Source organism: Psychrobacter sp. ANT_H56B, assembly GCF_008369245.1.
GTDB lineage: Bacteria > Pseudomonadota > Gammaproteobacteria > Pseudomonadales > Moraxellaceae > Psychrobacter > Psychrobacter cryohalolentis.
In genome coordinates, this window is sequence record NZ_VOBF01000001.1 from 230,687 (window position 1) to 288,357 (window position 57,671).

The 57,671-nt window shown below is 42.5% G+C and carries 49 protein-coding genes and 1 pseudogene (2 of these 50 running past the window's edge); 33 read left to right on the forward strand and 17 right to left on the reverse strand.

From position 1 onward, the window contains the following. Positions 1-370: the 3' portion of an SIMPL domain-containing protein gene (locus FQ082_RS00875; protein WP_149491687.1), read on the forward strand. It extends 347 nt beyond the left edge of the window; 370 of the gene's 717 nt are visible here — the last part of the coding sequence; its start codon lies off the left edge, out of view; it ends in the stop codon at positions 368-370. Between the two features lie 98 nt (positions 371-468). On the opposite strand, the gene FQ082_RS00880 is transcribed toward FQ082_RS00875, so the two are convergent. Next, complete coding sequence (locus FQ082_RS00880) at positions 469-1,200, reverse strand: DUF4124 domain-containing protein (RefSeq protein ID WP_262498113.1); 732 nt, start codon at positions 1,198-1,200, stop codon at positions 469-471. Between the two features lie 283 nt (positions 1,201-1,483). Next, positions 1,484-2,893: a type I glutamate--ammonia ligase gene (glnA, locus tag FQ082_RS00885; protein WP_149491689.1), complete on the reverse strand. Its 1,410-nt coding sequence runs from the start codon at positions 2,891-2,893 to the stop codon at positions 1,484-1,486. Positions 2,894-3,641: 748 nt separating this feature from the next. On the opposite strand from glnA, the gene FQ082_RS00890 reads away from it, so the two are divergent. The 5 genes from FQ082_RS00890 to FQ082_RS00910 all read left to right on the forward strand — a co-directional run bounded on the left by FQ082_RS00890 (position 3,642) and on the right by FQ082_RS00910 (position 8,004). Next, positions 3,642-4,265 (forward strand): anthranilate synthase component II, encoded by a 624-nt coding sequence (locus FQ082_RS00890; RefSeq protein ID WP_149491690.1) that lies wholly within the window; start codon positions 3,642-3,644, stop codon positions 4,263-4,265. Positions 4,266-4,310: 45 nt separating this feature from the next. Then, on the forward strand, positions 4,311-5,450 hold the full coding sequence (gene trpD, locus FQ082_RS00895) for an anthranilate phosphoribosyltransferase (protein WP_149491691.1): 1,140 nt from the start codon (positions 4,311-4,313) through the stop codon (positions 5,448-5,450). A 63-nt stretch (positions 5,451-5,513) separates the two neighbouring features. Then, positions 5,514-6,401 (forward strand): indole-3-glycerol phosphate synthase TrpC, encoded by an 888-nt coding sequence (trpC, locus tag FQ082_RS00900; RefSeq protein ID WP_149491692.1) that lies wholly within the window; start codon positions 5,514-5,516, stop codon positions 6,399-6,401. Between the two features lie 103 nt (positions 6,402-6,504). Further along, positions 6,505-7,236 carry a Smr/MutS family protein gene (locus FQ082_RS00905; protein ID WP_011513775.1) on the forward strand — a complete coding sequence of 244 codons (732 nt, stop codon included), beginning with the start codon at positions 6,505-6,507 and terminating at the stop codon, positions 7,234-7,236. A gap of 108 nt (positions 7,237-7,344) precedes the next feature. Beyond that, the gene (locus tag FQ082_RS00910) at positions 7,345-8,004 is read left to right on the forward strand and encodes a DNA-3-methyladenine glycosylase family protein (RefSeq protein ID WP_149491693.1); all 660 of its coding nucleotides are present in this window, start codon (positions 7,345-7,347) and stop codon (positions 8,002-8,004) included. A gap of 21 nt (positions 8,005-8,025) precedes the next feature. Here FQ082_RS00910 and FQ082_RS00915 read toward each other — a convergent pair whose 3' ends face one another. Further along, positions 8,026-10,038, reverse strand: a complete 2,013-nt coding sequence (locus FQ082_RS00915; protein ID WP_262498114.1) for a mechanosensitive ion channel family protein — start codon at positions 10,036-10,038, stop codon at positions 8,026-8,028. A 311-nt stretch (positions 10,039-10,349) separates the two neighbouring features. Here FQ082_RS00915 and FQ082_RS00920 point away from each other — a divergent pair, with 311 nt between their 5' ends. The 8 genes from FQ082_RS00920 to FQ082_RS00955 all read left to right on the forward strand — a co-directional run bounded on the left by FQ082_RS00920 (position 10,350) and on the right by FQ082_RS00955 (position 24,720). Then, positions 10,350-12,194 carry a TonB-dependent receptor gene (locus FQ082_RS00920; RefSeq protein WP_262498115.1) on the forward strand — a complete coding sequence of 615 codons (1,845 nt, stop codon included), beginning with the start codon at positions 10,350-10,352 and terminating at the stop codon, positions 12,192-12,194. Positions 12,195-12,545: 351 nt separating this feature from the next. Further along, positions 12,546-13,970 carry an adenosylhomocysteinase gene (gene ahcY, locus FQ082_RS00925; protein WP_149491695.1) on the forward strand — a complete coding sequence of 475 codons (1,425 nt, stop codon included), beginning with the start codon at positions 12,546-12,548 and terminating at the stop codon, positions 13,968-13,970. A 13-nt stretch (positions 13,971-13,983) separates the two neighbouring features. Beyond that, positions 13,984-14,832: a methylenetetrahydrofolate reductase gene (locus tag FQ082_RS00930; protein ID WP_149491696.1), complete on the forward strand. Its 849-nt coding sequence runs from the start codon at positions 13,984-13,986 to the stop codon at positions 14,830-14,832. A gap of 173 nt (positions 14,833-15,005) precedes the next feature. Then, positions 15,006-15,893 carry a 16S rRNA (uracil(1498)-N(3))-methyltransferase gene (locus tag FQ082_RS00935; RefSeq protein WP_149491697.1) on the forward strand — a complete coding sequence of 296 codons (888 nt, stop codon included), beginning with the start codon at positions 15,006-15,008 and terminating at the stop codon, positions 15,891-15,893. A 54-nt stretch (positions 15,894-15,947) separates the two neighbouring features. Further along, positions 15,948-17,672: a putative bifunctional diguanylate cyclase/phosphodiesterase gene (locus FQ082_RS00940; protein WP_262498116.1), complete on the forward strand. Its 1,725-nt coding sequence runs from the start codon at positions 15,948-15,950 to the stop codon at positions 17,670-17,672. A 330-nt stretch (positions 17,673-18,002) separates the two neighbouring features. Further along, positions 18,003-19,796, forward strand: coding sequence for an acyl-CoA dehydrogenase C-terminal domain-containing protein (locus tag FQ082_RS00945; RefSeq protein WP_149491699.1), 1,794 nt, complete (start codon positions 18,003-18,005; stop codon positions 19,794-19,796). Between the two features lie 291 nt (positions 19,797-20,087). After that, the gene (locus FQ082_RS00950; protein ID WP_149491700.1) at positions 20,088-21,872 is read left to right on the forward strand and encodes an acyl-CoA dehydrogenase C-terminal domain-containing protein; all 1,785 of its coding nucleotides are present in this window, start codon (positions 20,088-20,090) and stop codon (positions 21,870-21,872) included. 367 nt (positions 21,873-22,239) lie between these two features. Further along, positions 22,240-24,720: a site-specific recombinase gene (locus FQ082_RS00955; protein WP_149491701.1), complete on the forward strand. Its 2,481-nt coding sequence runs from the start codon at positions 22,240-22,242 to the stop codon at positions 24,718-24,720. A gap of 45 nt (positions 24,721-24,765) precedes the next feature. Here FQ082_RS00955 and FQ082_RS00960 read toward each other — a convergent pair whose 3' ends face one another. After that, positions 24,766-25,608 carry a symmetrical bis(5'-nucleosyl)-tetraphosphatase gene (locus FQ082_RS00960; protein ID WP_149491702.1) on the reverse strand — a complete coding sequence of 281 codons (843 nt, stop codon included), beginning with the start codon at positions 25,606-25,608 and terminating at the stop codon, positions 24,766-24,768. 80 nt (positions 25,609-25,688) lie between these two features. After that, complete coding sequence (rsmA, locus tag FQ082_RS00965; RefSeq protein ID WP_011513787.1) at positions 25,689-26,552, reverse strand: 16S rRNA (adenine(1518)-N(6)/adenine(1519)-N(6))-dimethyltransferase RsmA; 864 nt, start codon at positions 26,550-26,552, stop codon at positions 25,689-25,691. 495 nt (positions 26,553-27,047) lie between these two features. Here rsmA and FQ082_RS00970 point away from each other — a divergent pair, with 495 nt between their 5' ends. Further along, entirely contained in the window at positions 27,048-27,704 is a 657-nt protein-coding gene (locus tag FQ082_RS00970) for a tetratricopeptide repeat protein (protein WP_011513788.1), read from the forward strand. A gap of 214 nt (positions 27,705-27,918) precedes the next feature. On the opposite strand, the gene pdxA is transcribed toward FQ082_RS00970, so the two are convergent. Beyond that, on the reverse strand, positions 27,919-29,028 hold the full coding sequence (gene pdxA, locus FQ082_RS00975; protein WP_149491703.1) for a 4-hydroxythreonine-4-phosphate dehydrogenase PdxA: 1,110 nt from the start codon (positions 29,026-29,028) through the stop codon (positions 27,919-27,921). 323 nt (positions 29,029-29,351) lie between these two features. Here pdxA and dnaB point away from each other — a divergent pair, with 323 nt between their 5' ends. The 3 genes from dnaB (at position 29,352) to argF (ending at position 33,101) form a co-directional block, all read left to right on the forward strand. Further along, positions 29,352-30,755: a replicative DNA helicase gene (gene dnaB / locus FQ082_RS00980; RefSeq protein WP_011513790.1), complete on the forward strand. Its 1,404-nt coding sequence runs from the start codon at positions 29,352-29,354 to the stop codon at positions 30,753-30,755. 127 nt (positions 30,756-30,882) lie between these two features. Further along, positions 30,883-31,989, forward strand: a complete 1,107-nt coding sequence (gene alr / locus FQ082_RS00985) for an alanine racemase (protein WP_149491704.1) — start codon at positions 30,883-30,885, stop codon at positions 31,987-31,989. A 194-nt stretch (positions 31,990-32,183) separates the two neighbouring features. Continuing rightward, positions 32,184-33,101 carry an ornithine carbamoyltransferase gene (gene argF / locus FQ082_RS00990; protein ID WP_011513792.1) on the forward strand — a complete coding sequence of 306 codons (918 nt, stop codon included), beginning with the start codon at positions 32,184-32,186 and terminating at the stop codon, positions 33,099-33,101. 123 nt (positions 33,102-33,224) lie between these two features. Here the strand turns inward: argF and rpiA are convergent, their stop codons facing one another. From rpiA to FQ082_RS01015, 5 genes are all read right to left on the reverse strand, one after another. After that, entirely contained in the window at positions 33,225-33,884 is a 660-nt protein-coding gene (gene rpiA, locus FQ082_RS00995) for a ribose-5-phosphate isomerase RpiA (protein ID WP_149491705.1), read from the reverse strand. Positions 33,885-34,030: 146 nt separating this feature from the next. After that, a complete protein-coding gene (locus FQ082_RS01000; RefSeq protein WP_149491706.1) occupies positions 34,031-35,335 on the reverse strand; it encodes an arsenic transporter in 1,305 nt (434 codons plus the stop codon). A 136-nt stretch (positions 35,336-35,471) separates the two neighbouring features. Beyond that, the gene (arsH, locus tag FQ082_RS01005; protein ID WP_149491947.1) at positions 35,472-36,182 is read right to left on the reverse strand and encodes an arsenical resistance protein ArsH; all 711 of its coding nucleotides are present in this window, start codon (positions 36,180-36,182) and stop codon (positions 35,472-35,474) included. Positions 36,183-36,249: 67 nt separating this feature from the next. Further along, complete coding sequence (arsC, locus tag FQ082_RS01010) at positions 36,250-36,657, reverse strand: arsenate reductase (glutaredoxin) (RefSeq protein ID WP_149491707.1); 408 nt, start codon at positions 36,655-36,657, stop codon at positions 36,250-36,252. A 58-nt stretch (positions 36,658-36,715) separates the two neighbouring features. Continuing rightward, a complete protein-coding gene (locus FQ082_RS01015; RefSeq protein WP_262498117.1) occupies positions 36,716-37,099 on the reverse strand; it encodes an ArsR/SmtB family transcription factor in 384 nt (127 codons plus the stop codon). Between the two features lie 281 nt (positions 37,100-37,380). Between FQ082_RS01015 and ilvA the strand changes: the two genes are divergently transcribed. The 8 genes from ilvA (at position 37,381) to FQ082_RS01055 (ending at position 43,681) form a co-directional block, all read left to right on the forward strand. Further along, positions 37,381-38,934, forward strand: coding sequence for a threonine ammonia-lyase, biosynthetic (gene ilvA / locus FQ082_RS01020; protein ID WP_149491709.1), 1,554 nt, complete (start codon positions 37,381-37,383; stop codon positions 38,932-38,934). A 23-nt stretch (positions 38,935-38,957) separates the two neighbouring features. After that, positions 38,958-39,089 (forward strand): excalibur calcium-binding domain-containing protein, encoded by a 132-nt coding sequence (locus FQ082_RS01025; RefSeq protein ID WP_410477374.1) that lies wholly within the window; start codon positions 38,958-38,960, stop codon positions 39,087-39,089. A 97-nt stretch (positions 39,090-39,186) separates the two neighbouring features. Then, entirely contained in the window at positions 39,187-39,627 is a 441-nt protein-coding gene (locus FQ082_RS01030) for an RNA-binding S4 domain-containing protein (RefSeq protein WP_133104596.1), read from the forward strand. 225 nt (positions 39,628-39,852) lie between these two features. After that, on the forward strand, positions 39,853-40,347 hold the full coding sequence (locus FQ082_RS01035; protein WP_011513800.1) for a low molecular weight protein-tyrosine-phosphatase: 495 nt from the start codon (positions 39,853-39,855) through the stop codon (positions 40,345-40,347). 97 nt (positions 40,348-40,444) lie between these two features. Then, positions 40,445-41,566, forward strand: coding sequence for a UDP-N-acetylmuramate dehydrogenase (gene murB / locus FQ082_RS01040; protein WP_149491710.1), 1,122 nt, complete (start codon positions 40,445-40,447; stop codon positions 41,564-41,566). Then, positions 41,550-42,329 carry a YdcF family protein gene (locus tag FQ082_RS01045; RefSeq protein ID WP_259275410.1) on the forward strand — a complete coding sequence of 260 codons (780 nt, stop codon included), beginning with the start codon at positions 41,550-41,552 and terminating at the stop codon, positions 42,327-42,329. The genes murB and FQ082_RS01045 overlap by 17 nt, the downstream gene beginning before the upstream one ends. Before the next feature lie 130 nt (positions 42,330-42,459). Next, positions 42,460-42,762, forward strand: a complete 303-nt coding sequence (gene ccoS, locus FQ082_RS01050) for a cbb3-type cytochrome oxidase assembly protein CcoS (protein WP_133104593.1) — start codon at positions 42,460-42,462, stop codon at positions 42,760-42,762. A 97-nt stretch (positions 42,763-42,859) separates the two neighbouring features. Beyond that, on the forward strand, positions 42,860-43,681 hold the full coding sequence (locus FQ082_RS01055) for a sulfite exporter TauE/SafE family protein (RefSeq protein WP_149491711.1): 822 nt from the start codon (positions 42,860-42,862) through the stop codon (positions 43,679-43,681). 112 nt (positions 43,682-43,793) lie between these two features. On the opposite strand, the gene FQ082_RS01060 is transcribed toward FQ082_RS01055, so the two are convergent. Then, entirely contained in the window at positions 43,794-44,948 is a 1,155-nt protein-coding gene (locus FQ082_RS01060; RefSeq protein ID WP_011513805.1) for a DEAD/DEAH box helicase, read from the reverse strand. A 256-nt stretch (positions 44,949-45,204) separates the two neighbouring features. Beyond that, positions 45,205-45,420 (reverse strand): cold-shock protein, encoded by a 216-nt coding sequence (locus FQ082_RS01065; RefSeq protein WP_011513806.1) that lies wholly within the window; start codon positions 45,418-45,420, stop codon positions 45,205-45,207. Between the two features lie 487 nt (positions 45,421-45,907). Here FQ082_RS01065 and aroQ point away from each other — a divergent pair, with 487 nt between their 5' ends. Both aroQ and FQ082_RS01075 read left to right on the forward strand, forming a co-directional pair. Beyond that, positions 45,908-46,444, forward strand: a complete 537-nt coding sequence (gene aroQ, locus FQ082_RS01070; RefSeq protein ID WP_011513807.1) for a type II 3-dehydroquinate dehydratase — start codon at positions 45,908-45,910, stop codon at positions 46,442-46,444. A 190-nt stretch (positions 46,445-46,634) separates the two neighbouring features. Next, entirely contained in the window at positions 46,635-47,936 is a 1,302-nt protein-coding gene (locus tag FQ082_RS01075) for an ABC1 kinase family protein (protein WP_149491712.1), read from the forward strand. A 44-nt stretch (positions 47,937-47,980) separates the two neighbouring features. Here FQ082_RS01075 and FQ082_RS01080 read toward each other — a convergent pair whose 3' ends face one another. Next, on the reverse strand, positions 47,981-48,811 hold the full coding sequence (locus FQ082_RS01080) for an ion transporter (protein WP_011513809.1): 831 nt from the start codon (positions 48,809-48,811) through the stop codon (positions 47,981-47,983). Between the two features lie 353 nt (positions 48,812-49,164). Between FQ082_RS01080 and FQ082_RS01085 the strand changes: the two genes are divergently transcribed. Next, positions 49,165-49,914 (forward strand): YebC/PmpR family DNA-binding transcriptional regulator, encoded by a 750-nt coding sequence (locus FQ082_RS01085; protein ID WP_149491713.1) that lies wholly within the window; start codon positions 49,165-49,167, stop codon positions 49,912-49,914. Between the two features lie 85 nt (positions 49,915-49,999). On the opposite strand, the gene FQ082_RS01090 is transcribed toward FQ082_RS01085, so the two are convergent. Continuing rightward, on the reverse strand, positions 50,000-50,572 hold the full coding sequence (locus tag FQ082_RS01090; RefSeq protein WP_149491714.1) for a methylated-DNA--[protein]-cysteine S-methyltransferase: 573 nt from the start codon (positions 50,570-50,572) through the stop codon (positions 50,000-50,002). Between the two features lie 64 nt (positions 50,573-50,636). Next, positions 50,637-51,566: pseudogene (gene ftsY, locus FQ082_RS01095) on the reverse strand (signal recognition particle-docking protein FtsY); the annotation flags it as partial. A gap of 885 nt (positions 51,567-52,451) precedes the next feature. Between ftsY and FQ082_RS12930 the strand changes: the two are divergent. The 3 genes from FQ082_RS12930 (at position 52,452) to FQ082_RS01105 (ending at position 55,817) form a co-directional block, all read left to right on the forward strand. Continuing rightward, positions 52,452-52,604 carry a hypothetical protein gene (locus FQ082_RS12930; protein WP_188018879.1) on the forward strand — a complete coding sequence of 51 codons (153 nt, stop codon included), beginning with the start codon at positions 52,452-52,454 and terminating at the stop codon, positions 52,602-52,604. 100 nt (positions 52,605-52,704) lie between these two features. Then, on the forward strand, positions 52,705-54,186 hold the full coding sequence (locus FQ082_RS01100) for a M16 family metallopeptidase (RefSeq protein ID WP_149491716.1): 1,482 nt from the start codon (positions 52,705-52,707) through the stop codon (positions 54,184-54,186). Positions 54,187-54,269: 83 nt separating this feature from the next. Beyond that, positions 54,270-55,817, forward strand: coding sequence for a M16 family metallopeptidase (locus FQ082_RS01105; RefSeq protein WP_149491717.1), 1,548 nt, complete (start codon positions 54,270-54,272; stop codon positions 55,815-55,817). Between the two features lie 81 nt (positions 55,818-55,898). Here the strand turns inward: FQ082_RS01105 and FQ082_RS01110 are convergent, their stop codons facing one another. Next, on the reverse strand, positions 55,899-56,840 hold the full coding sequence (locus FQ082_RS01110) for a D-Ala-D-Ala carboxypeptidase family metallohydrolase (RefSeq protein ID WP_149491718.1): 942 nt from the start codon (positions 56,838-56,840) through the stop codon (positions 55,899-55,901). A 258-nt stretch (positions 56,841-57,098) separates the two neighbouring features. Between FQ082_RS01110 and rodA the strand changes: the two genes are divergently transcribed. Then, positions 57,099-57,671, forward strand: the 5' portion of a protein-coding gene (rodA, locus tag FQ082_RS01115) for a rod shape-determining protein RodA (RefSeq protein WP_011513816.1). It continues 570 nt past the right edge of the window; the window shows 573 of its 1,143 coding nt (coding positions 1-573); it begins with the start codon at positions 57,099-57,101; its stop codon lies off the right edge, out of view.

Sequence of the window (57,671 nt, forward strand, 5' to 3'; positions counted from 1 at the left end):
CGATCTAAAAAGTACGGATTTTACCGCAACTAGCCAGCTGATTGCTGATTTACAAGAAACCTTAGTGATGGAAAATCTCAGCTTTGGTGTTTCAGATATCAAAAAGAATGCGTTAGAGCAAAAGCTAATGACTGAGGCTTCACGCGCTTTTCAGCAGCAAGCTAAAAATATGACCCGTGCTTGGGATGCACGCGGCTATCGTGTCGTCAATGTCAATCTAAACACTGGCAGCAATTATCCGCGCCCGATGTATAATGCAATGAGTATGAAAGCTGAGAGTGCTGATGCGTCGGTACCAAGCCAAAACTTTGAATCTGGTAACAGCACCATCTCAGTCACTGCCAATGGTACGATTGAGTTGACTAAATAAAATGCAGTCAAAGTTATATGAAAAGATGAGTATGAATAAAGGCAATCGCTGATATCAGTGATTGCCTTTATTTTTTAGATAACATTATTCATCATAGGCTACTTTATAGCTGGTTGCTCAAGAGTCATAGGTGTGTCTACTTGTGGTTTATTAAAGGTTTGCATATTAGGCTGTTTGCCATCTTGACGCAGTTTTAACAACACCTTTTGATGCCAAGGCAAGTGCTGATAAGCCAAAAGCTGCTCAGCAATTTTTTTATTATTTTGCAATGTCTGCGTATTTTGAATCACATAAATAGTTCGTGATATTTGCTTTAACGTCTGCCCTTTCGCGTTTTTAATCACAGCATGAATAACATGAGAGCCCGGTAGGATATCAACCGTAGAAATTGAGGCACTTAAACCTTGGGTTACCTCATTACCATCAAGCGTAATACTCACACTATCTCCTACTTGTAGTGCAGGTTTAATTTGTAGAGTGACCACGATACTTTGCGCCGGACGACGATAGGCGCGCTCTTCGCTAGGCTCAATCATCGTTAATTGATAACTGACGCGTGGTGCTTGAATTGCGCTTGAAGCACTTGCCATCGCTGGTGGTGTTACATTGCTAGTGACCATTGGCTTAGCAGGTGCAATAGGATTACTATCTACTGCGGTGCTGTTATTAGTAGCATTATTGGACGTAGAGTGAGTGTCCGTTATAACAGAAGTTTCACTAATTTTCTTGCCCGGTTTATTTTCGTAGTTCTGCGGGCGATCGGTAAAGGTGACTTGACCCGTTTTCTCATCAATGACTTTATAAATAGCAGCGGCATTTGCAACAGGCATCCAAAGACTAGCCGTGCTAACTATAAAACCCGTCAGCAGGCTTAAAGTCACACTTTTATTCAAAAGATTACTTTTTGATAATAGAGTCATAGTCAGTCAGCCTAATAGATACTTATTATGAATATACAGGTGAAACTATTATGCGTTACTTTTCATATTAAAGCAGTATCGTCTGCACAGAAATTTTTTCAGCTCAGTCAACATAGATATTCAAGAGCAAAAAAAACCAGCTAAGATCTACTTAACTGGTTTTTTATTGAGCTTTTAAATTTTTAACGACAAATTAGCAGCTGTAATATAAGTCAAATTCTACTGGATGTACAGTAATGTTGACGCGCTGTGCTTCTTCTTGCTTTAGAGCAATATAAGCCTCTAACATCTCTTTAGTGAATACATCGCCTTTTAATAAGAACTCATGATCATCTTTTAGTGCTTGTAGCGCCACTTCTAAGTTTTCAGCGACCGTTGGGATCAGTGCTTCTTCTTCTGGCGGTAAGTCATACAAGTTTTTGTCAGCTGCTTCACCTGGATGCATTTTGTTTTGAATACCGTCAAGACCTGCCATCAACAGTGCCGCAAACGCTAGGTATGGGTTAGCTGCTGGATCAGGGAAACGCGCTTCAACACGTACCGCTTTTGGGCTGCTGACGTGTGGAATACGAATAGATGCTGAGCGATTAGATGCTGAGTAAGCAAGCTTAATAGGCGCCTCATAATGAGGCACTAGACGCTTGTAGCTGTTGGTCGATGGATTGGTAATCGCATTAAGCGCACGAGCGTGTTTAATGATACCACCAACGAAATACAATGCCGTTTCAGACAAGCCCGCATATTCATCACCAGAGAAAGTATTGACACCATCTTTTGAGATTGAGATATGGACGTGCATACCAGAACCATTGTCACCAACGATAGGCTTTGGCATAAAGGTTGCTGTTTTGCCAAACTGATGGGCAACGTTATGTACGGCGTATTTTAGTTTTTGCACTTCATCTGCTTTGCGTACAAGGGTGTTAAAAGCAACGCCAATCTCTAACTGACAAGGCGCAACTTCATGGTGATGGACTTCGATGCAACCTTCACCAATCATATCTTCGATGCGATCGCACATGACAGTACGCATATCTTGTGAGCTATCAACCGGTGGTACTGGCACATAACCACCTTTGACACGTGGGCGATGACCCATGTTGCCCCACTCGTAATCTTTATTGCTTGACCAAGCCGCTTCTTCAGCAACGATTTCGTGACTGACACCAGACATGCCAACAGACCATTTTACTTCATCAAATACAAAGAACTCAGGCTCAGGACCAAAATACGCTGTATCACCAATACCAGTAGATTTTAAATACTCTTCAGCACGGCGTGCGATAGAGCGTGGATCACGGTCATAACCTTGCAAAGTTGATGGCTCGATAATGTCACAAGTCACAACAACGGTAACCGCATCAAAGAACGGGTCGATAAAGGCAGTTTCAGGATCAGGACGTAGAATCATGTCTGATGCTTCAATCCCTTTCCAACCAGCAATCGATGAGCCATCAAACATTTTGCCATCTTCCATCGATTCTTCATCAACGCTATGAGCTGGAAAGCTCATATGATGCTCTTTACCTCGGGTATCAGTGAAGCGAAAATCGACCCATTTGGCGTTGGATGATTTGATCAGATCAAGTAGTTTATTTGACATAGATAGTTTCCCTTGTGATTATCATGGTACTGAAATTATGGTAATGGCTTTATAGTGCTAAACAGTGCTGAGGTTGAAGATTACGATTTTTACTCGTTACTCATACTAATAGTCAGTATCCGTCTTTATTATTAATGACACATTTTTATCAATCAGACAAATGCAATTGCTATATTAGCAATATCTCGCTAATAATGTTGCACTCTTCAGACGCTGATTGATAAATAGTTTGTGCTGCAAGGCAATACAAGATACTTGTATGCTAGGAAGATGCAACAGCCATGCCAACCTAGCTAGTTTCATTACTCTATATCATCAGATTTTTAATTTATTACTAACAAATACAGTCGGTTAAATAAAATACAGTCTAATCTTTCAGAAAAAATATTCTCTCACATTTGCTTCTAACAATGAATATTGATGATTCAATATCATAATATTAGCATCATAATAGTGCATAGATAAGAATATATTTAGTGCATGTGCACCATAGTAGAACATTTACAAATATTTTTTGAAAATATACTTTTTTAACAGCGGTAATGGTGCCAAGTTGCCGTTCCATTAACGATTAAACATCCTTTTATCTATCGACATTCAATCTATAGAATCATCACATTTGATAGACGACAAAATAATGTTAATATAATGATGCCATAAAACCTTTAACATTAAGTGACATAGCAAACTGCCATACAAATTTATTAATCAACACCAACAGTAAACATCTCAATAAGTTGAAGCCCTCATGATTCTGATGATCGATAACTACGACAGCTTTACATATAATATTGTACAGTACTTCGGTGAATTGCAGCAGGACATCACCGTTTGTCGTAATGATGAGATTAGCATTGAGCAAATAAAAGCGCTTGCGCCTGACGTCATCGTTATCGGTCCTGGACCTTGCACCCCTGATAGCGCTGGCATCTCACTTGAATTGATTGATACTTTTAAAGGCATGATACCGATATTGGGTATCTGCTTGGGTCACCAAGCTATTGGACAGGCGTTTGGCGGTAACATAGTCAAAGCAAGCGAAGTGATGCACGGACGCTTATCCGCTATTTACCATAATGGACAGGGTGTGTTTATGGATTTACCCAATCCTGCACAGTTTACCCGCTATCATTCACTGGTTATTGATAAATCAAGCTTACCTGATGGCTTTGAGGTCACTGCTTGGACCCAACATATCGATGGCAGCATAGAAGAAATCATGGGTATTCGTCACCGTGACTTTGCCATTGAAGGGGTACAGTTTCATCCTGAATCTATTTTAAGCGAGGCCGGCTATCAGCTGCTTAATAACTTTTTACGAGCGCATCATTTGGCTGTTATAGACACCGATAACTTGCCACAGGTGGGCTAGCCGCTAGAAATTATCTAAAAATTTAAAATAATAATAAGTGAGAATATGATGACCACTGCTCCTTTGCAGAATGTACTTTCAAACGTAACCCGTACGCCAGAAGATATCCATCAGCTGTCAGATGACAGTATCCATGAGCTACTAACCACCGCATTAGGTAGGATTTTTCAACACATTGATCTGACCTTTGATGAGATGTATCAAGTGATGCTAATCATCATGCAAGGCAGATGTAGTGATGCCATGATGGGTGCTATTTTGACCGGTCTGCGTATGAAAGGCGAATCAATCGATGAGATTACTGCCTCAGCAACTGCTATGCGTGCATTAGCGTCAAATATCGCCCCAAAAGACTGTGACTATATGGTCGATATCGTTGGTACAGGTGGTGATGGTGCCAACTTATTTAATGTCTCTACAGCGGCAGCGTTGGTAGCAGCAGCAGCAGGCGCACAAGTTGCCAAACATGGTAACCGCGGTGTTTCAAGCAAATCTGGTAGCTCGGACTTGCTTGAGCAAGCTGGTATCAGTCTATCGCTGACGCCTGAGCAAGCTCAAGCCTGTATCGAAGACCAAGGTATTGGCTTTTTATTTGCGCCAAACCACCATAGCGCCATGCGTTATGCCAATCCAGTACGCCGTGAGCTAAAATCTAGAACGATTTTTAATATTTTAGGTCCACTCACCAACCCTGCTAGTACGCCCAATTTGGTGATTGGCGTTTTTACCGCGCAATTATGTGAACCTTTAGCAAAGGTCATGAAAAATCTAGGCGCGCGCCACGTGATGGTCGTCGGTGCAAAAGATGGTTTGGATGAAATAAGTCTCGCAACCTCGACCACGGTGGCTGAATTAAAAGATGGTGAAATTTCTGTCTATGATATGATGCCAGAGGATGCAGGTATTGATTCACAAACCTTGATTGGGCTTGATGTTGACTCACCAGCGCAAAGCCTCGAGCTAATACGTGCCGCTTTGTCAGGCACAGAGACACATGAACGATCAGTGCTTAAAGCGCGCGATATGATTGCGTTAAATGCAGGCGCAGCGATATATACTGCAGGACTTGCAAGCAACTATCCAAACGGTGTGAGCCGAGCACAAAAAATTATCCAAAATGGCGAGGCTTTAGTGAAGCTTGAGTCTTTGGCACAATATACGCAGCAATTGGCAGCCAATGCTTAACTTATAAGTACATAAACCTAGCCATTATAGACTATTTATCTTTAACCATATTTGGATACCGCCATGACTACTAACAAAACAGTTGGCTCACATATTCCTTCAGTATTACAACGTATCGTTGCTACCAAACATGAAGAGGTTGCTGCTGCTCGTAATCTGTTATCACTTGAGGACTTACAAGCGAAAGTCGCGGCAGATAAACAACCTCGTCGCGGTTTTGCCAGTGCATTGCGCGCCGCTGATATCGGTATTATTGCTGAGATAAAAAAAGCCTCGCCTTCTAAAGGTATTATCAATCACAACTTTGCGCCGGCTTTATTTGCTAAGCAGTATGAGCAATCAGGCGCAAGCTGTCTGTCTGTATTGACAGATTGCGATTACTTCCAAGGTGATGATAGCTACTTGGTCCAAGCACGTGAAGCTTGTGATCTGCCGATATTACGTAAAGACTTTATGATTGATGTCTATCAGATTTATCAGTCATATTTACTTGGTGCAGATTGTATATTACTGATTATGGCGTGCCTTGATGACGCACAGGCGCAAGAGCTACATGCGCTAAGCATCGAGCTTGGTATGGATGTGTTGATAGAAGTGCATACGGCAGAAGAGCTTGAACGTGCCCTACAATTGCCACATTCAGAGCACAATATCTACGGTATCAATAACCGTGACTTAAATACCTTTGATGTAGATTTGCAGACGACACTTGATTTAAAGAACGCCCTATTACGTGAGCTTGCTATTGATGATGCGCTTTCTGCTAATCCCAATGATAGCTTGCTACGACCGCTCATCGTAACCGAAAGTGGCATTCACAGCAGTAACGATATCCGCATGATGCTAAGCCATAATATTCAGCACTTTTTAATCGGGGAACAATTTATGAAAACCGATCATCCTGGACAAGCATTACAATCCTTACTTGCGAGCGTCGCAGCACAGGCGTAAAGTAAGTGAGATGGTTTAGATAAAGCTACTATGAAAATAGTCATTATCTTTATTACTTACTCAATTAATCATTTATTCACTAACCAACGATACATTAATTATTATGTCAAACTCTCTATTTTCAAAAGAAATGCAGGACCAACTTAAAGAGCTTAAAGGTCAATTGAGTAAAGGTCGTGATACTGTGTCACCTGATGGCGACGACGGTAAGCCCACTGAGCCTGTCTCGCTATTGACTCAAAAGCAAGTTAAAAAAACCGTCAAACAGATGGATAGCGAACATATCGATGATGATAAAGTCTTGTTCATGCAAGCAATGAATGGTGTCAATCAACTCGACGATAAAAACGTACGTTCACCTGCCAATGCAGCAAAAGCCAAAAAGCCTGATGCAGCGACACTGTCTAAACGTGCAGCCGCTCAAGGTGGCGAAGCAAGCGACTTGGGCGCTGGTTTATCAGATATGCAGGCTTTATTGAACCCTGTTGCTGGTGAAGCCTACTTATCTTATAAAAACCCTACCTTACAAAACAAAATTTTTACCCAGCTAAAACAAGGTAAATTACGTTGGTATGATGCTGTAGATATTCATGGCTGCACTATTGAAGAAGCGCGTGTAGCAATGACTCAATTACTCAGCCAAGCAAAGCAAAACAATGAAACATCGGTAAAAATCGTCCATGGTAAAGGTAGTGAAGCAATTCTAAAAACTTGCGTCAACGGTTGGTTACGTCAATTACCAGAAGTGTTGGCATTTTGCTCAGCCCCGCCAAAAGATGGTGGCAATGGCGCTGTATTGGTATTATTAAAAAAGAATAAGCCTGATAGCGAATAAGCTCTTTGGTTTAGGAACAAAAAAGGACTGTAAATAAGCAGTCTTTTTTTATAGCTGTATTTAACCTATATTCAGTGGGTAAATTTAATTATTTAGGACAAGTCTCTCATGGACGTACAAAATACTGAGATAATAAAAACCGTTAAAACAATTGAAAATAATGAACAGCTAAAACTTCACATCGATGCACTTATTGCTATTGAACCAAAATTTGCTCCTATCTATGAGCAAGTAGGTGCTCCAGACTTAAGACGTAATACTGGCGGCTTTGAGCAGCTAATGAGAGCGATAGTTGGTCAACAGCTATCTGTAGCGGCGGCTTCCAGCATTTGGAAAAAACTGCTTGATGCCAACCTCACCTCACCGCAAACGATTATTCAGGTAGAAGACGATATATTGCGGACACAGGGGTTATCTAAGCAAAAAATTCGTTATACGCGCTCATTGGTTGAGCATGATATCGACTTTGAAGCATTAACTACCATAAGTGATAAAGAAGTGCTTGAGATACTCACTGCTGTCGTTGGTATTGGCTGTTGGACGGCTGAAATGTACTTATTATTCTCTTTAGGACGAGCTGATGTACTGGCGGTCGATGACTTGGCGATTAAAGTCGCAGCGATGGATTTGCTAGGTCTAACAGAACGTCCAACACCAAAACAATTAAAAATGGCGACCAAAGATTGGTCGCCACATCGGAGTGCTGCTAGCTTACTACTATGGTCACATTACGGCTGGCTAAATAATAGAAAAGCAGTGCCTTTATAATAGGCTGTCCTGCTAAATGCTTCATACCTTAGGGAATCTAAAGCTTTTTTTAACCTGCTTGAACTTTAGTTTTGCTAAATTATAACCACGATTTTTATGAATGCGTTTGTATCTATTGTCGATCATATCCTTTTTTAAGCCATCTTTGGGTTTATCTGCGGTCTGCTCATCATCAACAGCATTCACATCTTTGCTTAAACTAACGGCTTCAGGCTTATCAGCAGCAGCATTTTTTTTATCAGCTTTCTTGTCAACCGTCTCGCCTTCTTTACTTTCATGATCTAATTCAGCCTGAAGCTCTGGCTGCTTAACAATCAGCTGCTGTGTTGGCAACGCATGCTCTACATCATACTTTCTAACTTGCATTAATAGATCAACAAATAACACGTCTTGTTTTTCATAGAATTCGATGATACCAGTGGCATTGATATAGGCTTGCAATTGAATAATATAACAATCTTGACGCAACTCTAAGATATTGACTTGGTTCCATTCTTGATTGGTTAATTCATGCTCATCCAAAAACGTATCCAAATGCTTTACCATCTTAAACACAACATCAATATCAGCGGTACGCTTGATATATAGCTGATGCAAAAAGCGGAACATATCACGCGAGGTAAAGTTTTCAATTTGCATCGATGAAAAGTCACCATTGGGTACTGTGACGATAGTGCGAGTCAAAGTACGCACGCGCGATGAGCGAATACCAATATCAATAACAGTACCTTCATAGGTACCAAACTTGCAATAATCACCGATACGTACAGGCGAATCTGCCACCACCACCACACTACCGACTAAGTTTTCGATGGTCTTTTGCGCACCTAATGCTAACGCTAAACCACCGACACCTAATGCCGCAATACCCGTCGTTAAGTCAAAGCCCAAGTTACCAAAAGTAACGATGACTGCAAATATCAATAACAGTGCTTTGACGACTTTGCGTAGTAGCCCCAAAATTGAGACCCGTTCAGTATAGTTTTTCTTATAGCTTAAGTTCACTGCACGGGTAAATAATGCATCGATAATGCGTAATAACAACCACGTTATCGCCACCCACGAAGCAATCTCGGCGAAACGGTTGACAGGCTCGCGTAGGGTCACTGACACGCCCGCATAAACCATCACCTCAGATAAAATCAGCGCCATAATCACTACCGCTAGCGGCAATATCACTTTATCTGGCAATGGTAGCGGCACATCACGGACACGAGGGTAAGTGATTTCTAATAAATGATACAGTAGCCATACTGCGATGTAGGTGAACAAAAAACTACTAATAGTCATCATTAAAGCGGCTACCAAATCAGCCAACTGATAACCAAAAAGCTTTTTGCCTTCCAACGAGTCAATGGTATAACGAGAAACCAAAGTCGGCTCATAGTTCTCTATCGCCTCTGGTATTGAGCTGAGTGTATCGGTAGAAAACTGCCAATATTGCTCACCTTCTTTTGACACCACTCTTTCAAGTAATAGAGGAATGCTGGCATCACTGACTTTGATGACACCTACATTTTCTTGGCTTGGCGGTAGCTGATCGGTCAAATTGCCTTCAGGCGTATTATTAATCTGCAAATCAGCCTGAAAACGACCACCTGCATCGAGGGCTTGCTTGAACTGTCTTACAATGGTTGTGGGATTGTCAGATTTAGATAGGTTTAAGTAATTACTCGCCAGCAAATAATCATTTTCACCCAATGCTGCAATAAATCCTTGCACCGTATGCCGAGGCGTATCGCGTCCGAATGAATCAGGTATCGATGTGCCATCCCCTTCCTCAGTCTTAGTCCCACCCACACCCAGTATGCTCGTCTCAGCTGCCAACGCACTAGGCTGCGAGAGGACACTAAGTGCCATAGCAACGAGTAGTGTTATCACGATTAATGGTAATTTCATCAATGACATCGATAAAGATGGCACGGCAGTGGTATTCAGACAATGTTTAATAAACAAAACAAACCTCATGGCTTTATGAATGGCATAACGAAAAACGGGGAAAATCTGCCCTATAATAACAATTATGATGGTCAAAAATATCACTAGTGAACAAAAAAATGATAAATAGCTTGTCCCTTGGTTAAACCAATCACAGATAGCTAATAGTGAATAATATTCATCCTATGATGAATAAACATTAGGCGAAAGTGGTGTATAAATCAGGTACTTTTATAGATAATAACGCCATGTATTTTATTTATTACTTTTTGTAATTTTTAGCTGCTCAGATTTCGCTTCTGTAACTACTTTATTTGATTAATTTGGAATTCAACATGGTTTTATCACGTTCATCTTCAACCACTTATCTGCGGTTGTGTATTTTAAGCGCATTTGGCGCATTTGCTATGAGCGCTAACGCCGCTACTGATGTCAATGTCATCAGTGATAGCGAGCTACCACAAGTTGAGCTTGATAAAATTGTGGTAACCGCCACACGTACTCCTACTAAAACCAGTAATGTCATTGCTCAGACTCGCGTAATCGATCAAGAAGAGCTACAACGTTATCAAGGCCAAACAATCACTGATGTCTTAAAAAATCAGCCTGGCATCAATATCGCCCAAAGCGGTGGCATGGGAACCGCGAGCAATTTTTATATGCGTGGTTATGACAGCAAGCAGGTTCTCGTACTTATTGATGGTATCCGTTATAGCTCAATCTCTTTAGGAACACCTTCATTAAATCTACTATCAGCTGACCAAATTGATCGCATTGAAATTTTATACGGTGCTTCAGGCTCTAGTATTTATGGCTCTGATGCTATGGGCGGTGTCATTCAAATCTTTACTAAAGGCGCAAATATTGACAGAAACAACTTTTCAGTCACTGCGGGTATAGGCTCACACAATCTCTATAATGTGGGCGCAAATGGTCAGTACGCTAACCAAGATACGACTCTTAGTTTAGGTGTTAGCCATACTGATACTGATGGTTTTAACGCTGTTAAAACTGGAGAGAATTTTAATCCAGACAATGATGGTTTTGATATGACATCAGCAAGTTTTGCCTTGACGCAAAAAATCACACCAAATGTGAAAACAGGTTTAAGCGCCTTATATAACAAATCTACATCTAAATTTGATGCTGCCCCTGATTGGCAAACACAGGCTGTTCACCCTGATGCTTATAGCGACCAAAACAATGGGTCTGCAACAGCGTTTATTGAACATGCAAACGACCTTACTACAACCAAGCTGAGCTACGGTCATAGTATCGACGAACTCACAACTTATGATAATGGTAATGATTTAAATAAAAGTACTATTTTTGATACCGCTCAAGATCATTTACGTTTAGAAAGCCAAGTTAAAGCAGGTGGTGGTCAAGCTATTTTGGGTCTTGAACACTTAAAGCAAAAAATAGACTCTACTACTAAGTATGATATCGATAGCCGCACTATAAAAAGTGCCTTTATTGGATATCAGTTAGCAGATTCTTATTATGACCTACAAGCCAATTACCGCGTCGATGATAACTCACAGTACGGCAATGAAAGCACCTATAATTTAGGAGCAGCTATACGTCCATTAGTTGGTATGAGAGTTGGTGCAAACTATGCAACTGGTTTTCGCGCACCAACCTTTAACGATTTATATTACCCTGGTTTCAGCAACCCAAGCTTGAAACCTGAAACGACTAAAAACACTGAAGTGTTTATTGAATATGTTACTGATAATCAGCTTTCACGCCTTACTGGTTATCACACTGATGCAGAAAACTTGATAGCATCTGGCAAAAATATTGGTGAAGCGAAAATCAAGGGCTTAAGCTTAACGTCAGATTGGCAAATCGACTCTTTCTTATTCGGTTTAGGCTATGATTATTTGGACGCAGAAGATAGAAACTCAGTAAAACCTGCATTTGGTGAGTCTACTTATGGTAACGATCTTGTTTATCGTCCTAAAAACAGTGGTTTAATTTATGTTGGCTATCAGCAGCCAACTTTCGATGTGCGTCTAGAAGCCAAGCATACAGATGAGCGGTTTTCTGATGCTGCTAACGCCGTTAAGCTAGATGCTTATACATTATTGAACTTAAGCGGTACTATGTATATCACGCCAAGCCTTCGTGCTAACTTGCGCGTCGACAATATAACTGACGAAGATTACACTTTATCAAATCAATTCGGTACAGAGTATGCCACTGAAGGTACCAGTTATTTCGGCTCACTTACCTATAACTGGTTTTAAGCTTATTTTACAAAAACCAGAACTTATATATAAATAATCAAGGTCATCCATTAAATGGCCTTTTTTATGGCTGTTATTTGCAAAACATACTTCTATATATCATGGACACTTACCATTTATATCAGTCAATAGGTGACAAATTAACCGCCATCTATTACAATAATCACCCTCCGAGAGGTGTTGCACCATAATATCTGATCTTGCAAATAGGCTTTAGAGCCGTGCTAATCAGTGGTTATGTTAGGCTCGGCAACTGTTGAATAGTCTTTCTCATGATTGTTGACAGCGCAAATAACGACACCTGCGTTTTTATTCTTTTTATCATACCTTAACCACTGATAGGAGCATATTATGGACGCAGTGTCTAACACCCCATCTGCCCATACGATCGACCCCTCTTTCACTGACTATAAAGTCGCCGACATCAGCCTTGCTGACTACGGTCGCCGTGAAATCACCCTTGCCGAAGCTGAAATGCCTGCTCTAATGGGTTTGCGTCGTCGCTACGAAGCAGATCAGCCGCTTAAAGGCGCAAAAATCGCTGGCTGTATCCACATGACCATCCAAACTGCTGTTCTTATCGAGACACTTGTCGCGCTAGGTGCTGAAGTACGCTGGACCTCATGTAATATCTTCTCAACCCAAGACCATGCTGCTGCTGCGATTGCTGCTGCTGGTATTTCTGTTTATGCTTGGAAAGGCGAAACAGAAGAAGAGTACGAGTGGTGCTTACGTCAACAAATTCACGTTGGTGGTGAAGCATCAGGTCAGCTTTGGGATGCTAACTTAATCTTGGATGATGGCGGTGATTTGACCGCATTGATTCATAATGATTATGCTGAATTGCTGGATAATATTCATGGTATTTCAGAAGAAACGACTACTGGTGTCCATCGCTTGGTTGAAATGCTAAACAAAGGTACGCTTAAAGTACCAGCTATCAACGTCAATGACGCGGTTACTAAGTCTAAAAATGACAATAAATACGGCTGCCGTCATAGCTTAAATGACGCTATCAAACGTGCAACCGATATGTTCCTTGCCGGTCGCCGCGCCTTAGTTATCGGTTATGGCGATGTTGGTAAAGGTTCTACGCAGAGCTTACGTCAAGAAGGTATGATTGTACGTGTGTCAGAAGTCGATCCTATCTGTGCCATGCAGGCTTGTATGGATGGCTTTGAAGTATTGTCACCTTATATCAACGGCGATAACACCGGCGGCGCAGAAAACATCAACACGCGTCTGTTAGAAGATACCGACATGATTGTTACCACGACTGGTAACTACCATGTGTGTGACAGACATATGCTAGCAGCACTTAAGCCTGGTGCAGTCGTTTGTAATATCGGTCATTTTGACACCGAAATTGACACCCAATTTATGCGTGACAACTGGCGCTGGGTTGAGATCAAGCCACAAGTGCATCAAATCTTCCGCTCAGACGACGAAAATGATTATTTGATTTTGCTTGCTGAAGGTCGTTTGGTGAATTTGGGTAATGCTACTGGTCACCCATCACGCGTGATGGACGGCTCTTTTGCTAACCAAGTATTGGCGCAAATGTATCTGTTTGAAGAAAAATTCGCTGACTTGCCAGCAGGTAAGCGCATTGACAACTTATACGTTAAAGTCTTACCGAAGAAGCTAGACGAAGAAGTGGCTGCTGCGATGGTTGCTGGCTTTAACGGTACGCTAACGAAGCTAACTGAAAAACAAGCAGAGTATTTGGGTGTGCCTGTCGAAGGTCCATTTAAGCCTGACGCTTACAAATACTAAAAGGAGCCAGACTGTGACTAAGCCTGCTTTCTCCTTTGAGTTTTTCCCAGCCAAAACCGAGCAAGGACACGAAAAGCTCCTCAGCACTTATGATGAGCTGAATAAGCTGTCACCTGCGTACTTTTCGGTGACCTATGGTGCTGGTGGTTCAACTCGTAGCCGCACTTTAGATATTGTCCAAGCCTTGTGCGCGCGCGGTGAAACTGACATTGCACCGCATATGTCTTGTATCGGTGATGACAAAGCAGAAATTGCTGAGTTGCTTGAGCATTATAAAAGCTTGGGCATCAAGCGCTTGGTCGCGCTACGTGGTGACTTGCCATCAGGTCAAGTCGGCATGGGAGAGCTGCCATTTGCTTTAGACTTAGTAAAGTTCATTCGTGAACATTCGGGCGATCATTTCCATATTGAGGTAGCTGCCTATCCTGAAATGCATCCACAGGCGCGTAGCTTTGAGCTTGATGTCGACAACTTGGTCAATAAATACCAAGCGGGCGCCAATGCTTCAATTACGCAGTTTTTCTATAACGCGGATAGCTATTTATATCTGCGTGAGAGCTTAGAAAAACGCGGTATCGATACGGTGGCTCAACCTTTGGTTGCTGGCATTATGCCCATCACCAATTCTAGCAATCTGATGCGTTTTGCTGACAGCTGTGGCGCTGATATCCCGCGTTATGTGCGTAAGCAGTTGGCTGACTTTGGCGATGATAGCAAGGCTATTCGCGAGTTTGGCTTTGAAGTGGTCTACCGTTTATGCGAGCGTTTAATTAGCGAGGGCGTACCTGCCATGCATTTTTATAGCATGAATAAGGTTGAGCCAAACAAGCGCTTAATTGAAGCCTTAGGTTTGATTGCTTAAATATTTACCGAATGTATTGCTTAATGACTGGCGTTCCTAGGAGCGCCAGTCTTTTTTGGTATGGGAATTGCAGTTATGCGAATTCCATTATTGACAATCCCTTTACCCACTCAAATGATATTCTGCTAAGATATTGAAAAATATCATGACCCCTATTATAGGAATAAGTAATTTTGCGACGTTTCTTTTATGCCACCAATAGCAACATTAGTAATGACGTTACCAATGAAAAGGCTGCGACCTACCCTCAGCTTAGCACCTTGCCTATCGGTGCCAGCGTCGAATTAACCGACAGTATCGTCCATCATTGGTGCCGTGTATTACGAGCAAATATTGGTGACCAAGGTGTTTTGTTTGATGGCTTTGGCGGTGAATATCAGGTACAGCTACTGACCATCAGTAAAAAAAACGCTACTGTGACCCTGCTTTCTCACACAAATAATGATAATAGTGCACCAATATTTACCAAAATCGGGCTGGTAATGAGTCGTGGCGAACGGATGGATTACGCCATTCAAAAATCTACCGAGCTTGGCGTCACTGCCATCCAATTGCTAAGCAGTCATCATGGCGAGGTCAATCTAAAACCTGCCCAAGTCGAAAAAAAGCTTGCTCATTGGCAGCAAGTTGCCATTGCCGCGTGTGAGCAATGCGGTCTTAACCGTCCACCGCTTATTATTGCGCCTATTCCCATTAACGATTGGCTTAAGCCTATCACAACGACCACGCCTGTAAAGATAGAAGCGACTATCAGCTCTATGGTTACCACCCTTAGTCAGGATGCTTATTATCAAGTATTACAACAACCCGCTGATTTGCGTTTACAGCTTAGTGTGCCAGCGGCAGGACAACCTGCTATGCCTGATGCGCTACTATCGGTATTACAGCAACCAGTGCCTTATATTGAATTGTTGATTGGTCCTGAAGGTGGCCTAAGTGCTAACGAATGCGCTCAAGCAGCAGACGTTGGTTTTGAGCCTTGGCAAATTGGCACAAGGGTATTACGAACAGAAACTGCGCCCGTAGTTGCACTAGCAACATTACAGGCGCTAATTAGTTAGCACTCATTTTATCCAGCCTTACTTATCAACTTACCTCCTTTTATGAGTTCATTTATGACTGCTTTTACACCAATGCCACTGGCGGATAAACAGCAATTATTGGTCAAACTTTGTGAACAATATGAAGATGCTATCTATATATTGGATGCAAATTTGTATTATTTATCGGTCAATGCAACTTATGAGCGCATGATCGGTTATACGGAAGATTTTTTACTTGGGCGTCCGCTTGGTATATACGCGGCTGAATTTTTATCAGAAGAAGAAAGATCTATTCTAGTAGATATTGCTGAACACTTAGACAGTCAAGGTTTTTATGAAAACGACTTTTCAATGCGAAATCGCTACGGAGAGCTTCTAGATTGTTATATGACCTATCGAAAAATAAAAATAGGTCATACTATTTATTACGTTGGTATGGTTAGAGATATGTCTGCCGTGGTAAAAAATAAAAAACAAGTCGCACACTTGTTAAACTACGACCAATTAACTGAACTGCCTAACCGTAAAGTATTTTTGAGCCAAACTAGCGACTTGTTACTGGATAGCTATCAAGAAGTTATCATTGTACGTTTAAATATTGATCGCTATCGCAGCCTTGCAAGCTTACTGGGTCCCGATGGTATCAATAGCTTAATAAAAAAATTTGTGACACGCATCAAAGACCTAAAACTTGGTTGTTTGCGCTGTTTCTCTCATTTTGGCGGTGATGATTTTGCTTTACTGTTTGAGTGTAGTGACGCCCATATGGTGCGCCATCAACTAGATATTTTGATGCAAATGTGTGAGCGTCCTTTCTTTATTAGTGATAATGGAGCCACAAATACCGAGGTGTATTGTCATGTCTCGGTCGGGGTCAGTTACTATCCTGAAAATGATAATGAGTTTATCGGCTTATTAACCAAAGCTGAAAGAGCATTAAATTATGTCAAGCAGCAAGGTGGCGACGATGTCTGTTGGTATAACAACTCCCTTCTTGAGCTCAATGCTGATCATTTACAATTAGAATATGAGCTTAAAAAAGCCACTAACGAAGGTCAGTTTATCGCCTATTATCAACCCAAATTCGCCCTAGATACAGGTGATATTTCAGGCTTTGAAGCTTTGGTACGCTGGCAGCATCCTATTCGCGGATTGCTGCAACCTATTGATTTTATTGATGCCATTATCTCTCACAAGTTATCGCTTGAGTTGTTCTCTCAAGTGGCAACCCAAATCGCTGAGCAGCTAAAAATTTGGCAAAAACTTGGCTTTGACCAACATATCTGTATCAATGCCGATGCCGCTGAATTCAGCAATCCAGAATTTTTTGATGTGGTCAGTAATTTACTGGCACAGCATCAAATTGCCGCGCACCAATTACATATTGAGGTGACAGAATCTTCTTTGATGAAGCGCCACTCTAATGTTAAAGAACAGCTAAATTCGTTAAAAGCGCTAGGGGTTTGCTTGGCTTTAGATGACTTTGGTACCGGCTATGCTTCTTTGAGTTATCTGCAAGAATATCCCTTTGACTTCATTAAAATCGATAAAAGTTTCATCTCTAAAATTACCGCAGACAAAACTCAACGTGCCATTGTTAACGCTATTTTGGCATTAGCAGAAGCACTGGATATGCAGGTCATCGCAGAAGGTATCGAAAATGAGCAACAGCGCGATTTGCTCTTGGCTATGGGTTGCCAGTATGGTCAAGGCTATTGGTTTGGCAAACCTATGTCTGCTGAAGTTACAACCAACATGTTAATGCAACAACATTTGTCTAAAAATAGCAATGACTAGAGAGCGAGTATAAAACACCCTCATATCGTTCCTCTACCATATCGATAAACGCGCTTAGCGTGTAGGCTATATTGTACATAGGATGCAAGATAGGTTGATGACTTATCAGTATTGTCTCCAAACTTGTATATTTTCCAGTGAACGCCTATCTTTTACCAAGAATTTACAGATACGGTCTTAATTCTTTTCTCAATGTTATTTCATATGATCGGTATCGTTGTTTGTTAATAATGCAGACACACTCCATGCCAGCAAGATACTAGCAACTCAGACTTACAACAACAGTCGTCCCATCGCTGTCGGTCATACACCAAAAAAGGACAGGAAGTTATGCAATATAAAGCACCCTTACGTGATATCCAATTCGTGATGCATGAGTTACTTGACAGCGAAAGCCATTATAAAACTTTACCAGCGTTCCAAGAAGCAGATCGTGAGCTAATGGACAGCCTGTTTGAAATGGCTGCAAGCTTTGCTGAAAATGAGCTATCACCATTAAACCAAAGCGGTGATGCTGAAGGCTGTCAGTTCAACAATGGTCAAGTGACGACGCCAAAAGGCTTTAAAGAAGCATACAAAGCGTATTGTGAGCTTGGCTTCCCAGCCCTATCTGCTGAAGAAGACTTCGGCGGTCAAAACATGCCGTTTTCATTATCGACAGTCATTAATGAAATGGTTGGTACGGCTAATTGGTCATTCTCTATGTACCCCGGTTTATCTCATGGTGCCATTCAAACCATCGAGCATCACGGTACAGACGAGCAAAAACAAACTTACCTAGAAAAAATGGTTAGCGGCGAATGGTCAGGCACCATGTGCTTGACTGAAGCACATGCAGGTTCTGATTTGGGTATTATCCGCACCAAAGCCGAGCCTAAAGAAGATGGCAGCTATAGCATCACTGGTCAAAAAATCTTTATTTCAGCTGGTGAGCATGACTTAACGGACAACATCATTCACATTGTATTGGCTCGTCTACCAGGCGCGCCTGCTGGCACAAAAGGCATCTCACTGTTTATCGTTCCTAAGGTAACGGTCAACGAAGATGGCAGCCTAGGTGAAAACAACAATGTCGTTTGTGGCTCTATCGAACACAAAATGGGTATCAAAGCTTCAGCCACGTGCGTGATGAATTTTGATGGCGCAACAGGTTATCTGATTGGCCCTGAAAACCGTGGTCTACAGTGCATGTTTACCTTTATGAACGTGGCACGTATTGGTACCGCAGTTCAAGGTTTGACAGCAGCAGAATATGCGTTCCAAGGCTCATTAACTTATGCCAAAGATCGCTTAGCAATGCGTTCATTATCTGGTGTTAAAGCCCCTGAAAAAGTAGCTGACCCTATCATTGTACATCCAGCGGTTCGTAACATGCTGTTGACTGAAAAAGCCTTTGCTGAAGGTGGCCGTGCTTTAGTCTATTACCTCTCACATTTTGCCGATACTGTCGCAAAAGGCGAAGGCGATGCGCTTAAATTTGCTGACCAAATGCTGTCATTATTGACGCCTATTGCTAAAGCGTTCTTGACAGAAACTGGTCTAGAAGCAGCCAACCATGGCGTACAGGTTTATGGTGGTCACGGCTTTATCAGTGAATGGGGTATGGAGCAAAACGTCCGTGATACGCGTATTGCATGTCTTTACGAAGGTACTACTGAAATCCAAGCGCTTGATCTATTAGGTCGTAAAGTATTGGGCTCACAAGGCAAGCTGCTAGCAAACTTCGTCAAAATCATCCAGACATTCTGTGAAGAAAACAAAGAAAACGACGAGATGGGTCAATTCATTCGCCCACTTGCCAAACATCTAAAAGAATGGGGCGATTTGACTGCACGTATCAGTATGCAAGCCACTGAAAATCCAGATGCAGTTGGCGGCGCGGCGGTCGATTATATGTATTTTAGCGGCTATGTGACGCTAGCCTACTTATGGGCACGCATGGCATTAGTGGCACAAACTGAACTTGCTAACGGTAGTAGCGAACAAGCATTCTACGATGCGAAAGTCAAAACTGCGCAGTTCTACTTTGCCAAACTGTTGCCACGTACCACCACTCACGTACAGCGTATCAGCACTGGTGTTGAGCCGTATATGAGCATGGATGTTGATCAATTTGCGTTTTAATTAACACCAAAAAATATTGATCGATCATTTTTTGTAGCGCTAAATAATGTATTTTCTATCGGCAACATACCAAGGTGTGTTGCCGATTTTATTTACTATCACTTAACATCTGCCATAGTCATTTTTTAAATAAAATAATCCATACTTTTGGTGTACGCATAATTCACGAACAAATACACCCGTGCGCAAGCTAATTTGCTAAACTTTAATAATGAATATTAAGCCCAACTCAAAAGATCTCTTATAAATTTGTTCAACTCACTTTTATTTATTTGAACCAAAGGAATGTTTATGGCTGTTTATAATGCCCCTCTTAATGACATGCGCTTTATCTTAAATGATGTGTTTAACGCGCCTAAATTTTGGCAAAATAACGAAAACCTTGCTCATGTCGATATGGAAACGGTCGATATGATTTTGGAAGAAATGGCAAAACTGACAAAAAACGTTTTGTTACCTATCAACCGTAGCGGTGATGAAGAAGGCGCAACCTTCCAAGGTGATGGCGTTGTTACGACTCCAACTGGCTTTAAAGAAGCTTATAAGCAGTATGCTGAATCTGGCTGGGTCGGCTTAAGTGGTAATTCTGAATACGGTGGTCAAGGTTTCCCAAAAATGGTGACCATGTTGACTGAAGAAATGGTATTCACTGCCAACCAATCATTTGCTCTCTACCCTAACCTAACTGTTGGCGCAACACTGTGCCTAAACGCGGCTGCCTCTGAAGAGCAAAAGCAAACTTACTTAGAGAAAATGTACAACGGCGAATGGGCTGGCACCATGTGCTTGACAGAGCCACATGCTGGTACTGACTTGGGTATCATCAAAACCAAAGCTATTCCTAATGATGACGGTAGCTATGATATCTCTGGTACCAAAATCTTTATCACTGGCGGTGAGCATGACCTAACTGACAATATCATTCATCTGGTACTGGCAAAAACACCGAATGCACCAGAAGGCTCAAAAGGTATTTCGCTATTTGTCGTACCAAAATTTTTGGTCAATGAAGATGGCAGCTTAGGCGAGCGCAATACCCTAGCAGTCGGCTCTATCGAGCATAAAATGGGTATCAAAGCCTCTGCCACTTGTGTGATGAACTTTGACAGCGCCAAAGGCTGGATGGTTGGTGCCGAAAACACTGGTCTGTCATCAATGTTCATTATGATGAACTATGAGCGTGTCACCATGGGTCTTCAAGGCCTTGGTGGTTCTGAGCTTGCTTATCAAAATGCGGCGTTATATGCCAATGACCGTGGTCAAGGTCGTAGCGATACCCAACTGCAAAGCCCAGAAAAACCAGCGGATGCCATCATTCATCATGCCGATGTACGCCGTATGCTGTTGAATGCCAAAGCCAATACCGAAGCCTCACGTTGCTTTGCGATGTACGTTGCCAAAAATCTTGATGAAGAGAAGTTTAGTACCGATCCAGAGGCCGCTCAAGCTGCTGCCGCACGTGTTGCTCTATTGACGCCCGTGGCTAAAGCATTCTTGACCGACAAAGCACTAGAAGCCACTATTGATTGCCAGCAAGTATTTGGCGGTCATGGCTATATACGTGAATGGGGTATGGAGCAAATCGTTCGTGATACTCGTATTGCCCAGATCTATGAAGGTACCAATGGTATTCAAGCGCTTGATTTACTAGGTCGTAAAGTGGCGAAAAATAACGGCAAATACGTTACCCATTTCTTAGGTGAAATTCGTGATTTTGTCAATAATATGCAAGCAGAGCACGGTATCAAGCAAGCGACGCTAGATGCTGCTGATACAATTGAAGCACTAACCACAACGGTGCTCAATAATATTGGTGATCGTAAGAATGAAATTAACGGTTGTGCGGTTGATTATATGCATGCCTTTGGTTACCTAGCCTACTCGTATATGTTTGCGTTGATGGTTGAAGCGGCTGATGGTAAAGAAGGTGATTTTTACACCAATAAAGCCAAGCTTGCTGATTATTTCGTTGGTCGTATCTTGCCACGTATCGATGCCCATGCTCAGATGGTTGAAGCTGGTAGTGATCCGATGATGAACTTTGACCTGAATTACTTTGACGTACCTGCTAGCTAATTGGTTACTTTTATAATAAAGTAAGCCCTGCCGCACTATGATAAAGGGGACAGTCACGCTACTGTCCCTTTTTTTGCCAAAAATATCTTCATAAAATTGACACAATAGTCATCAAAATACCTGCTAACAAAATAGTTGACTATTGATGAGCCGTTACGATTAAAATAACGCAAAACCAGATGCCTTAAACTTAATAAAAATATACTAAAACTTATAAATGAGGGCGCAGTACATTAACAAGCGGTAAATTAATAAAGATATGTATCGCCACAGTGATAATTACAGCCAGTCACTAAAAGAAGAATATGTCTTATTTCACATACTACATAATAACGATGATTGAAATAACTACCATAAGGGATACGATGTGTCAGAGATAAAACACATTTTACAACAGATTACTGCCTTAAGTGATGTACCAGATCCCGCGGTACTTAAGCGCTTAATCGATGAGCTACGAGTAAGTGATAAAGAGCCTACTTTAGCCAATCAGAATATTCAAAATCTTATTGAGGTGCTACGTCAGCATCCAGAATATGGCGATGGGCTGTCGAGTTTTGTCTTAAAACTTATTATCGAATACCGCCAGATTGCTCTTTATACCGATACTGGCATTATGTCAGATCAGGGTTTCTTTTACAGTTTGCGCCGTTTGATTGGTCATCGTTTTTTGCCACTACTGCCACAAGAAGATTCTGTCGTAGAATTGGTTGGTTATTTATTTGATAAACGCTCTGATGAGCGCTGGCTTGCCCATATCGAAAAAGAAAAATGGGATGAGCTGGTCGGGCTACTCAAAGTCCATGAGCAGCATCTAAACTTAGTCGCGACGGCAAAAAACAGTATTTTGAACGCGATTATCATTTTATCGTATCGTATCAGCGGTATTGGCTTGCATCCAGACTTGATGGAATCTTACCCGCAAATGCTGAATTATTCAGCGTCGTTTGTGGCACAAAATCAAGAAGCAGTCTTGTACGTCAATCAGTACCGAGAAGCACATGAGCTCGACACCTTAACCGATATTATTCCCGAAAAAGCCGTGGATCCAGCGCCTCTATTGGTCATGATTGAGCAATGCGAAGACATCGTTGCCACCATACGCAAGCGCATTTACAAAACCGGTATCTCTATTCGCCTAACCAACATGATGCTACGATTAGATCAAAGCTTACAGCGCATGCGCATATTGACTGAGCTGGTAGCAAACAACTATGATAAGCGCGATCGGGCAATAATTGAGTTGATTCAAGCGCTGATTACGACTGCCAGTCATCGTTATAGTATTGGCTATTTGATTGACAATAATACTAAGCTGCTATCGCGAAAAGTCACTGAAAACGCCAGCCGCGTTGGCGAACACTATATTAGTACTGATAAATCCGGTTATCAGAAGATGTTTAAAAAAGCCTCTATCGGTGGCTTTATCATTGCTTTCATGGCGACGACTAAGATATTGGCATATCACTTAGCTCTCGCACCTATGGGTCGCGCCTTTGTCAATAGTATGATTTATGGTTTGGGCTTTGTTTTCATCCACATCGTCCATGGTACAGTCGCTACCAAACAGCCTGCCATGACAGCGGCAGCTATCGCCTCAACCATATCAGACAGCTCGGGTAAAAAGTCCCATCAGTTAAATAAGCTGTCTGAATTGGTGGTCGATATTTTACGCACCCAGTTTATTGCCATCATGGGTAATATTATGATGGCTATACCAGTCGCCTTGATCATCTCTTTTGCTTGGTTGCAATATACTGGCGCGCCGATGATTGATACCGATAAGGCCGCTCACCTACTTCATGATCTCGACCCTTTTCGCTCACTAGCTTTGCCACATGCTGCTATTGCTGGGGTGTATTTATTCTTATCGGGTCTAATTGCTGGCTATTATGATAATTTGGCAGTCTACAACCAGATAGGGGCCCGTATTCAGCGTCATAAGCTATTACAGTATTTATTGCCCAAAGCATGGCTACAACGTTTAGGCGGCTTTATAGAAGCCAATCTTGGTGCCATCATGGGCAACTTTATCTTTGGGGTTTTCCTAGGAAGTACTGCAACGATTGGTTTCTTATTTGGCTTACCAATTGATATTCGCCATATTGCCTTTGCTTCAGCGAACTTGGCTCATGGCTTATTTAATATGTCGTCCAATCAGCTAGAGTGGCAAGTGGTGCTGCTTTCTGTCTTTGGCGTCTTACTTATCGGTATGGTCAACTTGATCGTCAGTTTCTCACTGGCACTTCTTGTCGCTTTACGCTCAAAAGAGGTGAAATTCGTTGATTGGAGTCGCTTAACTAAGCAACTCTTCAGCCACTTAATGACGCATCCTTCTGACTTTTTTTGGCCACGCGACAAACCGATGAAGTATGCACGTATTGATAGCCAAGGTCAGATGATTTTCGATGATACCGCCCCACAAAATAGCAATCAGCCACTTCCCAAAAACTATGTGGTAAGGCGCTTATCTGATGTCAAAGTGCTCCCAAAAGCCTTGCAGAAGAAGACAGAAGGACAGCAGGCGGTCACTGATATACATTATGCTAATCCATCAGCAGAACATCAGCTGAGTCCTGAACTAAACAACCGCGAAGCTCATATTACCGTCAATAAACCAGCCATGAATAAAACCATTGAGCTTGATGATGGTCTGACAGAGGAAGCACTTAGCAGCGTCCCTTATAGTCAGGATATTCAATATGGTAAAACGCATGCTGCGTTTGATGAGAATAATCAGATGGTACCTGATACGATTGGTCAAGACAACCCTGCTGATAACAAAGTTGCAGGCGACGCCAAAACGCCACTACCTAAACCAAAAAAGCCACCAAATCTACCCAGTTAATGGGTTAATTTGATGGCTTGATTGGTTTTTGGAATCACTAAAAAATTAAGAAGATATCGGCAAGCACTGCGCACTTGACGTAATGGTCTTGCCATCACTTAAGCGATAGGCTAGCAAATGATTGCCCCAAACACAGCCACCATCTAGTGCACGAGCATAAGGCAGATCAATCTCACCTTTGAGTGCGGCCCAATGCCCAAATAACACCTTACGCGTGCGCGGCACTTGCCATTCAAACCAAGGCAAAAAATCCTCTGGCATGCGCTCATCTAGCCCTGAGGTAAAGCTAAATTCAAGCAGCCCATCCTGCTGACATAAGCGCATGCGAGTAAAATAATTGGCAATCGCTCGCATTTTCGTAAATCCATGAATGTCTGCATACCACTTATCTGCCGTCTTGCTATAGAGATTTGGCAACAATCTATCAAGCTGTTTTAAATGACTGCGCAACTGCGACTCTAACTGATGTGCATACTTTTCGGCGTCTTCAATACTCCAGTGCGGCGGAATACCGGCATGCACCAGCACCGTATGCTTATCAGGATAAACCAATAATGGCTGATGACGTAGCCACTCTAGCAACTCATCACAATCATCGGCTGCAAAAATCGGTGCTGTCTTATCTTTTTTCTTGATTTTCGTCGCTCCACGCCATACGGCTAGCAAATTGATATCATGATTGCCAAGTACGGTCGCGGCTGCCCCTTGCTCACACAAATCTTTGACATGACGCAAGGTATTTAAAGAGTCCTCGCCGCGTGCCACTAAGTCGCCTGCAAACCATAATTTATCTTGCTCAGGATCAAAATCCAATGTTTTAAGTAGCTGAAGATACGCAGCATAGCAGCCTTGCAAATCACCGATGACATACTGATGACGATAACTCATAAGCTCTCAATCTTTCTTGTGGATATTGTAGATACTACTTAGCAATCAATGATATCTGCGGTATGAATAGCACTGATAAATCAGCCTTCTACTTTACGCGCTTGATTGCTCAAATTGACAAAATCTTTCACGCTTAAGGTTTCAGGACGGGCTTGTGGATCAATGGCGCAAGCTGCAAAATCGTCTTCGCTCAACGTCGGCAATAACGTTGATTTTTTGAATATAGCGCGTAACGTTTTACGGCGATGATTAAAGGTTTCGCGCACTACCAATGCAAAATACTCTTCATCTTCTGCCACGACTGGCTTAATAATGTGCGGCGTCAGACGAAATACGGCACTGGTCACTTTTGGCGGCGGATTAAAAGCACCACGTGGTACGGTGAGCAAATAATCCGTATGGCAGTGATACTGCATAATGACCGATAGGCGACCATAGGTTTTGCTACCGACATCAGCGGTGATACGTTCAACCACTTCTTTTTGCAGCATAAAGTGCATGTCTTCAATCACATCGGCATAGCTGAGTAAGTGAAAGAGTATGGGCGTTGAGATGTTATACGGTAGATTACCTACCACGCGTAATTTGCCGCGCTCATCGCTATAAAGCTCCCGATAATCCACATGCATGGCATTGTTTTTGATAATCTCAAAATTTGGATGACTATTAGCCCCAATACGGATACGCAAGCTATCTGCCAAATCACGATCTAGCTCGACCACGGTCATCGCATCTACTTCAGCTAATAACGGTTCAGTTAATGCGCCCATCCCTGGCCCAATCTCAATCAAATTGTCATCACGCTCTAAGCGAATGCTCTCAACAATCTCACGGATAACACTACGGTCATGTAAGAAGTTTTGACCAAAGCGTTTACGCGGTTGGTGTTTGGCAGCACGTAGGCTGTTGGTAATAGATTGAGCATCAAATGTAGTTTTTGACATAGAATAGTCTTAATGAGTAAGAGGTAAAAGTGAGCAATGACGATAAAATGAGTGTTTTATTGGGATGAATTATATCACAGCTTATTATTTGACTGTGTTTTTGAGATATTTGATCCGTAAACTACCCATACCTTGGCGCAACCGACACAGTAGCTTTTTTGTTCTAAACCATTTGCTATAATATTGGTTATATATACGGTACCCTAGTGAGGACTTGAACACTAGGCTGTAGGCTACTAGTATCAATGTTTTAACTCGCTGAAATACTCACAGGGTACTTCATGATGTACTTACCATACATATTCTATTAGTGATCGGTGCGCTATACAGGCATCGAATGTATTTCAACAACGCGTCTTATGATAAAGAGAGTATAGAGTTATTTGTAATTAGTAAAAAACATAGCCCCTCAAGAAAGGCTTTTTTTGCTAGTAGACTAAGTTTTTTAGCAAATGGTATGATTAACGAATAAACCACAGTTAGTGACGCGACTCTATGATCTTTTCTAAGTCTAAAATGACAACTACCCTTCTTTTTCTTTTATCTTCACCATTTTTGTTGATGGGTTGCCAACAAATTCAAAGTGCAACTAATCAACAAGCTTTACAGACGCAATTGAAGGTTAAGAAAGAAAGTGATGTTGCAAAGCTACAAAGACTGGCAGAACAAGGCGATGTAAAATCGCAGTTTAATCTTGCCGAGAGATATAGAGAAGGTATAGAAATAAATATAGATTGTGACAAAGCAACCTATTGGTACAATAAAGCAGCTAATGAAGGAGATATAGCGGCTCAGTCCAACTTAGGCGTCATGTACAGTCTAGGTTACTGTGTATCTCAAGACTATAATAAAGCAGTATATTGGTACACGAAAGCAGCTGATCAAGGAGACGTAGCGGCTCAGTTCACTCTAGGTGACTTATACCACAAAGGTTATGGTGTGCCGCAAGATTATAATAAAGCAATTTATTGGTACACAAAAGCAGCTAGTCAAGACTATCCATTTGCTCAATATGCTATAGCCACTATGTACGAAAAAGGTCAGGGCGTACGTCAAGATTATGCTATTGCTAAAGAATGGTATGACAAAGCATGTGATATTGGATTTCAATCATCAGGTTGCGATGAATATAAGACTAATTATAGTAAATAATTTTGAATAGAGAAGAGTTGACTTAGATTAATTTTCCTGAGGTATACCCCAATGGAACCAGCTATTTCACCCTCTAAACCTATTAACAGACCACTTAAAACAGACTGGTATAATGGAACCACTTATATTAAGGCGTGTTTGATGATTCATAAATAGGTATTACTGACGGTAACGTTATCCAATACTGAGTGACAAATCTCGCCAAAGTATCGACTTATACAAGAAGTCTATCAATAAGCGATTTATCGGCCATCTCATTTGCCATGATGAGTGCTTGGTATAGGCTGGTGGCACTAGCACCGCCACGTCCTGCCAAATCAAGCGCAGTACCGTGATCGACAGAAGTACGAATATAAGGCAGTCCCAAAGTCAAATTGACTGTATCACCAAAGCCATGTGACTTGAGTACAGGCAACCCTTGGTCGTGATACATGGCAATCACTGCATCGCAGTTGGCTAAATGTCTCGGCGTGAATAAAGTATCTGCCGGCATCGCCTCTGATATATCTATCCCAATATTGATAAATTCTCGTAGCACTGGATTGATAATCTCAATCTCCTCAATGCCCAAATGCCCGCCCTCGCCCGCATGCGGATTTAGACCGCAAACTAAGATACGCGGCTGCGTCAAGCCAAATTTCTCACGCATATCATCGATAACAATTTGCACTGTTTGGCGTACGTTATCGGCAGTGATGGCTGCAGGCACGTCTTTTAATGCCAAGTGCGTGGTAACAAGTGCCACTTTCATGGCTTCATTAGCAAGCATCATGACGACTTTATCACAGCCACTTTGCTGCATAAAAAATTCGGTATGACCGCTGAACATCGTGCCATCTAACAGTTTAATACCAGCATCTATCAATGCAGATTTTTGTAGTGGTCCGGTGACGATAGCGGCGACTGTTTTGTTGGCTGCCAGTTTATGCGCTATTTCCAACTGTGTAACCACCATTGCGGAGTTATTGATATCAATTTTCCCACAAGCGACGGGCGCAGCACAGGGAATATTTAATAAGATAAAAGCATTATCATTATTAACAGCGCCACTGTTAATACTCTGCTGTGACATTTGATTTAAAAAATCATCGTCATCTATAATTGCCTCATTTGCATTGATCGTTTTCCAAGGTGGGCAGCTTTTTAATATGCCCGCAGCAATGAGCTCATCGGCACGTTTTTGCATTGCTTTGCTATCTGCCGTGACCCAAACTGGACGATCAAAATCCTGTAACTTACCCTCAGCCGCTAGCAGCAGTACGATATCCATACCAATACCCGCAGGTTCACCAGTCGTGATTAATAATGGCAATTTTTCTTGCATAGCACTAACATCCTATTATTGTATTAAGAAGCTGATTCTATTGTATTTTTTATGATAAATGAGCGTATGTAAAGCTGTATTATATGCCATGAACTTCATTTCATAGAAGCAGGCATTTTTATAGATAATTACTTATCTGGGCTGAAAAAATCACATAATGTGTTAAACTTTCGCTTTTGATTGTAGCATTTACTGGCAAGCGTGAGATGACGTTTTGGTACTTCTCTCATCGAGGTGCATTGCGCTTGCTTTGCTGTATCATGACTAAAATAAATACTTACAACAATACCCATCTATACCGACTTTTGAAATATTAGGCACTCATGGCAGATACTGAAAAAACCGACGACTTACTCAATCAAACACCGCCGCACAATATCGATATTGAAAAGGCGCTGCTGGCGTCTTTGATGAGCATCGAAGAGGCATACGATAAGATTGCAGATATCGTTACCAAAGACGATTTTTATGCTGGGCGACATCAGTATATTTTTGATGCTATTGCGCATTTAGCTGCAGTCAATGAGCCTTATGACACGGTTATGGTACATGATTGGTTAGAGGCACAAAAGCTGCTAAAAAGCGCAGGCGGCGACAGTTATTTGGCGGATATCTTGAGCCAAAGTCCAGCAACTTTGTTTAACCTGACGGCTTACGCCCAGCGTGTACGCGAGCTATCGACACTACGTCAGCTGATTACTACCGGCAATGATATGTTGACCCTAGCCTATAATCCCAAAGACCAAACCGTCAGCGATATTTTGGATAACGTAGAAGCAAAAATATTTAGCATCAATGAGCAGCATAATAAACGTGCAGAGCAGCGTGGACCTGTCGGTATTACTGCCGTATTGACCAATGTTATTGATAAAATCCAAGAGCTCAAATCAAATCCAGATGGCATGATTGGACTACAAACCCCATTTGTTGAGCTCAATAATAAAACCCAAGGCTTGCAAGCAGGCGATTTAGTCATTGTGGCTGCGCGTCCATCAATGGGTAAAACCACCTTTGCGATGAACTTAGCAGAAGGGATTTTATTTAATGAAGATTTGCCCGTAGTGGTATTTTCAATGGAGATGCCCGCAGAATCTATCGTGATGCGTTTGCTATCATCTTGGGGCGCAATCAACCAAACACATCTGCGGTCAGGGCAAATGAATGAAGACGAATGGGCAAAAATGATGAACGCCATTCAGCATTTGCAGTCAAAGCATCTATATATTGATGACAGTACTGCCCTGCCACCCTCTGAGCTGCGTTCACGCTGCCGCCGTATTGCCAAAAATCATGATGGCAAGCTTGGCGCTATCATTGTCGATTATCTACAATTAATGAAAGTACCCGGTCTAGATGGCAACCGTGTTGGGGAAATCTCTGAGATTTCTCGAAGTTTAAAAGCATTAGCACGTGAGCTTGAATGTCCAGTTATCGCCTTGTCGCAGCTTAACCGTAGTCTAGAAAATCGTCCTAACAAACGTCCTATTATGTCGGATCTGCGTGAATCTGGTGCGATTGAGCAGGATGCCGATTTGATTATGTTCATCTATCGTGATGAGGTTTATAATGAAAACTCAGATCACAAAGGTGTGGCTGAAATCATTATTGGTAAGCAGCGTAACGGCCCTATCGGCACCATACGTTTGGGTTTTGAAGGACAATTTACCCGCTTTATCAATTTGACGCCAGAATACTATCAAAATGTCAGTTTTGAGAACGACGAATAATAAAACTGACAGATAATTACGCATCAAAATTGCTCGTAAAAATGGCCAGTGACTCATCAACTCAATTGATGAATTACTGGCTTTATAAATTTATCCCTTCATCACTTTGCTAAAAAAGAAGACGATTATGCGCACAATCACTATCAAGCCTGCCGCCATTACTCATAATCTTAATCAAGTAAAAGCGTTAGCACCAAAATCTAAGGTTCTTGCGATGGTAAAAGCCAATGCCTATGGACATGGCGTCGCCGCCGTCCTACCAGCGTTACAGCAAGCAGATGGTATCGGGGTCGCTACTTTAAGAGAAGCGTTAGAAGCACGGCAATTGGGCTGGGATAAAACCATTGGGCTTATTGAAGGGGCGTTTACTTTTGATGAGTGGCAGCAAGCAATTGAACACGATATCAGTTGCGTGATTCATCATGCGCCGCAATTGGACTGGGCATTAGAGCAAATACCACCTGTTGATAGCGCCACTCGAGTGGTTTGGATAAAGTACAACACGGGTATGAATCGTTTAGGTTTTAATAACCAAACGCTTATTTCAGCCGCAAAATCTCTGCATGATGCTGGCTATCAGCTGATTTTGACCACCCATTTTGCCAATGCCGACAATCAAGATCACCCATTAAATGCCATACAAATTCAGCGTTTTAATGACATGCTAAATACTTTACGACAAACAGTCAGTACCAATATTAAAGGATCGTTGTGCAACTCTGCTGGTATCGTTAATTTCCCAGAGCATCATCATGATTGGGTACGTCCAGGCATTATGTTATATGGCAGTGCGCCTGTTATCGACCAAAGCGCGTATACGCTAAATTTGCAGCCAGCCATGGAATTTAGCGCACAAATTATTGCCTTGCAGACCGTACAAGCTGGCGACGCCATCGGTTATGGCAGCCGCTGGATAGCTCAGCAAGATGTTAAAACGGCTCTCGTTAGTATTGGTTATGGTGATGGATATCCCCGCGTTGTCAATGAAGATGCTTATGTTTCAGTCATTGACGCCTTAAATCAGCAACGCTACTCATGTGCAGTGATTGGGCGCGTCGCAATGGATATGATTGTCATCGATGTGAGCGCTGTACCAGAGAGTAGCGCTTTAAATAGCAAGGTCATACTATGGGGTGATGCGCCGCATGTTGATGAAGTTGCCACCCATGCTGATACGATTGGCTATGAGCTACTATGTCGTCTAAGCGTACGTCCAAATCGTATACAGATGTAATCGCCATGTCAGATAATGTCTCATCGAATGCAGGTTTGCATGACTGATAAATCATGGCAAATTGGACATTTACATTGAGAGTAATTGCGCTATACTAAAAGTTTGTTGTCATTCCAGTATACGCATTGACGCGATATCATTGCCGGCTGATAACGTATCATTTTCATTGACTTTGTTCGACTGCTAGGATTGCTATGAGTTTGCGCCATTTTTTGACCTTATCTGATTTAACCAAACAAGAACTAGAAAATCTCATCAAACGCGCCAGTGAATTGCGTCATATGCAACATGCAGGCGAGATATACCAGCCCTTTGTTGGTCGTACGCTCGGTATGATATTTGAGAAGTCATCCACCCGTACACGCATCTCGTTTGAAACCGGCATGGGACAGTTTGGTGGTAGCGCTATCTTCTTATCGCCAAATGATACCCAACTTGGACGCGGTGAGCCAATTGAGGATTCCGCGCGCGTTATCTCTAGCATGGTCGATATCATTATGATTCGCACCTTTGGTCACGAAAAAGTCGAAACCTTTGCAAAATACTCAAGCGTACCAATCATTAATGCCTTAACGGATGAATTTCATCCCTGCCAGTTGTTGGCTGATATGCAAACTTACTACGAGCATCGCGGTAGTATCGAAAATAAAATCGTCACTTGGGTCGGTGATGGCAACAATATGTGTGCATCCTACATGCAAGCTGCCAATCAGTTTGGCTTTGAGCTACGAGTAGCCGCGCCTTATGGCTTTGAGCCTGACCCTGAGCTGATGAAACGCTTCTCACATTGCGTGAGTATCGTTGAAAACGTACAAGAAGCGGCAAAAGACTCTCACTTAATTGTCACTGATGTATGGGCAAGCATGGGTCAAGAGTCTGAACAAAACACGCGTGCGCGTCGTTTTTCCTCTTATCAAGTGACACCATCACTGCTAGATAAAGCCGATTCTGAAGTGGTCTTTATGCACTGTTTGCCAGCGCATCGTGGTGAGGAGATCTCTCATGATATGTTAGATGACCCACGCTCAGTGGTATGGGATGAAGCTGAAAACCGCTTACATGCGCAAAAAGCCTTGATGGAGTTTTTGCTAAAAGACAAAATCAAAATATAGGTACACATTTTCAAAAGTTATTTATACAATCATAGATATTAAAAAGGCAGAGCACAAATTATGTGCTCTGCCTTTTTAATATGTGATAACCAAGTTAGTGTCTAATAAACAAGTGCTTATTGATTATCGAGTCAGTACTTCAACGCCATTACTGCTGGCTTTTAACAATACATCGGCTTGATTGGCAGCAAAGATACCATTACAGACCACACCGACGATATTATTAAGCTGCTGTTCAAGTGCTATTGGATTACTGACATCCAAATCATAAGTATCCAAAATTACATTGCCATAATCGGTGACAAAGTCTTCACGATAAACAGGCTCACCGCCCATTTTGGCCAACTCGCGCGCCACATATGAGCGGGCTTGTGGCAACACCTCTATCGGCACTGGGAATTCGCGTCCTAGTATCTCAACACATTTACTAGCGTCAATCATACAAACAAATTTGTTCGATGCCGCAGCAACGATTTTTTCACGCGTGAGCGCACCGCCGCCACCTTTAATCAGTTGCAAATGTGCGTTTACTTCATCAGCACCATCAATATATACATCAAGCTGACCGGCAAAATTTAAGTCAATAATCTCGATACCAAGTGCGCGCAATCTATCTTCTGTCACCTGCGAGCTTGCAACTGCGCCAGCCAGCTTTACTGTTGGTAATAACTCAATCAGACAGTTCACTGTACTTCCTGTCCCTACGCCAAGTATCATATCATCTTCGATATAGCGTAGGGCGGCGCGGGCGGCGGCTTGCTTTTGTGCTTGCTGATCACTCATCATAAGTCCTTGGCAAAATAAACGTATCGCTTTAAAAAAAGTAAAGGGTAAAAGAGGTAAAATGCGCCGCTATTATAACCGATGACTTTGATGGATGTCAGCGTAATAGCACCTCTAATAATAAGATATGACGTTAATTTTTACGACTAAGACAAATAGGGCAACCAAAATACTAAAGCTAATAAGGTGACTAATAACACTGGCGGGGTGATAATCAAACCAATCTTCATATACTGCCCCCAGCTGATTTTATAATTTTTTTCTGCCATTACATGTAGCCATAGTAAAGTCGCAAGACTGCCCATAGGCGTAAATTTGGGTCCTAAATCATTGCCAATAACATTGGCATAAATCATCAGCTCACGAGTGGCGGTCGGTACTTGGGCGCTATCAATCGCTAGTGCGCCTATCAAGGTAGAGGGCATGTTATTCATAATAGATGCCACGATAGCGGAGAGGAATCCTGTGCCCAAGGTTGCTATTAAATTACCTTGTTGCCCTAACCAGTTTAGGATTTGAGCGCCGTAAGCAGTTAATCCTGCATTGCCTAAACCGTAAACAACCAAGTACATGCCGATAGAAAATAAAACAATCTGCCAAGGTGCTCTACGCACAATATCAGGCACGGACATCACAGCCCCGCGACCACCTTGCCAAAATCGCCCTGCAATCGCCATAAGTAGTAATGCAGCTGCGCCAGTCACGAGCGAGATAGGAATACCAAGCGACTCTGTCGCAAAATAAGCGACAAGCAACAAAGCCAGTAGCGGAAAAGCAGCTTTAAAAACCAAAGTGTCTTCGATCGCTGACTCAGGTACGCTAAGGTCCGCCATCGAGTAGTGTGTTGGAATGTGGCGTGCATAAAATATCCATAGCACCACTAGCGTCGCTAGTACAGAGACAATATTGACCGGTACCATAACCGCAGCATAACGTCCAAAACCAATATCAAAGTAGTTAGCACTAACGATATTAACGAGGTTAGATGTGACCAATGGCAAACTTGCAGTATCAGCAATAAAACCAGTCGCTATGATAAATGCCAATGCAGATGGCGGCGAAAAATTTAACCGTAATAAAATCGCAATCACAATCGGGGTCAGTAATAATGCCGCCCCATCATTGGCAAAAAACGCAGAAATAAAAGCGCCTAATATCACAATCATAGGGAACAATAGACGCCCTTGTCCATTACCCAATCTCGCTACATGCAGTGCTGCCCAAGCAAAAAACCCAGCCTTATCTAAGATAAGAGAGATGATAATCAGGGCGACAAAGGTAAAAGTAGCATCCCACACTATGTCCCACACGACACCGACATCAGATAATTGCACCACACCAAAAGCTAGGGCGACCAACGCCCCGCCCATCGCACTCCAACCAATGCCTAAACCTCTAGGTTGCCATATTACTAGCCCTAAAGTAACGATAAAAATAATCAATGCGAGCATGAACAACCTTAATTAAGCAGACTTACTTAAAAAAATTAGTGACATTTATTCAAGTAGGCTTCATGAAGCCTACTTGATTTAGCCTATTTTATTGAATAAGTATCGAATCGATATTAGGTCAATTTAGAATTAAAAATTAAATCGATTTTTGATTAACGCGTTTTGATACTTCTTCAGCACTTTCAACCCGTTCAGAATAGCGATCAGTCAGATAGGCTGAGCGGCCACGAGTAAGCCAGGTAAACTTTACAAGCTCCTCACAAACATCAACAAGGCGCAGATATAAAGGCGACTTATCCATGCGATTATCATCGTTAAATTCCAAAAAGGCTTTTGGAATAGACGACTGATTTGGGATAGTAATCATGCGCATCCAGCGCCCAAGAATACGCAGCTGATTGACCGTATTAAAGCTTTGACTACCTCCGCTGACTTGCATTATCGCTAAAGTCTTGCCTTGGGTTGGTCGGACGCCGCCCAATGACAGCGGAATCCAATCGATTTGCGCTTTCATGATACTGGTCATACTTCCGTGACGTTCGGGACTGACCCACAGCATACCCTCTGACCACTGCGCAAGATCACGCAGCTCTTGCACTTTAGGATGGTCTGCATCAACAGCATCCGGTAAAGGTAAACCAGATGGGTCAAACATCTGCACTTCACAACCATACCAACGCAATAGACGACTCGCCTCCTCGGCTGCCAATTTTGAGAATGAACGCGTGCGCAATGAGCCGTATAACACCAGTATTTTTGGCGCATGGCGTGGGTCATTTGCGCCTATTAAAGACTCAATATCGATAGGATGAATAAGACTTGAATCAACATTAGGCAAATCATCCATATTTACCTTGTCAAGACCCCTTTCATCCAAATCAATAGTCTCTGAAACTGTTGCGGCGCTTTTTGTATCAACCTTTAACGTCATAAACAGTCTCTCCATCTTCTTTAGTAAAACTACTGACCGGATTGGCTAATAATGTAAATACTCGCTCCGATGGTCGGCACAATGCCGCGCCCTTATCTGTGACTACGATAGGACGATTGATTAAGATAGGATGGTCAATCATGGCATCGATAATCTCATCATCAGATACCGCAGGGTTGTCTAGACCCAGCTCATCATTAATCGATTCTTTACTGCGTAACAGCTCTCGTGGTGAGAGAGCCATTTTTGCCAACAGCTCAACCAAATACTCGCGACTCGGCGGTGTTTTAAGGTATTCAATCACCTCTGGATTATCCCCTGACGCTTGCATAATGGCTAAGGTATTACGAGAAGTACCGCATTTTGGGTTGTGAAAAATCAAAGATGTCATCGTAATCTCACCTATTTTTTATGAATATAGAATTGGGACGTTTTTGATTGATAGCAGTTTAACAATGGGGATGGTTTTCAACATCATCCAGCTCATTAATGGCACCGCTACTATCAGCTGAACAGCCATTTAAATTATTAACAAGAGCCGCACACAGCTCTGGATGTCCAGCGCAGCAATCTTGTAATAAAAACTCAATGACGGTCTGCATATGTGATAAAGAAGCACGATAGATAATCTGGCGACTTTGGCGCTCTGATATCACCCATCCTGCTCGTGCCAGCACAGCTAAGTGCGTTGACATTGTATTGTGCGGCACAGACAATTGGCGAGCTATTTCACCCGCAGGTAATCCTTTAGGCTCGTGACTGACCAGCAGTCGAAATGCCTTTAAGCGGGTTTCTTGTGAGAGGGCGGCAAAACTTGTCATAGCTTGAGTCATTTCCATATGTCCAATAATACAGACATATGGAAATGACTCAAGCTTTTTTGGATAAATAAGCAAAAAAACTGGTTTTGTTGATAATTTTCTTTGACTTAATAAACATCAATGACCAAACCGCCGCAAAAACTGTAATTGTGTCTTGCAACATGTTTAAAATCAGCATAGGCTAATCTATTTGATTTTTATCATTCTCTGCATTTTTTGTCGCTGATAGCGACTCGCTTATTTACTTATAATTCACCGCACTTTTTCATACATACTCTAGTTTAGGAATCATTATGCTGTCACATTGGGTACGAGCCATCTTGCAAGCCACCGTCTATGACGTTGCTATTCAAACACCACTTGAAGCGGCACCCAAACTGACCCAACGTTTTACTAATGACATTCGTTTTAAACGTGAAGACCTGCAACCGGTAAAGTCCTTTAAACTGCGCGGCGCTTATAATCGCATTAGCCAATTAAATGATGAGCAAAAAGCACGTGGCGTGATTTGCGCATCGGCAGGTAACCATGCCCAAGGGGTTGCCTACTCTGCTCGTAAACTTGCTCTTAATAACATTATCGTTATGCCAACCACTACTCCTGATATCAAAGTAGATGCCGTCAGAGCACTTGGCGGCAATGTCGACTTGTACGGTGATAGCTTTGATGAAGCCAATCGCTATGCCATTGATCGCGCTGAGCGTGAAGGTCTGACTTTTATCCCACCATATGATGATGAGCTGGTGATTGCTGGACAAGGTACCATCGGGCTTGAGCTCACCCAGCAATGGCGCAATATGGATTACGTTTTTGTAGCAGTGGGTGGTGGTGGTCTGATTTCTGGCGTCGCTGCATTTTTGGGCGAAGTTGCTCCGCATGTTAAAGTCATCGCTGTAGAAGCCGACCAATCAGCGTCACTAAAAGCGGCGCTTGAAGCTAATGAGCGAGTCAAACTTGAACAAGTGGGACTGTTCGTCGATGGTGTGGCAGTTGCCCAAATCGGCGAATTACCGTTTGATATCGTCCGTATGCAGAAGAGCGATAAGTCCGGTCCTGTCGTCGATCCTGAAGTCGTTACTTGTACCAATGATGAAGTTTGCGCTGCTGTCAAAGATATCTTTGAAGAGAACCGCAGTATCGTTGAGCCTGCTGGCGCGCTGTCAGTTGCTGGTATGAAAAAATACCTTGAGACCCATAATCTACAAGACAAAAACTGCGTCGCCATCATTTGCGGTGCTAATATGAATTTTGATCGCTTGCGCTACATCGCTGAGCGTACTGAGATTGGTGAGAAAAAAGAAGCCATCTTTGGCGTAACGATCCCTGAGCAGACTGGCGCTTTCTTAAACTTCTGTCGTAGCCTACACGGTCGTAATATTACTGAGTTTAATTACCGTGCTGATAGTAAGAAATCACCTGATTCTATGGAACCTGCGGCGATATTCGTCGGGATTGCATTAAAAGAAGGTGACAAAGAGCGTCAAACCATCCGTACGCAATTGGTAGCTGATGGCTATACAGCACACGACTTGACCGATGACGATGTTGCCAAATCCCATATCCGTCATCTGATTGGTGGCCATGCTCATGTTGAAAATGAGCAGTTATTACAAGTCACTTTCCCAGAACGTCCAGGTGCTTTATTGACCTTTTTAGAAAAATTGGGTGACGATTTTAATATTACCTTGTTTCATTATCGCAATCATGGCGCTGCTGAAGGTCGAGTATTGGTCGGTTTACAAGCTTCTGAGGGTAACTCTCGCCAGCTACAAGATGCGCTGCTCGATATCGGTTACGACTGCACCATGCTTAATGATAATGTTGGTTATCAGTTGTTTTTGAAATAAAACTAAACGTAGACTATCAATTTATCAGTGGCCGAAAGCATTGCTCCCAAATAACATCCTGCGCAGAAGCCACTTACTTTATACAACATTGCCCTAATACGAAAATGGATGGCAATAATGATGGCATACCTTGTGAAAAACAATGGTGTCAGTAACTTCAATGACAAAAACGATGTTAATCGCTTAATGCTCTTTTAATTATTAAAAATACCACCATTATAATCTTACGTTATTGATATCTATGAGGTTTTGATGAGTAAACATAATAAAAACCACAATCAGCCCAGTCATAGCAATCCTGATGCTGTTCGTATGCGTCTTGATAAATGGTTATGGGCTGCACGCTTTTACCGCACTCGCACTCTTGCCAAAGAAGCCATCGAAAGCGGGCGCGTACATTACGCAGGTAGCCGCGCAAAGACCAGTAAAGAGATTACCGTTGGTGATGAATTGCAGATTCGTCAAGGCTCAGCCACTGCCATGACTGAAAAGACAGTCGTTGTTGAAGCACTAACGGCGCAACGCGGTAACGCAACAGCAGCTGAAGTATTGTATTCAGAAACCGAAGAAAGCATCGCTCGCCGTGACTATTATGCCGAGCAGCGTAAACTTGCCAACCTTGCCCGTCCAGACAACAAACCCAATAAAAAAGAGCGCCGTGATTTACATCGTTTTAAAAGCAATCAAGATTAGCTTTGTTGGTAAGATCAGCAATAACATTGCCTCATCTTAAGTAATAACACGGCTAGCGGGTATGCATGAACCGCTGACCCTATTGTTTACTCTCTGCCCTTGCCATTCAAGGTATTAACCGTTACGCTATCACCCATTAACTTACACTCTATAGCATGCTTATAAATCACATTTCTAGTGTTGATTTTGATAGCATGTTTTTTTATTGCGACAAAAGGTCATCATATGCCCATCAAAGCGTCTACTCCGTCATCTGTATTATTGGTCTGTTTGGGGAATATCTGCCGTTCACCAACTGCTGAAGAGATTTTTCGTCAGCAAGCAGCGATTGCAGGGTTGTCGATGAAGGTAGATTCGGCAGGCACTGGGGATTGGCATATTGGGCATGCACCTGATGAGCGCGCGCAGCGTCACGCCAAAGCTCATGGTTACAACATCAATAAATTGGTCGCGCGCCAAGTCAGTGCTGATGACTTTCGCGATTTTGATTTAATATTGGCGATGGATGCACAAAATTTAGCAGACTTGCAGAGTATTAAAAATGGTATAACAAATACCGATAAAAAATTAGCCAAATTGGCTTTATTTAGTGAAGAAGATCCCACTTACGGCGGTGATGATGTGCCAGACCCATACACCGGTGATGGCGATGCTTTTGAAGAGGTGATCGAGCGTATCGAATCAAGTGCACAAGCTTGGATTGAAAGCTGGAAGATATAGTAATCATAAGGCGCTATATTTTTGCTACCTTTATACCTAGCATCCTTTATAATAAATACCATATGACTTTTTGTTTACTTGCCCCATAGGCTATGTTATGACTTCAGCTTTATGCTCTAAACACATTGCACCACATACTCTATCTGATGACGTAGCTGATTTGTCTCATAGCAACACCATGGCTTTGGCATGTATGGCTGACTCTGTAGTTACCTTGACGGATGAGGTGCAACTTGACGAGTTTATGGCATATTATGAGCAAGATACTCAGCATAGAAAGCCATTATTTGTCTTGTCCGGTGGTAGTAATGTGCTACTACCAGCAAAGCTCAATGCGATTGTCTTACGACCAAGAATGCGTGGCATACAGGTGACAGCGCAAACAGACTCTCATGTCGATATTGAGGTAATGGCAGGTGAAAACTGGCACGACTTGGTGGTACATGCGGTCGCTCAAGGCTGGTATGGACTCGAAAACCTTGCCCTCATACCTGGTCTGACGGGCGCCGCTCCGATACAAAATATTGGCGCTTACGGTGTTCAGCTAGAGGACTGCTTACAGTCTGTACGTGCTTACCATCTGCCAAGTCAAACGTGGCATGATTTGACCACGGTCGACTGCGAGTTTGGCTACCGTGATAGTATGTTTAAACGTCAGCCGAATACGTGGCTAATTAGCCGTGTGGGTTTTAGATTGCATACTGATGCAACAAAGGTGCTGGCAAGCTATGGCGATGTACAGACCGTCGCACAGAGCTATGCTACACAGCAAGGTCGCGCCAAACCGACGCCCGCTGATGTAATGCATGCCATCATTGAGATTCGTCAGCAAAAGCTGCCTGACCCGAAGCAACTACCAAATTGCGGCAGCTTTTTTCAAAATCCGATTGTCCCTCAAGATCAATTTGCTACGCTGCAATCATCTTATCCGGCTATCGTTGGCTACCCAATGCCTGACGCAATGACTAAAGTGGCAGCCGGCTGGCTTATCGAACAAGCGGGTCTAAAGGGCGGCGGTATAGAGCCTATTTTTACTCATCAGCAGCAAGCGCTAGTATTGACCAATCACGCGCCGTATATTGCTACTAAACAAGATGTCGCCGCTGCTCAAAAATATATTATAGATACTGTCTATAAGAAATTTGCGATTCAACTGTCGCGTGAGCCAGTATGGGTAAATGCCGATGGCTCCATTGGATACGATGAGCATGTGGTCTAAGCAGTCATGGTCTAATCGCCTATGGCGACATTATTTACGTTCAGCTGAGCGTATGATCAAGCTGTTTCGTATTATCAATGCCACGTTTTTGCTGGGTGCAACGACAGTTATTTTAGTCCTCATCAGTTTATTCACGCCGCTATTTTCTCAAGCAGTAGTCTATATATTGGCTCATCTGCCATTACCAAAAATGCCATCTGCTGCTATGAGCTCGCCGCCTACCGCTTATGTGGTATTGGGTGGCGGTCTGACCAATGATAATAACAACCAAATTATCCTCAATCGCTATAGCCTTAATCGTGCCCGTGCTGCCGCTACAGCCTATCACGACCTTCCTCTGCCCATTGTACTCAGTGGTGCTGAAGCGCCTTGGCTTGGTCAATGGCTGATTGAGCATGGTATTGATGGGTTAATCAGCGAAAATGCCAGTATGAATACTTGCGAGAATGCGCGATTTACGGCAAAACGTATCCCTCTGCATCATGTCTATCTCATCACCGACAGCTACCATATGGCACGTGCTCGCAGACAATTTGCCTTAAACGGTATCAATAGCACAGCGATTAATGCCCCCTTACCCGTCATACGTGACTGGATGGAGCCAGCACAAAACTTAAGCCATTCTAGGCGGGCGGTTTATGAGGTTGCCGCCTATCTACGCGATGTGATACGACCTCAAGCAAATTGTCGCCAAGCTAAAGAAGTGACGTCGCAGCAGCTGTTGACTCCAAGAGGTAAAGTTGCCAAAACTGCTGACGACTAGAGTCTATACCTCAATTTTAGAAACATACCCTCATAATTATCTACCTTTTTCCCTTTATCCTTACAGGTCAACCATCTCACTGGCAACAGGTGTATAATAGTAAAAGAAACTGCGATTAAAGAGATGTGACATGCTCAGTATATTTTTACTAATTCCATTAAGTCTCATGCTGTTTGTGGTCGCGATTTGGGCAGTACGTTATGCGGTCAAATCCAATCAATTCGAGGATTTGGATAACGCCTCCCAGCGCATTATTTTAGATGATCGTCAAGAACGTCGACAAGTCATACAAGCTCAAGAAAATGTAACACCTATTCAAGAAGTAAAAGAAGTGAGCGCTACTACTTCGATTGAAAAAGAATCTAATAAGCTAAATAATGCGCATATTGTCGCCCCTCCTCTCTCTGATACAGACAAGAACTCAAAAACATAGCCTTGGGCTATTTTACTAATGCGTTACCCACTTATTCTATCTGCATAAGACAGTGATAAGTCGGTACGCCTTTTACCATTTTTAGGAGTACCTTCCCATGACCACAGCTTTACTCGTTGCGGCATTACTAATGGGTTTTTTTGGTTCACCGCATTGCTTAGGTATGTGTGGCGGCTTAGTAACTGCCTTTGGTCTGTCGATGAAGGATGTCAGCCCCGCCAAGCGCCGTGCATTGGTGGCGACCTATCATTTCGGTCGCTTAACCAGCTACGCATTTTTGGGTTTGATCGCAGGACTGTTAGGTACTGCCGTATTACAACCGTTGATGCAAGGCAATAGTGCACCGCGTATTTTGCTTGGTTTGGTATTGGTGTTCGTCGGCATGACCATGCTTGGTGCACCATTTTTAAAGAGACTTGAGCGTTTTGGTATGCGATTTTGGCAATACCTAAGCCCTATTCGTCAAAAAGTATTTCCACTCAACACCTTTCCGCGAGCATTGTCTGCAGGTCTTCTATGGGGATTCTTACCTTGTGGCTTAGTCTATGGCGCCCTACTTATCGCTGTGGTCGCGCACAATCCTCTCAGCGGTGCTGCCTTGATGTTCGTCTTTGGCTTAGGAACCGTACCGATGTTAGTCGCTACTCATGAGACCGTTGGTTGGTTACGGGATAAGATTGGACGTTTTCGCTTAAGACAGCTTAATGGTGCTGTGATGGTATTATCAGGTTTGGCTGTGGTCTTCGTTCCTATCGCCATGTCCAGTATGCATGGTGATCATGGCGGCGGTCATAGCATGGGCATGGCGCATGGTGATACTATGATGATGACTGATACGGATAATACGACTCACCACGATATGAGCCAGATGGACCATAGCATGCACAATATGAATAATGACTCGGAGACGATGGAATAGCATTACTAATCAATGATAATTGCTTAATGTTATGTGCATAAAAAAAGCCCTTAATAATTTATCAAGGGCTTTTTACTGTTTAAAGACTTTAGAGCTTAATTAAAAAATCTTATTAAGGCTGCCACTGCTCAAGCTTAAACTTCGTATCCAAATGCTTCTCTAATGCCGGTATATTAAAGGCATCATCTTCGCTGACAAAGCTAATACTAATACCGGTTTGCCCGGCGCGCCCAGTACGACCGATACGGTGTACATAGTCATCTGGCTGATCTGGTAAGGTATAATTAATCACATGACTGACATCATCAACATGAATACCGCGCCCTGCTACATCCGTCGCGACCAAAACAGAGGCATGCCCGTCTTTAAAGCGCTGTAAATATTTCTCGCGTTTTTGCTGAATCACATCGCCTGATAACATGACAATTTTATGTCCCTGACGCAGCTTATGATATAGGCGCTTTACTTGGTCTTTACGATTGGCAAAAATAATGACCTTTTCTACCGTACTATCCGTGATAATGCGCTCAACCGCTTCTAGCTTCTGATCTTCGGTTAAGAGATAAAAATGTTGATCTACCAGTTCACTGGTTTTATGCTCAGGCTCAATCTCAACAAACTCTGGCTCATGTAACCAGCGATAAGCCAAACCCATCACATCTTGGTTAAAGGTAGCAGAAAACAATAAACTTTGACGGTCGGTATTGGGCGGCATGCGACCGACTAAGCGTTTGATATCGGGTATAAACCCCATATCGAGCATGCGGTCTGCTTCATCTAATACTAATACTTCTACGCGATCAAGATAAACCATACCTTTATGCATCAAATCAATCAAACGACCAGGTGTGGCAATCAATATATCGACGTATTGACGCTCAAGCTCATGCTGCTGGGTTTCATAATTGGTGCCACCCATAATACAGACGCTATGCAAAGAAGTATATTTGGTCAAAGCGATACAATCATCGAATATTTGCTGAGCAAGCTCACGGGTGGGTGCCATAACGACGGCACGTGGCTCACCTAAATGACGTTCTTCATCAGCAGCAAATGGACGCTTAAGTAACGCCTCCATAATCGTCAATAAAAATGTAGCCGTCTTGCCCGTACCCGTTTGCGCCTGTCCGATCGCATCTTGGTTTGCCAGCGTATGCGGCAGTATTTTTGCTTGAATCGGCGTCAATTCAGTAAAACCTAAGTCACTTACTGCACGCAAGGTCGCTGCTGAAAGTGGCAAATCCGTAAACGTCGTAAAGTTACTCAAAAAAATATCCTTTTATATAAATCGCTTGTGTATCATAAATAAATGAGAGGCTATAAGGCTTAACGGTTTATAGCAACGATTAGTCAGCAGGCAAGCCCCATAAAACTGATAAGCATAAAAAAGCCAAGCCCATGTCGATGCTTACCAAGTATGCTGCGTTAAAATCAACATAAGTAAGACAGGACGAGCTTGACTCAGTAGTATATCAGTAGTTTGTACAGACATTATAGCTAAACTGCACGAATGACTGTTACGATTACTCTTCTACTTTTCTGACTTCTTCAGCTTGTAGGCCTTTATCACCTTCTACTACACTGAACTCAACTTTTTCGCCGTCTTTTAGAGAGCGATAACCATCACCTTGGATCGCGCGGAAATGCACAAAAATATCTTCTCCGCTATCACGTTGAATGAAACCAAAGCCTTTTGAGTCATTAAACCACTTAACGATACCTTGCTCACGAGCTGACATAATATTACTTCCTAAAAAGTTTACTTAGTCCCAAATTCCTTTGCATCATTGCATATAAACGGGTACCAAGATGATGAAATCAAAACTTAAAAGTGACTATCTAATATAGTATTAGCGAAATATGAAAGCCTTATACTTACTTTTAGTATTTAGCATATAGTCATTTTACTGCCTCTAGTCTTTGATAGAAACTAAAACTACTTTATCAAAAAAGCGTTAATTATTTACCAAACTAGAGTTAGCAACAAACATGTAATGTTTGTTGTGTAAAAAATATCATAACACGGGTTTTTAGCAACACAAAGGCTTTTAAGATGATTTTTATACCTTGATCTATTTTTTAGAATTATTTTTTTATAAGTCAGCTTGCAAGCTGTTAATATAAAAGGATAGAGAGCGCTATGTTCCCTAACACCTGTTATTGTAGTACGCTTATACTCACCAATAATTTATCTAGACATATTCATTGCTACTCATAGAGACCATTATGACCGCCTCATCTCAATCAGCAACGACCAGCACTGCTTCCCATAAAAAAGCCAATAAAACCCTTACTCATAAGCTATTATTGATTAATGGTGTCAATCTAAATCTACTCGGCAAACGTGAGCCTGATATTTATGGTCATATGACGCTTGCTGATATTGAGAGTGCTTTAATCAAGCGCGCCGCGGCACATGGTATTGAGCTAATTTGTAGTCAGTCGAATCACGAAGGCAAACTGGTCGATGATATTCAGTATTACGGTCTATTGGCAGAGCCAAGCGCACAGATCGATGCCATAATCATCAATCCTGCTGCTTTTACTCATACGTCTGTTGCGATACGCGATGCGCTACTTGCTACCCAAAAGCCATTTATAGAAGTACATTTATCTAACGTCCACGCCCGTGAGTCGTTTCGCGAGCATTCTTATTTATGTGATGTAGCGGTTGGCGTGATTTGTGGTTTGGGGCATTTGGGCTATGATATGGCATTGGATTATTGGCTGACCCATACTTATGCAATAACACTGAATAAGTAGTTTAATGGCGTTAAGGTTTTTATCTAAACAATACTGCCGAACACATGACAAAAATTACTGCGACAAGTACTACACAAACCGTTATTGCGATACTTTTACCACAGTAGTTAAACAGCATTCATTCGATTAAAATAATAATATTAGGGGTTAAATAATAACCCACTAAATACCCCACTATATGGTGATAGGCATGGCAAAATCGTCCGGAACGCGCTTTATGAAACTTGCTGGTATGACAGCAAGTATTGCTGGAAAAGCAGCTAAAAACTCCCTAAAGCATCTCTCAAGTGACGAAGAAAAACGCCTACAAGCGCGCTCAGAATTGATGCAAGATGTCGGTATTCAAATCGCTGAAACTTTAGGTGAGATGAAAGGTGCGGTCATGAAGGTAGGTCAAATTGCCTCGCAATATAAAGATGTGTTCCCACCTGAAGTTGCAACCGCATTAGAGAAACTGCAAAAAGATGCACCGGCGATGCCCTATGCGCAGATACGCGTACAAGTTGAACGTGAGCTGAAAGCACCTATTCATGAATTGTTTACTGAATTCGAAGAAATGCCATTTGCTGCAGCTTCCATCGGACAGGTACATCGCGCAATTTTGCCATCTGGACAAAGGGTTGTGGTTAAGGTGCAATACCCTGATGTCGACAAAAATTGTGATAGCGACCTAAAACAAGTGCGTATGGCACTAAAAATCGCTGGCGTGCTCAATATGAGTAAGCAATTGCAAGAGCAGTTATTTCACGAAATTCGCCAAAGCTTACATGATGAGCTTGATTATATTAAAGAGGCGCATAATCTGCGGGTATTCGGCGCTTTTCATGTCGAAGATACGGGTCTCATTATCCCAAAAGTGATTAGCAGTCACTCTTCTAAAAGAATCTTGACTTTGACAGAAGAGAGCGGCGAAACCTTGACAGTGGCAGCAACGTGGGATAATGATATTAAGCAGAAAATCGCAGTGCGCTTGTTTCATTTTACCGCAGGGCAGCTGTTTGGGTTATATCGAATGCACTGCGACCCTCATCCGGGCAACTTTGCGTTCCGTGATGATGGCAGTGTGGTTGCCTATGATTTTGGCGGGATTCGTAGCTATAGCGACAGCGAAGTTCAATTATTTCGCCGATTTGCCAAGCATGCGTTAAAAGGTGATGTCACTGCCCTTGAGCAAGATTTGGTTGCTCTGGATATACGCCGTGAAGACGATAAAATCGTACCGGGCGAGTTTTATGGAAAATGGTTAGAGATTGGGCTGAAACCCTTATCTATCAAACCCTATCAAGACGGTGATTTTGATTTTGCAAGCAGTCAAACCCATCATGAAGCCATCGCCCAAATGCGCACTTCTTTGAAATATTTTGGACAGTTTCAACCATCAGCCTCTACGATGATGCTCGATCGTACTATATCAGGACAATACTGGAACCTAGTCAATCTAGGAGTGACGATAGATTTGTCGCCACTGGTACATGAATATATAGGTTTTTAGAGCGTTAAATGGCTATAAATATGTAGGACAAGTTTTAGTATTGGTTATACATGCAAGGCATGTCCACAGCGGTCACAAAAATCTGCACCTACGGCGTGACCAAATTTACCACAGTTCGGACACGTGACAGGATTGAGCTGCGGGCGCATATTACGTGCAAGCTCTGAGGTGAAAATCCCTGTCGGTACAGCAATGATTGAGTAACCTGTAATCATGACCATGGTTGCAATGGCTTGCCCCAATGGTGTTTTTGGTGACATGTCTCCGTAACCAACCGTCGTCATGGTAACAACTGCCCAGTAGATAGATAGCGGAATACTGGTAAAGCCGTTTTCTGGTCCTTCTACTACATAGATAATCGAGCCAAAAATGGTGACCAGTAACACCAGTGACAAGAAAAATACCGTTATTTTTTGCTGACTGGTTCTAAGCGCAGACGCCAAAAATCCTGCTTGTTGCATATAGGCTTCAAGCTTAAGTACCCGAAAGATACGCAAAATACGTAAGATACGAATGACAAGTAAGTACTGTACGCCCACAAACATTAAGCTTAAGTAGCTCGGCAGTACAGATAATAAATCCACTATCCCAAAAAAACTAAACACGTAACGAAAGCGATTGGGTGCTGAGAACAACCTGAGCATATACTCAATCGTAAACAAAATAGTAAAAAACCATTCTGCATATAAAAACAGCGTGCCATACTGCAAGCGCATATAGAGCACACTATCGAGCATCACGACCGCCACACTGGCCAAAATCGCGATCAACAATACAATATCAAACAGCTTACCCAAACGAGTATCTGTACCTTCAATAATAATATGAATGCGGTTACGCAAATGAGTAACGGCTTCGGTATTCGGCTGCTTCATAAAGTCAATCAAATCATAGGATCAATGGATATCTAAAACCGGACAACTTAGGCGTATATGCATAAGCTAAGATTGGTCAAAATACCTGAAAGTGGTTTATAATATTGAAAGTAATGTGGCTATCGGCTGCTATCCGTCACTACGAGAATAATCGATGACGGGTCAAAAGCCAGAACATAGCAGTGTAGCAAAAAAGCGCTATTAACAACATACAAATCGTTAACTTAGCAACAGATCACTTACCTGAGCTTAACAGCGCAATCAGTTAATAAAACTGCTGTAGCTATAAAAAATTTTTACCAATAAATGTTTTAGCTGTACAATACATCACTCGTAATACTTAAGGACGTCATATGGCAGGCCATTCAAAATGGGCAAATATCAAACACCGTAAAGCCCGTCAGGATGCGGTAAAAGGTAAAGTATTTACCAAAATTATTCGTGAAATTGTTTCTGCTGCCAAGCAAGGTGATCCTGACCCTGATAAGAATCCGCGCCTACGTGCGGTCATTGAAAAAGCCCTGTCCGTCAATATGACAAGAGACACCATCAATCGTGCGGTAGCTCGTGGTACAGGCGGTGATGACAATGACAATATGGACGAAGTCAGCTATGAAGGTTATGGCATCGGCGGCGTCGCAGTATTAGTCGAAACCATGACTGACAATCTCAATCGGACAGTCAGTGAAGTACGCCATGCTTTTACCAAAAATGATGGCAATCTGGGTACTACTGGCTCTGTGGCTTACCTATTCAATAAACGCGGTGAAATAAGCTTTAATGATACAAGTTTAGAAGATGAAGTCATGTTGGTGGCATTAGATGCAGGCGCGCTTGATATCGAAAATGATGGCGAAAGCTTGCTGGTTATCACTGAGTGGGAAAATTTCGGTCATGTTAAAGACGCGCTTAATGCTGCTGGTTTAGTCTCTGACAATGCTGAAGTAACCATGTCGCCATCAACCAGTGCTGAAATAGACAACGTTGCAGATGCCGAAAAAGTCATCAAGATGATTGATATGTTAGAAGATATTGATGATGTGCAAGAAGTTTATAGCAACGTCAATTTTTCAGACGAAGTCATGGCGCAACTTGAGCAGTAATTTTCGTGCTTTGTATTAAAAAAGCCAAACGTTTTTAGCGTTTGGCTTTTTTGTTCAGCAATATGTGACGAGCACTTGCTTCAAACTAAGCTTTGCACGTGACGCCTTCAAGCGCTAACAAATGCGTTTTCTTATCTAAGCCACCTGTATAACCACCAAGTTTGCCGTCGCTTGCAATAACACGATGACACGGAACGACAATACTAAAAGGGTTTTTACTATTGGCATTCGCAACCGCACGAAAGCCTTTGGGACTATCGACATTTTGTGCCAGCGTTGCATAGCTAATCGTCTCGCCATAACCAATATCTTGTAGTGCTTGCCAAACTCGCTGCTGAAACTTAGTTCCTAGGCTCATATCTAGTGGCAAATCGAACGCTTGACGCTCACCGTCAAAATACTCCGTTAATTGTGCTATAGCCTCTATTAATAATGCTTGAGTAGGTTCATTTTTGCTTAGGCTGTCTTTATCTATGAACGTAAAACTCTGATCGACAAGACCATAATACTTTTTAAGCTTGGGAATAGATTTTGAGCTGTGCCAAGAGTCACCTGCCAGCAGCCAATTGACTTCAACCAGCTTAGGACTGCTATGCTCATTGACACTCGCTATTAATGTTAACTGGTGCAATCCAAAAGCGGCTGTGGTGACTATCATGACTATTCCTTTCAAATTTCATATTTCCTAGACTTGAGTATTGGCTAAAATAAACTGTTGAGCGCTATTCTTTGTCATCAGTTTCAAACAAGGCTGCGACAAATTGTTTTGGACTAAAGGCACGCAGATCATCAATCGATTCACCGACGCCAATATAACGAATAGGCACATCTGTCGTTTCGGCGATATTAAAGACCACACCGCCTTTGGCAGTCCCGTCTAGTTTTGTAATCGTGATTCCGGTTAATGGTACCACTTTATTAAATAATTCCACTTGATTAATGGCATTTTGACCTGTGCCAGCATCAAGGACAATCATGCCTTCATGTGGTGCGCTTGGATCAGCTTTTCGCATCACACGTACGACTTTTTCGAGCTCTGCCATTAGATGGGTTTTATTCTGTAAACGTCCAGCAGTATCGGCAATTAACACATCAATATTTTTTGCTTTAGCAGATTGCATGGCATCAAAGATAACTGATGCACTATCAGAGCCATGACCTTGCGCCACAACCGGAATGTGATTACGCTCACCCCAGATTTGCAGCTGTTCAGTAGCAGCTGCGCGGAAAGTGTCCCCTGCTGCTAACATCACAGACTTACCCTCGCCTTGCAAACGTTTGGCAAGTTTACCGATAGTCGTCGTTTTACCTACGCCATTCACGCCTACGACCAAGATAACAAATGGTTTTTTGCTGCTATCAATAATAAGCGGCGCAACTTTCGGCGTTAAGATATCGACCAATTCAGTCTGCAATGCCTTGTACAATGAATGCGCGTAGATTAAATCACCGCGATCCGTCTGCTCAGTAAGGCTTTTGATAATACGATTGGTCGCATTGACACCGATATCAGCCACCAGCAGCTGGTCTTCGACTTCTTCTAATAGCTCATCATCAATCTCTTTGCCACCAATAAGGATACTGACCATCCCTTCGGCTAAGTTCTTACGCGACTTACTTAAGCCGGTTTTCATCCGGTTAAACCAGCTGCCTTTTTTGCTGCTTTCTTGTTCCTCTTGCAACGCTTTATTTGCTTGCGACTCTACTGGAATCGTTTGCTGTGGCTCAGAAGACGCTTGATTACTACTACTATTAATGCTACTTGCACTGCTAGGAGTAACGCTTGGCAGATCTCCTAATTGAGCTTGTAAGGGCATGGTAGGGATTTTTGATGCAGAGTCAGCTGGTGTTGCATTCTCTGTTTCATTGATATTTGCAAAGCTCTCTGAAGTATTGTCTATATGACTCTGTTTTTGCGTCATAAGGATAGGCGCGCCGAGAGCAATGCTCTCGGCTGCATCAGTGCTTGATACTTGCTTATTGACAGCAGGCGTTACTGGCTCATCGCTAGTACTTACTTCATTTCTTTCAGACGCATCGATAATAGGGACAGATTGCACTGGCAGACTGGGTAAGGTAATATCATCGTCATCTAATTCATCAAGTCCGCTGTCAAGATTAATGACCACACGATTGCTATTATTGGGGTTATTCATAAGTTTGCCCTAAAGTTTATCAGTATCAGTAATATATTTATGGTAAAACCGGATCTGTATATCGATATATTGTCCGTTTTCTAGGATTCAATGCAGAGATTATTTTTAGCCTAGTTTAGCATAATTCAAGTTGAGCTCAGCCTTTCGCATCTTAGATTGCTCATAAATGGTAAAAATCATCAAGTAATACAAGAGCGCTATTAAACCTTTGGCATAAACAAAACGAATAATAGGATAGCTCACTGAGCAAGTTTCACTTAAGGTTTGGACACATAAATCTGACCTTTGTGATGGCAAACTTCGCCTACTCTTAGCAAGGCTGATTAAATACTTGTTTATACCCTTTATTTCTATACTTCTTACTTATATTAGGAATGTCTTATGTTGTCTTTATCCAATCATTATAAAAACATTACCCATATCACTGCTGCTTTATTACTGGCGACGATGGCACTATCAACGACAGGTTGTAACACGACTCAAGAATTCAAGCCGACTGCCAGTGTCATGGTTGGTGCGCACAAATCTTTATAATGGGCTAAGTATAAGCACCATGATGAAAATAGATATACGCTCTCATCCATTTACAAGCTGCCCGTTTAAAAGTCTCCTTTTTATATAAGTAGAACACACCATGTCTATCCCTTTATCCCGAACCAAACTCTCTTTACGTCTTGCATCTGCCTTAGCTGTGGCGACCACGCTTGCCGCTTGTCAAACCAGTACCATTAACGCCAATCCTGTGACTGCGGTTAAGAATCCAGTGGCTGAAAACATAGTTACCAAGGACGCACAGCCATCTTCAGCGCTGACTATGGATATGTCTAGTCGCCATGAATATCAGTTGGAAAACGGTTTAAAAATAATCGTCAAAGAAGATCATCGTGCGCCTGTGGTGATGACACAGATTTGGTATCGGGTAGGCTCAGCAGATGAGCCGGTCAATAAAGGTGGTATCTCGCATGTGCTTGAGCATATGATGTTTAAAGGCACTAGTAACGTTTCAAGCGCTGATTATGAACGCCTAATTGCTAAGTTTGGCGGCGTCAATAATGCCTTTACTAGCTATGATTATACGGGTTATTACGAGCTGTTCCCTGCCAACCGTTATCCTTTAGCACTTGAGCTTGAAGCAGATCGGATGAAAAACTTAGTATTTAATGAAAAAGAGTTTGTCAAAGAGCATCAAGTTGTCATGGAAGAGCGCCGTCAACGTACTGATGATAATCCACTTGCCAAGGCTTACGAATCATTTCGTTTGCTGGCCTTGCCAAATAGCCCCAAAGGCGAGTCAGTCATCGGACCTATGAGTGAGCTTGAATCGATTACGCTCTCAGACTTAAAAGACTGGTATAAAATATGGTATGCACCAAATAATGCCACCTTGGTTATCGTTGGCGACGTTGAGCCCGCTGAGGTTTTAACCCAAGTGAAGCGTTATTTTGGTGAGCTAAAATCAAGCCAGTTGCCAAAACGCCCTGAAGTGAGTCAAAAAGGTTTTCGTGGTTATCAGCAAGTAGAGTCTGAGCAAGCAGTACAAGTGCCTGTCTTATTGATGGGTTACAACGTGCCAAGCCTTGTGACAACAGATGCCAGCAATGAAAAACAAGCCTATGCACTATCGCTTGCGCAAGACGTATTGGATGGCGGTTTGTCAGCGCGCCTTGAGAGTCGATTGGTACGCGAGCAAGGGCTTCTGACCACAGTGGGTACGTCTTATGATCTATTAGATCGTGGCGACGGGCTATTTTTGATACAAGCGACTCCGCGTGAAGGCGTCAGCTTAGCGCAAGCGCAGCAAGCCATCCTCTCTGAAATAGAAAAGCTTAAAACCGATCCAATTGCCACCGATGAAATTGAGCGCGCCAAAACCAATACGGTCACTGGTCTGGTATACGCGCAAGACAGCATGGAAGGTCAAGCGCGTATGATTGGCTCACTACAATCTATCGGTCTCGATGATAGGTTACTTGCTCAGCTACCCACCAAAATGGATACCGTAACGGTTGCAGACATACAAGCAGCTAGCAAAAAGTATTTGATCAAAGACAATTTGACGGTCATGCATATTATTCCACCTAAAGAACCGGTCAAAAAGTTCGTTAAGAAAAAATAAGGTTAATATAATATCAGGTGATGTTATCCAATATTATGACTCAAAATACCAATGACTAAAACGCTATTAATAAGAAGAAAGATATGACTCAAAATCCTACTCTCCATGCTAAAAAGAATACTGTTCTGGTGTCATCAATAAAGCCAACATTTAAGCGACTACCCTATTTGAGTATGGGCTTATTTTTGGGGCTGACTACTTTGACCATGACCGCGCAGGCTGATGACATTACTGGTGAGGATTATCGTACTCAAGCATCTGCAGTCGATGTTAATGCACCTATTGCTGCTTTGTCTAAGTTAACTAGCCTTGATAATGCCAAGGCTTTAAAAGTCACCGTTCCAAAGATTCAACAGTTTAAGACCAAAGCGGGTGTGCCAGTACTTTTTGTACCGACGACGGCATTACCCATTGTCGACATCGATTTACGTTTTAATGCTGGTAGCGCGCGCGATGGCAGTATCAGTAGCACAGGTTTTGGTATCGCCAATATGACAGCGACCATGCTCGAACAAGGCTCCAAACGTTTAGATGAAAACGAATTTACTCGCGCGGTTGAAACCTTAGGCATCAATCTAGGCAGCAGTGCCTATAAAGACATGTTTACGGTCTCATTACGCAGTTTATCTGACGATAAACATCTATTACCTGCCATCGATTTGATGACCCAAATGCTCACCGAACCAAGTTTTAATGAACAAATTTTAGCCCGCAATAAAGCCCGTTTATTGGTCGGCTTGCAGCAGCAAAAACAAGACCCAAACAGCCTTGCCAGCCTTGCTTTTGATAAAGCACTCTATGGCGGCCATCCTTATGCTCATCCTTCTGTTGGTACACTTGAGACAGTACCTAATATCACAAGACAACAGCTGATAGATTTTAAAAATCGCTATCTGGTTGCCGCCAACGCTAGCCTTTCTATGACAGGTAATCTCACTTTAGCGCAAGCCAAAAAACTGGCAGAAAACATCACGGCGGGTTTACCTACTGGTCAAGCAGCGCCTATTCTGCCTGAACCAAAACCATTGACGAAGTCTCAGCATATTCATATTCCCTTTCCTAGCACTCAAACGACAGTACTGATGGGACAACTGGGTGATAAGCGTGCAACGGATCCGCAAGCGCAGCAGAAGCAAACCAATTTTGCTGTCGGTAATGAAGTGCTCGCAGGGGGCGATTTTAATGCACGACTGATGACGGAAATCAGACAAAACCTTGGCTATACTTATGGTATTTCAGGCTCGATGAGTCCGATGCTGACACGCGGACCATATCAGATAGGTTTTTCGACGCGCAATGACAAGGCTCGTGCTGCGATTGATGCTAGCTTAGACGTTATTAATAACACGTTAAAAAATGGTATTACTAGTACTGAGATGAAGCTGACCACGGATAATTTAAAAAACAGCTTCCCAATGGGTTTTGCCAGTAACGCTGGTATTAATGGTTTGCTTGGTATGATGAATTTTTATCAGCTACCAACAAGCTATCTTAGCAACTATGTCAATCGTATCGAACAAGTCAAATTAGCAGAGGTCAATCAGACCCTGCGTGATACCTTAAAGCCTGATGACTTCTTAATTGTGACCGTTGGTGAGGTCAATCCTTGGGATAAGAAGGCGGCTAAATAGTTAATTTATCTTTCATAGTGCTATAAAAAAGCTCAGCCCATTATATATACGGGCTGAGCTTTTTTTATCTTAAAGTTATCGTCAGTAGCGGCAGGCAGAGCTGCTACTGGCATGATTAAAGCCCCATTTACGATAACCATCGGTATCTAAATGTATAGCACCAGTGGAATATAATCCTAGACCAAAATTGTGCGACTGACCCTGATATTGCCAAAACTCACATAAGCTGTCTTGCATTCGGCTCAGCTGCCATGGACTACTTTCATAATCTGGCACCCAAATATCAATCGCGCCAGCTGTCATATGCTTACTACTACTCGCGCCGCCCGCGCAGTCATTTAATCCGGGACTACGATATACCGAGCGTATCTCACTGTTTGCTGGCAGAATCCCTTGGCTTTTCAGCTGACTATATAGCTGCAATGTCGGTACAATGTTTGACCACAGCTCCTGAGGAGGCAGTTGATACGGCTCATAGCCACATTTGTCCCAACTGCGAGCGGTGGTCAGTAGCTGTGACAAAGGCGGTACGTTTCGAGCGCCGACACGCGCGCTTAAATAGCGCTGATAGTTTGCTACTTGGCTTGCGCGATAGCTATTACTGTTGAGCCAAGTATTAAAATCCATGCTGATAAAATCATTGTAATTGTTATTACCCGTGCTATAGGTGGTGTTATAACGCGGCGTACTTCTATTGGTAATGACACGTTTGTTCTCTTCTATTGATAAGCTGGCATCAAATTCAAACTCACGCTGCTTTTGCTGAATCAGTCCTTGCATACTATCGCCGCCTGACCCACTTAAGATAGTGACACCCGAATTATAAGGCGCTCTTTGTGCAGATGGCGTGATATAGGTATTGGCGTTGCTGTTGTTCACGCTGCTACCCTGACGTACTTGGATACGGCGCTCACTATTATCACTAATAATAGCGGCATGGGCACTCATAATGCTGGCACAAATACAGAGTGCAATAATAGGCTTGTGGATTTGCCTGGAAACTTGTTTTGTTATTTCGATCATTGCAACAAACACCGCTAAAAACGTTTTATCGATACTATCAAATTTTAAGCAAGCAAGCTAAACTATCGTCACCAATTGGCAGCGACTTATTCGTTATTAACACTTATCCTCATTATTTTTATATTGACGTTACTTTATTACCGACAAGTTACTTTTTTTATCATCTAATCGGTTAAATGCCCTATAATTATCGATTTTCTTAAGTCTTCTGCTAAATATAGCCCTTCTTCCACGCCAACTGCCAGTCACACTTTGCCTATGTCTTCTAACCCGCAATATCGTTTTTCCCGACAGAGCCACCATTTCGGTCAAGGTCAGACACCGACCTTTTGGCAACGTAGTCATATTGACCCTTGGTTGACCCTTTTATTATTAACCGTTTGTTGTATTGGGCTAACGATTTTATATAGTGCAGCCGCTCAAGATACGAGTATGGTGCTACGACAAATGGTCAGCTATGGTGTCGCTTTTACCGTTATGTTTATCATGGCGCAGATACCACCAAGCCTTTATCGTACTTTTACGCCCATCTTTTATGTATTAGGTCTGATACTACTGGTGTTGGTTGATATTATCGGTGAAGTACGTATGGGGGCGCAGCGCTGGATTAATCTACCAGGATTTGGTAGTGTGCAGCCCTCAGAGTTTATGAAGCTTGGCATGCCTATGATGTGTGCGTGGTTTTTGTCTAAGCGTGATCTGCCCCCTTCACTACCCAGTATCGGCATTACCTTGGCGTTAATTGTGGTGCCAGTCTTATTAATCGCTAAAGAGCCAGATCTTGGCACTTCATTATTAGTCGCTGCTAGCGGTATCTTTGTGCTGTTTTTG

What these genes read in the sequence shown, in the direction of transcription:
- FQ082_RS00880 (WP_262498113.1), bottom strand. Translation starts at nt 1,200, where the DNA reads ATGCCTGTTGCAAATGCCGCTGCTATTTATAAAGTCATTGATGAGAAA.
- glnA (WP_149491689.1), bottom strand. Translation starts at nt 2,893, where the DNA reads ATGTCAAATAAACTACTTGATCTGATCAAATCATCCAACGCCAAATGG.
- FQ082_RS00890 (WP_149491690.1), top strand. Translation starts at nt 3,642, where the DNA reads ATGATTCTGATGATCGATAACTACGACAGCTTTACATATAATATTGTA.
- trpD (WP_149491691.1), top strand. Translation starts at nt 4,311, where the DNA reads ATGATGACCACTGCTCCTTTGCAGAATGTACTTTCAAACGTAACCCGT.
- trpC (WP_149491692.1), top strand. Translation starts at nt 5,514, where the DNA reads ATGACTACTAACAAAACAGTTGGCTCACATATTCCTTCAGTATTACAA.
- FQ082_RS00905 (WP_011513775.1), top strand. Translation starts at nt 6,505, where the DNA reads ATGTCAAACTCTCTATTTTCAAAAGAAATGCAGGACCAACTTAAAGAG.
- FQ082_RS00910 (WP_149491693.1), top strand. Translation starts at nt 7,345, where the DNA reads ATGGACGTACAAAATACTGAGATAATAAAAACCGTTAAAACAATTGAA.
- FQ082_RS00920 (WP_262498115.1), top strand. Translation starts at nt 10,350, where the DNA reads ATGAGCGCTAACGCCGCTACTGATGTCAATGTCATCAGTGATAGCGAG.
- ahcY (WP_149491695.1), top strand. Translation starts at nt 12,546, where the DNA reads ATGGACGCAGTGTCTAACACCCCATCTGCCCATACGATCGACCCCTCT.
- FQ082_RS00940 (WP_262498116.1), top strand. Translation starts at nt 15,948, where the DNA reads ATGACTGCTTTTACACCAATGCCACTGGCGGATAAACAGCAATTATTG.
- FQ082_RS00945 (WP_149491699.1), top strand. Translation starts at nt 18,003, where the DNA reads ATGCAATATAAAGCACCCTTACGTGATATCCAATTCGTGATGCATGAG.
- FQ082_RS00950 (WP_149491700.1), top strand. Translation starts at nt 20,088, where the DNA reads ATGGCTGTTTATAATGCCCCTCTTAATGACATGCGCTTTATCTTAAAT.
- FQ082_RS00960 (WP_149491702.1), bottom strand. Translation starts at nt 25,608, where the DNA reads ATGAGTTATCGTCATCAGTATGTCATCGGTGATTTGCAAGGCTGCTAT.
- rsmA (WP_011513787.1), bottom strand. Translation starts at nt 26,552, where the DNA reads ATGTCAAAAACTACATTTGATGCTCAATCTATTACCAACAGCCTACGT.
- FQ082_RS00970 (WP_011513788.1), top strand. Translation starts at nt 27,048, where the DNA reads ATGATCTTTTCTAAGTCTAAAATGACAACTACCCTTCTTTTTCTTTTA.
- pdxA (WP_149491703.1), bottom strand. Translation starts at nt 29,028, where the DNA reads ATGCAAGAAAAATTGCCATTATTAATCACGACTGGTGAACCTGCGGGT.
- dnaB (WP_011513790.1), top strand. Translation starts at nt 29,352, where the DNA reads ATGGCAGATACTGAAAAAACCGACGACTTACTCAATCAAACACCGCCG.
- alr (WP_149491704.1), top strand. Translation starts at nt 30,883, where the DNA reads ATGCGCACAATCACTATCAAGCCTGCCGCCATTACTCATAATCTTAAT.
- argF (WP_011513792.1), top strand. Translation starts at nt 32,184, where the DNA reads ATGAGTTTGCGCCATTTTTTGACCTTATCTGATTTAACCAAACAAGAA.
- rpiA (WP_149491705.1), bottom strand. Translation starts at nt 33,884, where the DNA reads ATGAGTGATCAGCAAGCACAAAAGCAAGCCGCCGCCCGCGCCGCCCTA.
- FQ082_RS01000 (WP_149491706.1), bottom strand. Translation starts at nt 35,335, where the DNA reads ATGCTCGCATTGATTATTTTTATCGTTACTTTAGGGCTAGTAATATGG.
- arsH (WP_149491947.1), bottom strand. Translation starts at nt 36,182, where the DNA reads ATGGATGATTTGCCTAATGTTGATTCAAGTCTTATTCATCCTATCGAT.
- arsC (WP_149491707.1), bottom strand. Translation starts at nt 36,657, where the DNA reads ATGACATCTTTGATTTTTCACAACCCAAAATGCGGTACTTCTCGTAAT.
- FQ082_RS01015 (WP_262498117.1), bottom strand. Translation starts at nt 37,099, where the DNA reads ATGACTCAAGCTATGACAAGTTTTGCCGCCCTCTCACAAGAAACCCGC.
- ilvA (WP_149491709.1), top strand. Translation starts at nt 37,381, where the DNA reads ATGCTGTCACATTGGGTACGAGCCATCTTGCAAGCCACCGTCTATGAC.
- FQ082_RS01030 (WP_133104596.1), top strand. Translation starts at nt 39,187, where the DNA reads ATGAGTAAACATAATAAAAACCACAATCAGCCCAGTCATAGCAATCCT.
- FQ082_RS01035 (WP_011513800.1), top strand. Translation starts at nt 39,853, where the DNA reads ATGCCCATCAAAGCGTCTACTCCGTCATCTGTATTATTGGTCTGTTTG.
- murB (WP_149491710.1), top strand. Translation starts at nt 40,445, where the DNA reads ATGACTTCAGCTTTATGCTCTAAACACATTGCACCACATACTCTATCT.
- FQ082_RS01045 (WP_259275410.1), top strand. Translation starts at nt 41,550, where the DNA reads ATGAGCATGTGGTCTAAGCAGTCATGGTCTAATCGCCTATGGCGACAT.
- ccoS (WP_133104593.1), top strand. Translation starts at nt 42,460, where the DNA reads ATGCTCAGTATATTTTTACTAATTCCATTAAGTCTCATGCTGTTTGTG.
- FQ082_RS01055 (WP_149491711.1), top strand. Translation starts at nt 42,860, where the DNA reads ATGACCACAGCTTTACTCGTTGCGGCATTACTAATGGGTTTTTTTGGT.
- FQ082_RS01065 (WP_011513806.1), bottom strand. Translation starts at nt 45,420, where the DNA reads ATGTCAGCTCGTGAGCAAGGTATCGTTAAGTGGTTTAATGACTCAAAA.
- aroQ (WP_011513807.1), top strand. Translation starts at nt 45,908, where the DNA reads ATGACCGCCTCATCTCAATCAGCAACGACCAGCACTGCTTCCCATAAA.
- FQ082_RS01075 (WP_149491712.1), top strand. Translation starts at nt 46,635, where the DNA reads ATGGCAAAATCGTCCGGAACGCGCTTTATGAAACTTGCTGGTATGACA.
- FQ082_RS01080 (WP_011513809.1), bottom strand. Translation starts at nt 48,811, where the DNA reads ATGAAGCAGCCGAATACCGAAGCCGTTACTCATTTGCGTAACCGCATT.
- FQ082_RS01085 (WP_149491713.1), top strand. Translation starts at nt 49,165, where the DNA reads ATGGCAGGCCATTCAAAATGGGCAAATATCAAACACCGTAAAGCCCGT.
- FQ082_RS01090 (WP_149491714.1), bottom strand. Translation starts at nt 50,572, where the DNA reads ATGATAGTCACCACAGCCGCTTTTGGATTGCACCAGTTAACATTAATA.
- FQ082_RS12930 (WP_188018879.1), top strand. Translation starts at nt 52,452, where the DNA reads ATGTTGTCTTTATCCAATCATTATAAAAACATTACCCATATCACTGCT.
- FQ082_RS01100 (WP_149491716.1), top strand. Translation starts at nt 52,705, where the DNA reads ATGTCTATCCCTTTATCCCGAACCAAACTCTCTTTACGTCTTGCATCT.
- FQ082_RS01105 (WP_149491717.1), top strand. Translation starts at nt 54,270, where the DNA reads ATGACTCAAAATCCTACTCTCCATGCTAAAAAGAATACTGTTCTGGTG.
- FQ082_RS01110 (WP_149491718.1), bottom strand. Translation starts at nt 56,840, where the DNA reads ATGATCGAAATAACAAAACAAGTTTCCAGGCAAATCCACAAGCCTATT.